Origin of the sequence: Pseudomonas sp. lyk4-R2A-8, assembly GCF_030209095.1 — a bacterium.
In the GTDB taxonomy this organism is placed as follows: domain Bacteria; phylum Pseudomonadota; class Gammaproteobacteria; order Pseudomonadales; family Pseudomonadaceae; genus Aquipseudomonas; species Aquipseudomonas quebecensis.
The window spans coordinates 168279-225685 of record NZ_JARVSS010000008.1 but is presented as its reverse complement, the minus strand read 5'-3'; the positions used below and the strand labels follow the sequence as shown (position 1 = coordinate 225685).

The window sequence follows — 57407 nt, the reverse complement described above, 5'->3', positions numbered from 1 at the left end:
CGGGCTGTTCCAGTTTCTGTTGGCCAGTTCCGGGGCTATCGCGTTGTTGGTGTACCTGGTCATCGCCGTTTCGCAACTGCGTATGCGCAAGGTCATGCAGCGTCGCAAGGTCACACTGACGTTCAAAATGTGGCTGTTTCCGTGGCTCACCTGGCTGGTCATCGCATTCATCTGCGCTGCGCTGGGCGTGATGCTGTTGACACCCGAGCATCGCCTTGAGGTGTCATCCACGATCGGGCTGGCGTTGCTGATTGCGCTGGTGGGTGTGGTCACTGCACGCCAAGCTGCGCCAGTAGGCGGGGCGCTGCCCGTGGTGTCGCCACCATGAGCGCGCGGCCTGTTACCTGCGTCCTGTTTGTGCTGCTGGATCAGTTCACGCTGATCTCATTGGCGTCTGCGGTAGAGCCGCTGCGCATGGCCAACCAACTGTCGGGGCAGGAGCTCTATCGTTGGTACACCGCCAGTATTGATGGCGCGCCCATTTGGGCCAGCGATGGCGTGCCTATCACGCCCGACAGTGCCGTCGGCACCGCGCCGTCGGCCGACAGCGTTCTTGTGTGCGGCGGCACGGGCATTCAAAACACGGTGACCCCCGAGCTGGTCAAGTGGCTGCGCACACAAGCGCGCTACGCCAAACGCCTGGGCGGCATTTGTACCGGCAGTTGGGTATTGGCTCGAGCGGGACTGTTGGACGGTTTCGAATGCAGCGTCCACTGGGAATGGTTGGCGGCCATGCAAGAGGCTTTTCCGCGCGTGACCGTCAGCCCGAGCCTGTTTACCCTCGACCGGGATCGGCTCACCAGTTCCGGCGGAACCGCGCCGATGGACATGATGCTGCAACTGATCGGCCTCGATCACGGGTACGAACTCTCAGCGGCGATTTCGGACATGTTCGTCTACGAGCGCATGCGCAATGAGCAAGACCATCAGCGCATCCCCCTCAAGCACATGCTGGGCACCCAGCAACCCAAGTTGCAGGAAATCGTGACGCTGATGGAGGCGAATCTGGAGGAGCCGCTCGAACTGGACCATCTGGCGCAGTATGTAGACCTTTCCCGTCGACAGCTTGAGCGCATGTTCCAGAAGTATTTGCACTGCTCACCCTCACGCTATTACCTGCGGCTGCGGTTGATTCGGGCTCGCCAGTTGCTCAAGCAGACGCCGATCTCAATCGTCGAACTGGCGTTGCTCTGTGGCTTTGTGTCCACACCGCACTTTTCCAAATGTTATCGAGAGTATTTCGGCGTACCGCCCAGCGATGAACGTCTGGCGAACCCTGAACGAGCGATCGTGCAAAAGCCGGTCATCAGCGTCACGCGCACGCCGATGCCCATGAGTGTGTTGGAGCACGCGCGCACCGAGGCGACCTTTGGCAGCGTGAGAAACCTCAAAGGCTGAATCAGCGCTTTTTGCCTCACCAACCTTGGCGTTCACGAGGCTTTGCACCGTTCGTCCAGAGCCCGGCACTCGCCGTTGCATGCCGCCTCTGATGGGTAGGCGCGGATATTCCGTGGCTCAGTCATCAACGGAGAACCAGCATGGAAATCGATGAGAACGCACCGGGCAATCTTTCACAGCAGGCCGTGACGCGGGGCACCGACAACGAAACCGGGCACGACCCGCGTAAGGGCGACGACGCAGTGCCATTGCCACCGGATGACGAGGCTCCGCTGGAGGAGGACATGTCGGATGTCGACGCGGCTGATTCGGTTGCCAGTGAGCACCCGGACAACTGATGTGTCATGTGCGGGGAGGGCGCCCGCTTGCTCCCCGCAATGGCTATCGCTGTCTAGAAGCGCCAATCCTCAGCATTGATCACCTGGCAGAACGGCCCATGCAACGTTGCATTGTGGTGGGCTACGATGTCCCTGGCCTGCATCGCTGCTGTGTCCGAGCAGGTGTGCCCATCAGCGATGAGCATCGCATCGAATCCAAGATCACGCGCGGCGCGGCACGTGCTGTCGACGCAATACTGAGTTTTCATGCCTGTAATCACTACGCCCGTAGCGCCGTGAGCGCGCAAATTGTCCGCCAGGTCGGTCTGGACAAAGGCGTTGGGCCGCTGTTTTTCAAAAACCACCTCTGCACCTGAAAGTATCAGCTCCGATGCCAGCATCGTGAGCGGGTTGTCCGGCGCCATCGGCGACTCCGCAGGTCCGACGTGGCGAGCGAGAAAAATCGGAGCGCCCGCGCGGCGAGCTTGCTCCATCAGGCTGTTCAGGGTGTCCAGCAATATGCCGCAACGCCAGGGTTTTTCCGGGCCGTGAACCAGGCCGACTTGGATATCGAGTACCAACAGTGCATACATGGGTGCAGCTCCTTGCATTAACACCAGCAACACAAGGCACAAAAAAGGCCCTGTCCATTGCTGGCGGGCCTTTGAAGTTCGTTGGCTATACGCTCACGACACCTCGTACGCGCCGCTTTCAGCGGTCGTGGTAGGGGTGGTCGAGGTGAGGTAATAATTTGTCATAAAACGACACTAGCAACACAGGCACACGCTGACAAGCCATGATTCGGCTGATTGCACCGACGCGACAGAGCAGTTCAACCAACTGATCCTCAGCTCGCAGCGTATCAACCATCGATCCGTGCGTACCGCTGGACACGCACACCTCGCAGGCTTGGGATCAGTTGCTCGCGGCCATACCCGGTCGGTGAAGTAGCCGGCGCCTGCGGCTATGCCTCGGCATCACGTTTTGCGCTGCGATTGCGCGCCGTCGCAGCCGGCCGGCCTTACTTGTGCAAAATCGCCTGGTGAATATCCTGCAACGCCATGATGCGCTGGGCGGCGTTGAGCTTGATGGCTTCCTTGGGCATGCCGAACACCACGCAGCTGGCCTCGTCCTGGGCTACCGTGGCGGCGCCGGCATCAAGCATTTCCTTGAGGCCGCGGGCGCCGTCGTCGCCCATGCCGGTCATGATAATGCCCGTGGCGTTCTTGCCGGCGAATTTGGCCACCGAGCGAAACAGCACATCCACCGACGGCCGATGGCGGTTGACCAGCGGCCCGTCAATCACCTGAGCGTGATAGTAGGCGCCGCTGCGGGTGACCATCAGGTGTTTGCCGCCGGGGGCAATCAAGGCCAGGCCCGGGAGAATACGGTCGTTGTTGCGCGCTTCACGCACTTCGATCTGGCACACGCCGTTGAGGCGTTCGGCGAAGGAAGCGGTGAACTTCTCAGGCATGTGCTGCACGATCACCATGCCCGGGCACACCCTCGGCAGCGCCGTGAGCACCGCTTCCAGGGCCTGGGTGCCGCCCGTGGACGTACCGATGGCGACGATGCGCTCGGTGGTCTGCGCCATGGCCTGGCCGTTGGCGGCGGGCAGGATCGCATCGGCCGTCAGCTTGCCGGCGGGGGCGGGTGCCGGTGTCGGCCTGGCGATGCGCTTGCCCAGGTTCTTGACGTTGGAGTTGGCCGCCGCACGAATCGCCGCTACCAACTCGGGGCCGGATTCAATCAGGAAGTTTTTCAGGCCCGTGGTGGGCTTGGTGATGATATCCACCGCGCCGGCCGACAACGCCTGCAGAGAGGTTTCCGCGCCTTTCTGGGTCAGCGATGAACAGATCACCACCGGCGTGGGGCGCTCGCTCATGATTTTGCGCAGAAAGGTGATGCCGTCCATGCGCGGCATCTCCACGTCCAGCACGATCACGTCCGGCCATTCGCGGGCAAGCTTGTCCATGGCGAAAATCGGATCGGAGGCGGCGCCCATGACGTGGATGTCCGGCGTGTCATTGAAAATCGCCAGCAGCACCTGGCGTACCACGGCCGAGTCATCGACCAGCAGCACGCTGATTTTTTTGGTAGGCATGTTTTTCGAGTGTTCCCATTGGTTGGTGCCGGACCCAGACGTTGCCGTTCCACAGGTCGAACATGATCGTGCGATAACCGGTACTGCCCATGTCCTGGGCCGTCAGGTGCAGGTGGTGACGTTCGGCCAGGGCCAAAGCGGCGCGGATATTCAGGTTGGCCACGTTGTGGGCCGGCCGTTGGCGCGGCTGCTCGGGGAACATCTCGCCGCCGCCGAACACTTTGACCTGGTAATCCTGCGGCCGGGTACCGTTGGCGCGGGCGTGGCGCAGCAACAGTTCGAGCGCTTCGTCAGCGTACTTGCCATCCAGTGGCTGGTCCGTGCGGTTGCGCGCCGGCAGCATGAAATGACACATGCCGCCGATGCGCCGCTGGGGGTGCCAGAACGTGAACGCCACGCAGGAGCCGAGCAAGGTGCGCAACCGCGTCGGGCAGGTGGCAAAGCTGACTTGGCCAGGGGCGAGTACCACCTCGGCGGCATTGGCGGGCTTTTTCATGGCTTGCGATAGATCGACGGCGCCACCAGCTTCAACGTGTCATTGACGCCGTTGAGGCTTTCGGAGTGGCTGATGATGAAATAGCCGCCGGGTTTGAGCTGCGGCAACAGGCGCGCCACCACCTGGGTCTTGGTTGGCTGGTCGAAATAGATCATCACGTTGCGCAGAAAGATCACATCGAACTCGCCCAGGCCGGGCAGGGGTTCGTTGAGGTTGACCTGGACGAAATTGACCCGGCTGCGCAACGGTTTGTCGATCAGGAACGTACCGTCCTGGCGACCGATGCCCTTGAGGCAGTACTTGACCAGCAGTGGCTGGGGCAGGTTGGCGGCGCGTTCCATGGAGTAGTGCCCGTTTCGTGCCTTGGCCAGCACCTGGGTACTGATGTCCGAACCGACGACTTCCCACGGTGTGGTACCCAGGCTTTCGGCCAGAGTCATCGCCAGGCTGTAGGGTTCTTCACCCGAGGAACTGGCCGCGCTCCACACCCTGAACACTTTGCCGGGCGCGGCCTTGGGCAGCACCTGCTGGCGCAGAAAATCGAAGTGCTTGGGTTCGCGAAAAAAATAGGTTTCGTTGGTGGTCAGCAGGTCCAGCGCTACTTGCAGCTCGCTCTTGCGCTGATCGCTCATGATCAGCTTGAAGTACTCGCCATAGCTCTTGAGTTCATAGTGCTTGAGCCGTTTGAACAGGCGGCCGGCCACCAGAGCCTTCTTGGCCGGTGACAGGTTGATACCGGCCGCGCGGTACAGCCAGGATTGAAACTGGCCGAACTCGCGGTCATCGAGCGGGGTGGTATCCGGCATGATCGCGCCTCACCTTGGGTCGAAGTCGAGGGCTGGCACCTGGCCGGCCTCGGCGAGGTTGGACATCTCATCGATGGACAGCACCTTGTCCACCTCCAGCACAATCACAAACTTGCCCTCGACCTTGGCCATGCCGCTGATGAAGTCCGCACGAATCCGCGCGCCGAAGCTGGGCGGTGGCTCGATCTGGGTGGCCGGGATTTCCTGCACGGCGGACACGGTGTCCACCAGCAACCCGATATCCTGGGGCAGGCCGTCATCGGTGCTGGCTTCGATGATGATTACGCACGAGCGGCGGGTGATCTCAGAGTTGGGGCGGCCAAAGCGTGCCGACAGGTCCACCACCGGCACCACCGCGCCGCGCAGGTTGATCACGCCGCGCACGAAGGTCGGCATCATTGGCACCACGGTCAGGCTGCCGTACTCGATTATTTCCTTGATCCCCAGAATGCCGATGGCGAACATCTCGCCACCGAGCATAAAAGTCAGGTATTGCGCATCCTCGTCGACCGCGACGGCGGCCTGGCGGGTAGTCATCACTGCGCCCATCTCATTACTCCCTGTGAGCCCGGATCCATGATCTGCGATCAGAAACGGGTGAATTCCGATTCGTCCGGGGCGCTGGCCATGTTGTAGGCGAAGGCCTTGCGTGCCGCCGGTTGCGCCGGGCGTGGCGGCTGGCGAGTCGGCTTGCCGCCGGTGGTGTCGGTGCTGCTGTGTGGGGTGGCTTTGGTCGCGGCGTCGAGCACGAAGAAACTCATGGCCTGTTGCAATTGCTCGGCCTGGCTGCTCATTTCCTCGGCGGTGGCGGCCAGCTCCTCGCTGCTGGAAGCGTTCTGCTGGGTCACCTGGTTGAGCTGGGTCATGGCCGTGTTGATCTGCGCCACACCGGCGGCCTGTTCCTCTGACGCCGCACTGATTTCCTGTACCAGGTCGGAGGTTTTGTTGATGGACGGCACCATCTCGTCGAGCAACTTGCCGGCTTTCTCGGCCATGTCCACGCTGCTGGAGGACAGTTCGCCGATTTCCTGGGCCGCCACCTGACTGCGTTCGGCCAGCTTGCGCACTTCAGCGGCGACCACGGCGAAGCCTTTGCCGTGCTCGCCGGCCCGCGCGGCCTCGATCGCGGCGTTGAGCGCGAGCAGATTGGTCTGGTAGGCAATGTCATCGATGATGCTGATGCGCTGGGCGATTTTCTTCATCGCCACTACGGTCTGCTGCACCGATTCGCCGCCGTCCGTGGCTTCCTTGGCGGCCTTGCTGGCCATGCCGTCGGTGACTTTGGCGTTCTCGGTGTTCTGGTTGATGCTGGCGCTCATCTGTTCGATCGACGCGCTGGTTTCCTCGACGCTGGCAGCCTGTTCGCTGGTGGCCTGGCTCATCGATTGCGCGGTGGCGCTGACTTGCTCGGAGGCGCTGGCCAGGTTGTCGGCGGCGTTACGCACTTCGCCGATGATATGCGCCAGCTTGCCGACCATATTGCGCATGGCGTTGAGCACCATGCCGGTCTCGTCCTTGGCGCCCGGTTCGATCTGGGCATTGAGGTTGCCTTCGGCCAATTGTTCGGCGGCGCTGGCGGCCTGCCGTAACGGGCGGGAAATAATCCGCGCGATAAACAGTGCCAGGCCCAGGCCGATCAACAGCGCAACGATCAGCGCCACGATGATCGACAGACGCGAGCTCTCGTACAGCGCAGAGCCCTTGTCGCCGGCAGCGGTGGCGCCGGCATCGTTGAGCTCGACCATCGTCTGCAGGCGTGTTGTCACTTCATCGAAGTGCGCTTTGGACTCGCCCCGCAGCAACCCGCGCGCCTGGGTTTCCTGATTGGCCCGGGACAATTCAAGCACCTGCTTGCTGGTGGCCAGGTAGGCGGCCCAGCCGGTTTTCACGCTGTCCAGCAACTGGCGGTCTTCCTCGTTGGACAGCAGTTGCTCGTAGGTGCCCATGCGGGTTTCGAACTGCTGGCGCGCCTCTGCGGCTTCGCGCTCGGCCAGGGCTTTTTCCTCCGGAACCTCGGTACCGAGGTGGCGGTTTTCCTTCAACCGGTAGTTGGCTGCAAAAAAGCGCATACCCGCCGCCGCGCGCATCGACGGCATCCAGTTGCCGCGGATGTCCTGGGCAGCCTGGTTGACCGCTCCAAGCTGGATGATGGCGAAGGCGCCCATCGCCGCAGTGAGCGCCAGGACCACCAGGAATGAGCTGATCAGCTTGGTGGAAATCTTAAGATCGTAAAACCATTTCATTGCGGAACCTCCATGGAATTGCAAATACGTCAGCGAGCGACGACCAGTGGCGACTGTGGTGCCTGGGCTGTGCGGGCTTCCATTTGTACGAGTTGGTTGAGCAGAGCCGGTACATCCAGGATCAGGGCCACGGCCCCGCTGCCCAGGATGGTCGAGCCGCTGATGCCGCGCAGTGCGCCGAACAGCTTGCCCAAAGGTTTGATCACGGTCTGGAACTCGCCGAGCAGGTCATCTACCACCAGCCCGGCCTTGTGCTCGGCATAGCGCACCACCACCACGTTCTGGCGTCGGGCGACCGGACCTTCGTGGTTGAAGTGATCACGCAGATGCACCAGCGGCAGCACCTCGCCACGCAGGTCCAGATAACCCTGGTCGCGGCTGGACTGGCGCTGGTGCTCATCCAGTTCGATGCATTCCTGGACCATGTCCAGGGGAATCACATAGGTGGCGTGGTCGATGCCCACCAGGAAGCCATTGATGATCGCCAGGGTCAGCGGCAGGCGAATCCGCACTACCGTGCCCTGACCGGGGCGGCTGTCCAGGTCGACGGTGCCTCGCAGCAGGGTGATGTTGCGCTTGACCACGTCCATGCCGACCCCACGCCCGGACAGATTGGTCACGGCTTCGGCGGTGGAGAAGCCCGCTTCGAAGATCAGGTTGTAGATCTCCTGATCGGAAAGCACCGCGCCGCTGGCCACCAGCCCGCGCTCCTGGGCTTTTTCCAGGATGCGTTCGCGGTTGAGCCCGGCACCGTCGTCGGCGATTTCGATGACGATGCTGCCGGAATCGTGATAGGCATTGAGGCTCAGGTGGCCCTTGCTCGACTTGCCCGCCGCCCGCCGTGCTTCGGCGCTTTCGATACCGTGATCCATGGCGTTGCGCAGCAGGTGCATCAACGGGTCACCGATCTTCTCCACCACTGTCTTGTCCAGCTCGGTGTCCGCGCCGCTGATCAGCAGGTCGATGTCCTTGCCCAGTTCCTGGCTGACGTCGCGCACCACGCGGCGGAAGCGGTTGAAGGTGTCGCCGATGGGGATCATGCGCAGGTGCAGGGCGCCATCGAGGATTTCTTCCACCAGCCCCGACACCGTCGATGTGGCCTCGTGCAGGGGGTCGTTGTTGCAGGAACGCGCCAACAGGCTCGCGCCGGCGCTGGCGATCACCAGTTCGCCCACCAGATTGATCAACTCATCAAGTTTGTCGGCGTTGACCCGCACATAGTTGCCATCCCGGGGTTTGGCGTCGCTGGTCGTCGCCACGCGCTGGGGCGGCGCGCTCATGGTGCCTTGTTCGGGCTGGGTGACCAGTTCAGTGCTGCTGCTCGCTGTGGCGTCAAGGCCTTCATCGACGGCTGTGATGACGACTTCACACTCGTCCCGTACAAAGTCGAACACTTCGTTGAGGGTAGCGTGGCCGGCAGTCGAGCGCAGGTCGATCTCAAAGTCCAGGTAGCAGCTTTCCGGGTCCCAGTTTTCCAGCGCGGGGATGCGGTCGGTGAGGGTGGTGACCTGCACGATTTGCCCCAGCGTTTCGAGGTAGCGCAGGAACGACAGCGGGTCCATGCCGTTGCGGAACACGTCCACGCCGAAGCGCAGAGAAATATGCCACAGCACGTCGGCCGTCGTGGCGTCGTCCACTTCAGCGGATGCGTCGTCGGTCGTGGCGGCGTGCAGCGGGTGGTAGACCCCCAGCGCCTCGCGCAATGCCTCGCCGCGCTCCAATGCGTCCGGTGTCAGTGCCTCACCGCGACTGGCAACCACGTCGATCAGTTCGAGCATGTGGTCGCCGCACTTGAGCAGCAGGGCGATCAAGGCGGCGTCCACCGCAATATCACCGTCGCGCAGGCGGTCGAGTACGTCTTCGACGATATGCGTGAACCCCACGATCGGCGCCAGGCCGAACAGCCCGGCGGAGCCTTTGATAGTGTGCGCGGCGCGGAATATTGCGCCGATGGCGTCCTGATCGTCGGGCTCGTTCTCCAGTTGCAGCAGGGATTGCTCCATGGCCTGCAACAGTTCACGGGCCTCCACGATGAAGGTCTGCTGTGCCTGATCGAGATTGATGCTCACCTGGACTTTCCTTGTCGATCAATAAAACGGTGGCGCCGCCTACAACGCGGCGCCGCGACAGAGTTGCAGTGTGTGCGTGACGGCCTGGCTCTGACCGGTCAGGCTCAGCGCGATGCCGTTGAGGCCGGCTTCACGCTCGATCACCGCGAGCAGTTGCAGGCCGGCGCCATCCATCTCGGTGACCTGCGAAAGGTCTAGCTCAAGGCGGGCGGCGCTGCCAACCTGCGGCAGCAGGGCGGCGGCCAGCTCGGCGACGGTATAGATCGTCAGCTCGCCTTCAATGCCCACGCGAGCCGTGTCGTCAGTGGTTTCGTGGGTGATGGACATGCCAGCCTCCCCGGATCACGGCAGAATCAGCTTTGACACCGCCGCCAGCATCTGCGCGGGCTGGAACGGCTTGACCACCCACGCTTTGGCGCCTGCGGCCTGGCCCTCGGCCTTTTTTGATTCCTGGGACTCGGTGGTCAGCATGATGATCGGCGTGAACTTGTAGTTGGCCAGCTTCTTCACTTCTTTGACGAAGGTGATGCCGTCCATATTGGGCATGTTCACGTCACTGATGATCAGGTGCACCTTCTGCCCGTTGAGTTTGCCCAGGGCGTCCTTGCCGTCGCTGGCCTCGATCACGTCGTAACCCGCGCTTTTCAGGGCGATACCGACCACTTGCCGCACGCTGCTGGAGTCGTCGACCACTAATACACTTTTCGCCATGATGGGCTCCTAAAAGAAAGTGATGTCTTGGGAATTCTGCTGCGCGGCGGCGTTGCCGTGGTGCGTGCGCCGCTGCTCGTCGGTGGCGTAGGTGGCCTCCATGCTTGCCAGCCACTGTCGGGCGTCGATGCTCACCGCCTGGTCCGGTGCCTGTTTGGCCTGGTGCAAGTGGTCGTGCAACGCGTTCATGTTGTCGCGCACGTGGCTGAGGATCTGGCTGACCCGGTCCTGGAACTGCAGGTTGACCAGCACGTCGGTCATCTCGTCGCGGATGCCGTAGCTTTCCTGTTTGAGCAGGTCGGCGGATTGGGCCAGGCGCCCGGTGATGTTCTGGAACCGTTCAAGCACCAGCTGGATGCTTTGCTCGGACGCGCCCACCGAATGGCTGTCCTGGTCAGCGCTGGTGGAGGCGGCCTGCACGAGTTGGGTAATGGCGTTGTTGATGATGTCGACCTTGGCGGACATCTGCTGGCCTGTCTCGCTGGATTTGCTCGACAGGCTACGCACCGCATCGGCCACCACCGCAAAGCCGCGCCCGGCTTCACCGGCACGTGCCGCTTCGATTGCGGCGTTCAAGGCCAATAGATTGGTCTGCGCGGCAATGGCGGCAACGTCGGCGGCCATGGTGCGCAATTCGCCGGTGTAGGCGGTGAGGCTGCGCACTTGCGCCAGGGTCTGGTCGCGGCTTGATTGAGTGGCCTTGAGCGAGTCGATCACCTGGCTCAGTTCGCTGTCGCTGCGCGCCAGTACCTTAAGGGCGCCGTCGGCGGCCTGCCCATCCAGTTCACCGGCGGCGTGCTGCGAAGCCTGGACGGTTTCCTGCAAGCGTGCGGCGATCCCGGTGAAACGATTGGCCAGGCTCACAATGGCTTCTTCGGTTTGCTGGCGCGAACTTTCTACCTGTTTGGCCCAGATCGGCATGGCGCCCAGCAACACCTCGTCGAGCTGTGCCCGCGACGCCTTGCCGGCGTGTGCCGCCTCGGCCTCGGCCTGCTCGGCCAGTGCGTCGGCAGTCAACCGCAACAGCGCATCGCGCTGGGCTTTCGCGCTCCAGGCGCACGCGCCGAGGCCGATCAGCAACAGCGCCGCACAAGCAGCGAGGTTGGCGGGGGAGGTTGACTGGAAAAGTATCCAGATCACGGCGGGGACCACCGGAATGAAAGCGAACCAACGAAAACGCGGATGACCGGGAAGAGAGGTACGACTGGATTGGCGCGGGGTCATGAGTTCGATCCTTGAACAGTACTGCGGATGTAATCAACATAGGGGTTATCTGCCCTATGTGCCGCAACTTTAGGCGCTGCAGCATGCCTTCCGTCTGGTTTATTACCAGCAGGTGACGAAGCGCTGTGTCAAAAGGCCACTATCGCACTCTAGTCGAAGCAGACACACTTGCGCCAATTGAATGGCGAGGTTTTCAATCGGCTTGGCTTTATGATGAGCTTACGTTCATGCAATGCCCTTTTAATGGCTGGATGGATACTGCCCCGATGAAAGACCTGCCACCCACCGCAACACTCCGCGCTTTTGAAGTCGCCACCCGCCACCCGACCTTTACGGCCGCCGCGCAGGAACTCCATGTGACCCAGAGCGCGGTCAGTCACCAGCTCAGGCACCTTGAGGCGCTGTGGGGGTTGCAGTTGTTCGAGCGGGGCAAGGCGTTACGCCTCACGGCCGCGGGGGCTACGCTGGCGCCTATCGTGCGCGAGTTTTTCATCAGCCTGGAGGCGACGTTGTGCGACCTGCGCGAGCAGAAGGGCCGGGTCCGACTCAGCGTGAGCACCACCTATTCGTTTGCCCTGAAGTGGCTGCTTCCACGCCTGCCGAACCTCGCTCGCCAGCACCCCGAGCTGCTGGTGTCGTTGGACACCACGGACACCATCATTCACTTCTCCAACGCCCAGGCCGATGTCGCGATCAGACTGGGCAAGGGCAGTTACCCCGGCCTGCATTCGGAGTTCCTGTTCGGGGAGCAGGTATTTCCCGTGACCAGTCCCGACTTGCTGAGGCGCATCGGAACACCGCAAAGCCCCGCCGAGTTGTTGCATTTCCCGCTGCTGGCGCGGGATGGTGCAGAGTTGGCGCCCAAATGGGAGGTGTGGTTCGAGGCCCTGGGGCTGGTGTATCTGCCGCTCAGGGAAAGCGTCAGGTTCGGCGATACCAACATGACGGTCGAGGCGGCATTGCTCGGCCAGGGTGTGGCCTTGGTGCGCAGCGGGCATGTCGAGAAGGAAATCAGCGATGGCCGTCTGGTGCGGCTGTTCGATGTGCATTTTCCATCGCCGCTGGCTTATTACTTTGTTTGCCCCAAGGGCGTCGAAACGCTGCCGCATATCGTCAGCTTTCGCCGCTGGTTGCTCAGTGAGGCGCTGAGAGTGCGAGAGGTAGAGGAGCCAATGATGAGTGTTCATTCATACCGCGATGAGGAGACTTCTCTGTAGTCCCGCCGCCGACGTACCTAGAATGAGGCATGCCTATTCATCTGGTCTGCCTCGTCCTTTTCGCCGCGCTCCTGCATGCCAGTTGGAACGCACTCCTGCGCAGCGGTGCCGATCGGCTGTGGTCGATGACGGTGATGTGCATGGCCATTGCCATCACCTGCACCGTCGCCGCGGCGTTCATGCTGCCGCCTGCGGTTGAAAGTTGGGGCTACGCGCTGCTGTCGGGGTTGCTGCATGTGGGCTACAACCTGTTTCTGGTGCGCAGTTATCGGGTCGGTGACCTGGGGCAGGTCTATCCGATTTCGCGTGGTTCGTCGCCGGTATTGATCACCCTGGGGGCCGCCTTCTTTGCCGGAGAAAGTATCGCGCCTGGCCAACTGCTCGGTATTGCGCTGGTGTCGGGTGGGATTATTTCGCTGGCCTTCAGAGGGCGCAGTCTCTCGGTGCCCAGCCTGCCCTATGCGCTGGGCACAGGCTGCTTTATTGCGGCCTACAGCGTTGTCGATGGCATCGGCGCAAGGCTCTCGGGCGCGCCGCTTGCCTATACGGTGTGGATGAGCGCTTTGTGGGGCGTACTGATGCCGCTGGTCTACATCGGTCTGCGCGACGCTCGCAGCTTATTCTGCGTGCGGCCCGGAACAGTCACCGCGTTGGTCGGCGGCCTGGTCTCTTTGCTTGCCTACGCAATGGTTATCTACGCCATGAACGAAGCGCCTTTGGGCGCGGTGTCCGCATTGCGCGAAACCAGCGTGCTGTTCGCGGCGCTGATCGGCTATGGGTTCCTCGGCGAGCCGCTCACCGCGCGCCGGATTCTGGCGTGCGTCGTGATCGCCAGCGGCGCCATCATCATCGGCTGACAAGGCCAACACTCACAGGGAGATACACCATGATCACTGATTCGCAGGCACCGCTGATTCTGATCACCGGCGGCAGTCGTGGAGTGGGCGCCGCCACCGCTCGGCTGGCGGCCAAAAGAGGGTATGACGTCGCGATCAGCTACGTCAGCAACGAGGCTGCGGCGCTGGCGGTGGTCGCGGATGTCGAAGCAGCGGGACGCAAAGCACTGGCCATACGCGCCGACAGTGCAGACCCGCAGCAGGTTGCCGATCTGTTCACGGCCATTGATCGCCGGTTCGGGCGCATCGACGTACTGGTCAACAACGCCGGGGTACTGGCGCTTCAGTCACGCCTGGAAGACCTCGACTTCGCACGCATGCAGCGCATCTTCGCAGTCAATGCCATCGGGCCGATACTGTGTGCCCAGCAAGCGGTGAAACGCATGGCCTACCGTCATAACGGCCCGGGCGGTGTAGTGATCAACGTTTCCTCGGCATCGGCCCGCCTTGGCAGTCCTAATGAATACGTGGACTACGCGGCGTCAAAGGGCGCCCTGGAAACCTTTACCATCGGGTTTGCAAAGGAGGTGGCCCGTGAAGGCATCCGTGTTAACTGCATTCGCCCCGGGCATATCTATACCGACATGCACGCCAGCGGCGGTGAGCCCGGGCGCGTGGACCGCGTCAAGGATTCGATCCCCATGGGGCGGGGCGGTCAGCCGGAAGAGGTGGCACAGGCCATTCTATGGCTGGCAGGCGCGGAGGCTTCATTCGTTACCGGCACCTTTCTCGATGTGACGGGCGGGAAATAAGTCGCCAGCCACCGCGCTGGCGCACCTGGCCAGTAGTCGGTTGCCCAACACCTTTCAAAGGAACCGTCTCGCTGACGTCTGTGTCCATTTGCTGTAGCCACGGATCAGTACTGATGCCCCGGGCTACCTGGCCGTCATGGAGCAAATGAGCGCATATGTTTGAACACCTCGACCTCAACCACCTGCTGGCCACCTATGGTTACTGGGCGATTTTTATCGGCTGTCTGCTAGAAGGCGAAACGATCCTCATCCTGGGCGGCGTGGCCGCGCATCAGCAGGTGCTCAAGCTGCTGCCCGTGATCGGCTACGCCAGTCTGGCCGGCATGCTGGGGGATCAATTGCTGTTCTGGGCCGGACGCTATTTCGGCGACCGCTTACTGCCGCGCCTGCATAAAAAACAGGCCGCCATCGACAAGGTCACTGCCTTGATCCATCGGCACCCCACGGCGTCGATTTTTTCTGTGCGCTTTCTCTACGGCATGCGTTTGCTGGGGCCCATGGTCATTGGCGCGAGCAAGATTGCACCGCTCAAATTCGCCTGCATCAATGCGGTGGGCGCACTGGTTTGGGCCACGCTGTTTGCCGGCGCAGGCTATTGGGCAGGCGAGTTTTTGCAACGTGCCTTGGGCGATCTGAAACCTTATCGCCTGCCGATTGCACTGGGCGTGGTCGGCGTGGTGGTGGCTGTGGCTCTTATACGCCGTTACCGATCCAAGGGCAGACATTCCAGTCAGGGTTGACTCGCTGCCCCTGGGACTGGCTGTTGCTTATTCTTTTTATGACTAAGCATAAAAAAATTTATTCCTTGTTCGTATTAGTGATCATGCTACCTTGCTTTCACCGGACCGCCGGATGAGTTCAATCCTATTCTTATGGTACGACTATGTCCGGCGCCCGAATCTTACAAATCAGCCTTGAGGCTTTGTCGCATGACGCAGCCCCAGCAGCGATTTTTCACGCCGGCACTATCCGCTTCAATCATATCTCTTGCTTTGCCGTTCCACTTGTAACCGGCAAACCTCTCCCTTGTCAGGCCAACAGCGAAGCGTGCAGTGCAATCGGCGAAGGCTTGGCATTTCTTCTCCACGCCATGTGAATTGTCGTTATCAGGCACTTGCATACCGATAGTCCAACCCATTCTCTTCAGATAACACCCGCTTTGGGGTGAGCCTTGAAGGCTTAATGGTTGGTCGCCTGTTCCGAACAAGATCTTTCACGACTAACCACTATGCCTAACTATCTGGATGAAGCTCATCGAGCTGAAATCGTTAAACTCAGCACGACTGTAACCAGTAAAACTGAATGGCCTACCTGGCTTTTGTTAGCTGGGTTCTATATAGCCTGGGCGGCGATTATTTTTTCTGGCGAAGTCCTTGGCGAGGGTTTCACCCTAGTCTTGCTGGTTCCATTGGTTGTGCTTTGGATGTCGATTCAACATGAGCTTATTCACGGTCATCCCACGCGCTGGCCTGCCATTAATAAGGCCTTGGGATTTCTACCGTTTGCCGTGTGGTACCCCTACGACATTTATAGGGACACACACTTGGCGCATCACAACGACGACGTTCTTACATTGCCAGGCCTGGATCCGGAAAGTCGTTATGTCACCGCTGCTGTTTGGTTGCGCTCGCCTCGGTATATCAGAATGTTGTTATGGGCAAACAAGACCCTGGGCGGTCGTTTGCTGATGGGCGCGCCGTTGGCGGTAGTAAGTTTGGTGGGCAGTCAGACAGCACAATTGTTTCACTCCGGGCGAATGGCTTGGCGGATGTGGGCCGCGCATATATTGAGTGTTGGCCTAATACTGGCCGTGGTCGAAGAGTACAGCGCGATCAGTGCCATCCAGTACCTATTCCTGGTGTCGCTGCCGGCCTTATCGATCGCGATGATCAGGTCCTTTTACGAACATCGTCCGTCAACGCTTGCGGAACACCGCACGGTGATCAACGAATCGACAGGGTTGTTGAGTTGGCTGTTCCTTAATCTCAATCTTCACTTGGTTCATCACGATCTCCCCGGTTTGCCCTGGTTTTACTTACCCCGGGTGTATAGAGCCAGGCGTGAACAATGGATTGCACGAAACAATGGTTATGTCATTCATGGGTACTTCCGGTTATTGCAGAAGTATCTGATCAGCCCCGTGGATTGTCCCCGCCATCCTGCCGAGCACTAACACTATGCAAGCTAATCTGGGCGTCGGAAAATGATACGTTTTGAAGCCGTCAATAAAACCCATAAAGGCAGCCCGCGTGCGGCCGTCAGCGATCTGACGCTTAACGTCCGTGAGGGTGAGATCTGTGTATTTGTCGGGCCCAGCGGGTGCGGCAAGACCACCATTTTGCGCATGATCAACAGGCTGGATATCCAGGACAGTGGCGGCATCTTTGTCAACGGCGTGGCGACCGATCAGCTCGACGTGGTGACGCTGCGCCGCGGCATTGGCTTCATGATGCAGAGCGCTGCCTTATTTCCCCACCAGACGGTTGCAGAAAATATTGGCGCAGTCCCGCGGCTGCTGGGCTGGAGCAAACAGAAAATCCGCCAGCGCGTGAGCGAGCTCATTTCCCTGGTTGGGCTCCAGCCGGAATTTCTTCAGCGCTACCCTAATCAGCTCTCGGGCGGGCAGCAAAGTCGCGTCGCCCTGGCGCGGGCATTGGCCTCGGATCCACCGGTTGTATTGATGGACGAACCCTTTGCCGCGCTTGATCCGGTGATACGCGAGCGACTGCAGGATGAACTGGTTGCGCTTCAGAGACGTTTGCATAAAACCATTATCCTGGTGACCCATGATATGGAGGAGGCGATCAAGATCGGTGATCGGATTGCTATCTTCGAGGGCGAAGGCAAACTTGTTCAGTTCGATACACCTCACAATGTTCTTGCCCATCCCGCCAGCGAGTTTGTGAGGGACTTTATCGGCAAAGATCCGCTGTTAAAAAGGCTTTCGCTGATGAAGGTTGCTGATCTTCCGGTGGATGAAGTCAGTTGTGAATTCAAACTTCTACTGGATGATAAGTCCAATCCGTTGAAGTGGGTCAGTGAGTCGGACGTGCCTGTTCCGCAACTGACGACGGTGTCGAGTAACGACTCGTTGCATCACGCGCTGGTTAAAATTCTAACGGTTCCTATCGGTGTGGTTGTGCGCGTGGACGAGGCGGGCGCTTACGACGGTTGCCTCTCGATTGCCAGCCTTCACAGCGCACTTAATAAGCCCGTTTTGGAAGTGCACCATGATTGACTGGTCCTGGATCGTTGAAAACTGGCAGCAGATCGGTCAATTGTTAGTTGATCATATTCAACTGGTGACCCTGGGCCTATGTACAGGGATGCTGTTAGCAGGCGCAATGGTGCTCTTGACGTTATGGCAGCCAGGATTGGCGCGGCCGATGATTTACGTCTGCGGCATACTCTTTACCATTCCGTCCCTGGCACTGTTTATTTTAATTATGCCTTTTACCGGCTTATCCAAAACCACGGCGGTCATTGGTTTAAGTCTGTATTCCTTGCTTATTGTGCTGCAGAACACCCTGGCGGGGCTGGCGAGCAACCCTGCGGACGTTTTGGAGGAAGCGCGGGCGCTCGGGTATACGCGCATGCAGCGATTCCTCGGGGTTGAACTTCCACTGGCCCTGCCTGCGTTATTGGCGGGCCTGCGAACAACCTCGGTTACGTTGGTGGGGCTGGTGACGGTAACCGCCTTGATTGGCCAGGGCGGATTAGGCCAGTTGTTTATCACCGGGCTGGCGCAAAGTTTCACTACGCCAGTGGCGGTCAGCCTGGTTCTGACGGTGATATTGGCGTTATGTTTTGATTTGCTGTTTTATTCAATCAATCAATGGCTGGTCCCCTGGGTGCGCTGATGAACATGATCGCAGGTGTTTGCCTTTGGTTTTCTCTTCCTGATAATTGGTTGGGTGATAACGGAATACTGACTCGGCTCACGGAACATATTTATTATGTGTCTCTGAGCCTGATTATTGCCTGTGCAATAGCGTTGCCGCTTGGCGTACTTCTGGCTAATTACCGCAAAGGCGCACAGGTGGCGATAGGCTTGTTCAATATCGGGCGAGCACTGCCTTCTCTGGGTGTCGTAATACTTGCAATTATGCTTATTGGCTATGAAACCAGCACGGTAATTATTGCGTTGGTAACCATGAGCATTCCGCCAATATTAACCAATACTTATGTTGGCATCGATCAGGTGGATTCATCTCTGAAACAAGCGGCCAGATCAATGGGCATGCGCAGATTGCAGATGTTTTTCCAGCTTGAGTTGCCGCTGGCTTTTCCGCTGATCTTCTCTGGATTCCGGTCCGCGCTGGTGCAACTCATCGCCACGGCCACCATCGCTGCTTATGCCGGCTTCGGCGGTCTGGGCAGGTTTCTGATAGATGGATTGGGCCGAAATGATACGCCGCAGATCGTTGGTGGCGCCCTGTTGGTATCGGCACTGGCGATTGTCAGTGAGTGGCTTTGTTCAATGATGGAAACACTCATGGTTCGAAAGTGGCAGGCAGGCAATGCTGAACCAAGCGCTGCATGACCCTGAGCTTTTTAAAGTGCGTATTAACTTTGCAGAGGTGCAAACCTACATGAAAAACCAACAACGTTCGAAGGTGCGCTCAGCGCAGGTGGTTTCATTATTGCTCGGGTTAGGCTTGCTGGTTGGCAGCACGTTTGTCAGTGCTCAGTCCATCACCATTGGAGGAGCCAACTTTTCTGAGCAGACGATTCTCGCCAACATTTATGCGTCAGCTTTGAAAAATGAGGGGATAGACGTCAAGACCCGACTCAACCTGGGCAACCGCCAGGTCATCGCCCAGGCCCTGGAAAATGGCGATATAGACGTCGTCCCCGAATACCTGGGGTCACTGTTGAGTTTCTATGACGACAAGAGCGCTCTGACCACCCAACAGGACATCCTCAGCGCGTTGCAACAGAAGTTGCCGACAGACCTCCAACTGCTGGAGCCCTCGTCCGCAGGCTCCATTACCGCCTGGGCCGTCACCCAAAAGACCGCAGAAAAGTACAACTTGCGCACCCTGTCCGACCTGGCGCCCGTCTCGGGTGATTTCACCCTGGGCGGGCCTCCGGAAGTCGCCACCGCTGCGTTAGGCCTGCCGGGGTTGAAGGCGGTGTACGGCATCAACTTCAAGAGCATCAAGTCGCTGGACATGGGCGGGCCCTTGTCACGGCTGGCGTTGAACTCCGGCGCTATCGACGTGGCGACGGTGGTCTCCACGCAGGGCATCCTGGCGAAAGAACCTTGGGTGGTCCTCGAGGACGACAAGCACCAGCAACCCCCGCAAAACATCACGCCACTGGGGCGCAAGGCCTTGCTGACCCCGGAGGTCGCCAAGGCGCTCAACCAGGTCTCGGCAAAACTGACCGATGACGACCTTAAGCAACTCAATCGCCTGGTTGATATTGATCACAAGGACCCAGCAAAAGTCGCGGCGCAGTGGGTCGCCGAACATACGGTCAAGACGGCCCAGTGAAAATGAAAGCGACGCGGGTCAGGTCGCGGAGGCGTTATGTCGAATAACAGCATGATTTTGAATTTGTTCTTTTTTAACCCCCAGGGCGATCATCGTTTTTCCTGGCGCCACCCGCTGTCACCGACCAGGGAAATATTGACGCTGGGTTACTACGTAAAACTGGTACAGGCGGCCGAAGCGGCGAAGTTCGATGCGGTTTTCGTCGCGGATCACGTCGCGGTCTGGGATTCAGTGGCAAGTGGCTTGCGGCACTATGCCAACGCCCGCCTTGAACCGATTACGCTGTTGTCCGCGCTGGCTGCGGTTACCGAGCACATCGGCCTGATGGGCACGGCTTCGACTTCCTATAACGAGCCTTTCAACCTCGCACGCTATTTTGCTTCGCTGGACTACCTCAGCGCAGGGCGCGCCAGCTGGAATATCGTGACGTCCTGGCTGGAAGAGGAGGCTTCGAATTTCGGATTGTCAGGCGTGACGAAACACGGCGATCGTTATCTGCGGGCCGAAGAATTCATTCAGGTCGTCAAGCAGCTTTGGGACTCCTGGGAAGAGGGCGCGCTTGAATTTGACAAGGGCACCGGCGACTTTGCCGACCCATCCAAAATTCACCCGATCCATCACAAGGGCGCACATTTCAGCGTGCGTGGGCCGCTTAACGTGCCGCGTCCACCCCAGGGCCACCCGGTCCTCGCCCAGGCGGGGTCTTCCGAAGCCGGCAAGAACCTGGCCGCCACCCATGCGGACGTACATTTCTGCTTTATCAATTCGGTCGAAGAGGGACTGGCGTACAGGGCCGATTTGAATCGTCGACTCGCGTTGAAGGGCAGGCACGCCAGTGATCTGAAAATCATCACCGGCGTGCTTCCGGTGGTGCTCGAGGATGAGACCGAGGAGGCGCGGCGTCGGCAACTGGAGGACAGCCTGATTATCGATGCGGTGGCGATTGACCTGGTCTCCAGCTACACCCGCCTGGACTTGACGGGCCTGTCGCCGGACGGCCCATTGCCCGCGTTGCCGGATGAGGCTGAGTTTGATGGTATTCGAACCGAGCTGGCCCTGCTCAAACAGTACGACGCTTCCTTGTCCATTCGCGAAATAGGGCGCCGGTTGGTCAAAAGCTCCAGTACCTGGCTGCTGATCGGAACAGCGGAGCATATTGCGGACAAGCTGTCGGCGTTATACGAGTCGAATGCCGTCGATGGCTACAACCTCATGTTTCCGTTTCTACCCACTGACTTTGAAACATTCACCCGTGGCGTGGTGCCTCTGCTGCAAGCCCGAGGGGTGTTTCGCCGGGAATATGAACCGGGGACACTAAGGGATCGCCTGGGGTTGAAGACGCCTGCCAACCGTTTCCTGCTGTGATCGGCGCTGATCGCACCTTCTGAATGGATCTGATATGACCAGCGATCTATCCATGTACCTGGCCCCCGCCAGGGTTTCACAGGCACAGGACGCCTGGCTTGAGCGCATCCTGGCGATTCTCGGCGAGCGCCGAGAGCAAAAACCCGTCGTTGATCTCGCGTCGCACTGGCTTTCCGCCGATCTGTTGTTATCTCAGACCTGCGGCTATCCATTTGTCACGTCACTGCGGGGAAAAGTCCGGCTGATAGGGCGCCCGAGCTATGAGCTTACCCATAGCTCGGCAGGCAGCCATTGCAGTTTGCTGCTCTGCAGGGCCGATTCGGACGTGACTGACCTGGCAGGTTTCCAGGGCAGCCATGGCCTGATCAACGCCCCGGATTCCAACTCAGGAATGAATTTATTGCGCCACACGCTGGCCGGGGTCAGCGCACGTGGTTTTTTTTCGACACTCACCTTCACCGGATCCCACCGGGAGAGCATGCGACGGCTTAAAGAAGGCGCGGGCGATTTGGCTTCCATCGACAGCGTTACCTACGACTATCTTGCGAGAGATAACAGCGCCGAGATCGAAGGCCTCAGAATCCTGCTGCGCAGTGCGCGCAGCCCCTGCCTGCCTTACATAACCTCGATAGGGCAAACGGCGGCGGATGCCGCTTCAATCAGGAACGCAATGAACGAAGCCTTGAACCAGCTTCCTGAAGTTTCCCGCGACCTCGCGATCAAGGAGGTCCTGCCGGCCAGTGAAGCCGACTATGAGTGTCTGCTGGAATACGAACGCAGTGCGGCCAGCCGCGGCTTTTCGTTTTTAGCATGCTGAGCGGCGGGCCGTTCGTGGATAGTTTCCTTAAACGAGTAGGACTGAATCGCCCCAACATTCTTCATGCATTAAAAACGGCGGGGCTGAACGACCATAGCGAGCGTGTAAGGATGCGTGATAGCGATGCGCTATCAACGCGGTGTGTATTGCTAACTGGATGACTGTTCTGGGTCGACGTATCGTCAAGACATCACACGTGATGGGCTGGTAATAGCGTTCGCGTCTTCCAAATCAACAGAGACCTGTAAAGGTCATATTTCCGAGTTCGCCATGCAGAAAACGCTTTCGTTGGCCACGCGCATAGGGCTTAGTTTTGCAGCCATCCTGGCGCTGCTTGTATTGATAACTGCCATTGGCATTCACCGCGTTGCGTTCATTGACTCCACCTTGGGCGACGTTAGCGAAAATGCCGCTAAGGTGCAGCGCTACGCGATCAATTTCCGAGGCAGCGTGCATAACCGAGCCATTGCCATTCGGGATGCTGTGCTGGTCAAGACTGATACGGATTTGGCAACACATTTATCGGAGGTTACAGCCTTGGAAAAGGCCTACTCCGATTCTGCCGCCCCAATGGATCAGCTGTTCAAGAGCGCAAGCGTAACGAGCGAGGAAGTTCGACTACTGAAAGCGATCAAGGAGATCGAGCAACAAACCCTTAGCTCCACCCAAGCGGTAATCTCCTTGCGTAAAGCGGGTGATATACCGGGCGCTCAGGCACTGCTGATGCGTCAAACTTCCCAGGACTACAGTGAGTGGTTGAAACGCGTGAATGCGCTGATCGACTACGAAGAAGCGTCGATCAGGGCGAAGCTTGGTGAAGTTCAGGCAACCGCCAGCCATTTCAGTACGCTGATGATTATCGCGACAGGTATTGCGTTGCTGCTGAGCATCACATTGTCGGCTGTCATTATTCGCTTCGTTAAGTCCACGCTGGGTGCGGAGCCCACAGACGTTGCATTGGCCATCGAGCGGCTGGCGGCTGGTGATCTGAATCAAACGATTTCAACAGATTATCCCGGCAGTGTTATGGGCGTCCTTAAAGACACGCAGGGGCATCTCGCAGAAACTATTCGCCAGGTGCGAAAGGCAGCCCAGGAAGTCAATGAGTCGGCCACCCAGTTGTCCGGCGCATCATCGGCTAATAATGAGCAGACCCGCTTGCAAACTCGCGAAGCCGAGCAGGTAGCCGCATCCATGATGCAAATGGCGGCGACGGTTAATGAAGTATCTGGATATGCCGCGCAGGCAGCTGATGCCTCACGGTTGGCTGATACTGAAGTAGGAAGCGGGAACATATTGGTTGCAAGCACCACGGTTGCTATCGAACAACTGGCATTAACCCTCGAGCAAACCACTGCTACCGTGAACCAAGTGTCCGAGCATAGTGAAAATATTGCGTCGGTGATCGACGTGATCAACGCCATCGCCTCGCAAACCAATTTGCTAGCTTTGAACGCTGCTATCGAGGCTGCCAGAGCTGGAGAGCACGGGCGTGGATTTGCGGTGGTCGCTGACGAAGTACGCTCTTTGGCCAACCGGACACAGCAATCGACCGAAGAAATTCGAGCGATGATCAGTACGCTGCAATTGGGTACCGAAACAGCCTCTCAAACGATGCGCGATAGTTGTGAGCTGGCGAGCCGAACGGTTACGCAAACCCGCAGTGCGCAGAATGCCTTGGCAAGGATCAGCGAGCAGGTTGCCGCAATCAGTCATATGAACACCCAGATCGCGAGCGCCTCGTTGCAGCAGAGTAGCGTCACTGATGAAGTCGCTGAAAATATCAATCGAATTCATGGCTCGACTGTTGCGTCGGCCACGGCGGCGCACCAAGTGTCGACCGCTAGTATTGAGTTATCAGATTTGGCGGAGCGTCTTACCGCTAAAGTGGCGTTCTTCTCTGCTGCTTAGAGGGGGTTGTCCGGTCGAACACAGTAAAGGGTAACCAGCACCCGTTGAAAGTCAGGCGGCGTTTCGGCGGCGCCGCTTGGCATTTATAGAAGTGCTGGATTCATATGACTGCTATCCAGCCTTATCCGGCCAGAACTGATCCACATTCGTCGTGGGTCTTTGGCTCATCACAGGCCGCAGCACCCAACCAGCGGCTGCATGCACACTGATTAAGTCCGAGAACTCTTCTTCATCGCCTAGCTCAAATCGTGCAGGCCTCGCCCGAGGGGCTCGCTCAAAGACCATCCGGAGAAATTCACCTTCAACCCCTGTCGCTGCGGTGTGCAGCACATAGGGCCAACTCTATAACGTTCCGCCGTAGGAAATGGTGCAAGCCTGAGCAATGGCCAAATCGCGCCATCCGTTGAATACTGTAAACGCAGCGACCCCTTGGAAACGGTTAGACGAAGCCAAAAATCGTTCGGGTTGCCGAGGAAGCAGCTAGGCGCCCAGTCCGAAAGGCCTAGGGTTAACACGCTACTGATCATTGGCCTGCCGTCATTAATTTCTATGCCTGCCTTTAGCCAAGTCTCCTGATCAAGCCTGAGCATGATTCCTGCCTGATCGTACAAGTCGCGGAAGTCGGCTTTGATTCTGATCTGAGCAGTAAAGTCTCCTGAGGCTGCGAACCCCAAGAAGTGTCCGCTATCGCGTATGAATCCGTAATGGGTTTCACGCCAAAAATCAGTTTTTAAGTCGGTAATCACGTCCAAGGAACCGTCAGTAAATGTTTGGCAATTACCTGGCTTATTCAACCATTCAGCAGTTCGCCAAATCGATGCTTCAAAGTCCTGACCGACCTCAGCTATGAGGTTTTTATCCGTCATGTTACCTCCTACGCCATCAGCTGAGTCTAGATTGCATTCAGTTCCTTCTGCTGATGATCTATGGCTATCGAGACAAATCTAACCGGTAGAGGCCTATGGTTTCATGGGCGCATCAGCGGCTCAATACCGATCCATTTCCTGACAGGGTGATAGCATAGTTTGAGTTGCGGGATTTCCAATCTTTGGCCTTCAACAAGTAAAGAACCTAAGTTGATGCCCCATTTCGAGCTGGCATTGAATTCGCTTGTTTTAAAAGTGACATAAGCTGATCCATGGTCGTTTTCATTCGTGATTTTGCGGGGCCGGCGCTGTACTTCGGCACTGTTGATATCGTAGCGCGAGGGGCGAACATACTCTGCGTTTAACCTTTTGTTTTTTGGGGTCGGCACTTCGAGGATAAGTGCGTTCCTCCTGTATCGAGCCGTCTTCCTTATGGATTTTCAGCGATGCTGTTTTTCCTTCGAGAAACTCACCGGCCAGCTTTATGATTTCGGCCTTCGTGGTTGCCGTTTTCGTCGCTCGTTCTGCACCTTCCTTCTTTAAGGCCCAACCGCTGTCTGTTGGGGTGATGTGGTAGTTATCCAATACGAGCGACACGTCGCGGCGCGTGAACAACATCCTGGGCAGGTGAGCAGGCAAGTAAGATACGCTGTTCGCACGATAAGCCGTCGGTATTCGGTGGCCTGAAAACAAAGGCGTTATCAATGTCGAAGCATTTGCTGTTGGGCTGGACCCGTTCCTTGTGCATGCTTGCTGCCTTGAGCTGCGCGGCCACCATGGCAGTGGCTGCCCCGCCTGAAAAAACCGCTACGGCGGCACCGGACACGCAATCGGTATCCCTGGCAGGCGGCAAGCTGAAGTTCGTGCTGGAAGGCGTCGAGGCCCGTTCCTTGAACAGCGAGAACGGCGGCACGATGTACTTCGAACCGAAAAGCGAGCGGGCCATGATCGTTACCGAAGGCCCGGTGCCGATTGCGGGCACCACTTCGGACACTGCGTTTCGCCTCGCCGTGGATACCCTGAAAGAAAAGCAGCAGGCCGCGTCACCCAACTTTCGCATGACCAGCGAGGAGACCATTCAGGTGAACGCCTTGAAGATGTACCGCCTGGACGGCACCGACGATTTCAACGGCCTGAAATTACTGATGGCCTCGTTGATGACAATAAACGATCAAAAGATCACCGTCATCGAAGTGATGTCCAGCGTAAACGACCCGGCTGGCCATGCCGCTGCGTTGAAGAACATTCTGGGTAAGTAATCATGCCGCCATGGGTCGTGGAATCCACTGGATCTAAACAGCTGCAGTGGGCCGAAATTAACCATGACTTCTTGTTATAAAACAGGTTACGGAATCTACGAGGAGCTCTATTACAAGCTATCGGGGTCCCCGAAAAACATCTGTATCCGCGACCGCAACCACCGTTCACCCGGATCATTATCCTGCGAACCGCGCCACGCCATGTGCAGTTCAAAACTGCGCACCGGCAACGGCGGGTCTTCCGCGCGCAGCCCACCGGCAGAGGTCAGCGCCTCGGCCGCGTAGTCCGGCACGGTGGCGAGGATGTCGGTGCCGGCGAGCAAGGTGCCCAGGCCGTTGAATTGCGGCACGGCGAGTACGACGTGACGCTTGCGACCGAGTTTTTCCAGCTCTTCATCGATAAAGCCGCTCAGGTCGCCGGCGAAGGATACGAGCGCGTGGGGGCGGGCGCAGAAGTCGTCGAGGCTCAGGGAGCCGGGCACACTGTCGGCGCGCAACAGTTTGGGCAGGCTGCGGCGCAGCACTTTGCGCTTTGCGTTGGCCGGCAGGTCAGCGGTGTAGCTCACGCCGATGGAGATTTCGCCGGAGGCCAGCAGGCCGGGCATCAGGATGTAGTTGACGCGGCGCACCACCAGTACGATCCCGGGAGCTTCGGCGCGCAGGCGTTTGAGCAGTTGCGGCAGCAGGGCGAATTCGACGTCGTCGGACAGGCCGATACGGAACACCGCAGTGCTGGTGGCCGGGTCGAACTCGGCGGCGCGGCTGACCGCGGTGGAAATAGAGTCCAGGGCCGGGGAAAGCAGGGCGAAGATTTCCACCGCGCGGGCGGACGGTTCCATGCTGCGCCCGGTGCGCACGAACAGTGGGTCGTCGAACAAACTGCGCAGGCGCGACAATGCCGCGCTGATGGCCGGCTGGCCGAGGAACAATTTCTCGGCGGCGCGGGTCACACTGCGCTCATGCATCAAGGTTTCGAATACGATCAAGAGGTTCAGGTCGACACGACGCAGGTCGTTACGGTTCATCTTGTGTCCTGGCAGAGTCAGCAAACTTGACGAGATCAGTCATAGGCAAGCCCTTGGGTTGCGTCTGGAAGCATGACCGGCATGAATCTTACGGGGAAAGGCTGGTACTCTGCACCGGCTAATTGAGTTTTCCTACGATACTTAAGGTCTATTCATCAGACGCGGAATCAATGACAGGCATGTCGACTATTAATGGTGACCAATGGCCTTGCCTGGAAAGCCCAGATAGAGTTCATGGCATTAGAGGTTAATTTGGCGAGGTTTGCGATGTCCCGCACGATTCGTTTTCACAAGTTTGGTCCGGCCGAGGTGCTCAAATGCGAAGAGCATGCGGCCGCGCTGCCCGCACCGGGCGAAGTGCAGGTGCGTGTCGAAGCGATCGGGATCAGTTGGTATGACATTTTGTGGCGCCAGAACCTGGCGTCTTCCCACGCACGCTTGCCCTCCGGCCTCGGTCACGAGATGGCGGGGGTGGTTGTCGCCGTCGGCGAAGGCGTGGATGACTTGGCGGTGGGCGACAAGGTTGCCAGTTTTCCGGCCGAGAGCCCCAACGATTATCCGGTGTATGGCGAAATGATCGTCCTGCCCCGTTCGGCCTTGACCCGCTATCCGGACGTCTTGAACCCGGTCCAGGCCAGCGTGCACTACACGCCGCTGTTGATTGCCTACTTTGCCTACGTGGATCTGGCACGGGTCAAGCCTGGCCAATTCGCCTTGGTGACCGATGCCAGCCACTGTGCCGGACCGTCCTTCGTACAACTGGGCAAGGCGCTGGGTGTGCGGGTAATCGCCGCGACCAAGGACAGCGCGGAACGCGAGTACCTGCTGTCCCTTGGCGCGGAGAAGGTGATCGTCACCGAAGAGCAGGATTTGCTCATGCAGATCAACAAGTTCACCGACAATCGCGGCGTAGACGTAGTGTTCGATGGCCTGGGTGGTCCGCAGATGTCGTTGCTCGGCGATGTGCTGGCACCGCGCGGCAGCCTGGTTCTGTATGGCCTGCAGGGGGGCAATCAGACGCCGTTCCCGGCCTGTGCGGCGTTTCAGAAGAACATTCAGTTCTTTGTGCACTGCATCGGTAATTTCACCGGTAAGCCGGAACTCGGGATTACCCAGGACCACATTGCCCTGCAGCGTGCCCTGCGTGATATCAATCAGTTGACCGCCGACCGCGTGCTGGTACCGCTGAAAACCACGGTGTTCGCGTTCGATCAATTTGTGGAAGCGCACCGCTATATGGACGAATGCCCGTGCCGTGAACGTGTGGCGCTGCAGGTTGAAGCTGTTTAGCGCGTAGGAAGATTCGTAAACGGCTGGCACTGGCCAACGGCGCATGGGGCAAATGTGCCATTTGTGAGGGCTTAACCCGTGCCTCTCCTGAAGTGACCGCAATAGCGCTTCAGCCCCTGATTCCTGCCCTTGCCCCCCGACGCCGCGCTGATTTCCAGCGCGGCGTTGTCGTATCTGCGCGGTCGACTCGCTGTTTGTAGGCTATCTGCACTGGTTTTCGCCCAGCTTCTGTATCTATTAATCATTGTTCAAGCACTGATAATTGCGACTTCATATGCATCTCAAGGATTGAGCAATGATTGAATTCATGAAGCGACAAACGAGGGTGGCAGAAACTAGGTGCGTGTTATTGGACGTGACTTTTGCATACGCGAGTTTTGATCAAAGTCTCAGGCCGCTGCGGGATCAAGTTGCTTTGACTTGTTTGTCGGACGCTTCTTTAAATGTTCGGTTAAACATGCGTAGGACATTGTCAGAGTCTTCCTAAGACGAGCGCGGCCAGGTGGTTTTTCCACTGATTTCATAAGCTTGCAAGCGTGTGGAACAGCGTTAATTGCGCTGGGTGAGTCCTGTCATTTTGTCGCGCGGTGCTAGTGTCTATTCATCGGCGTACGGCGCGAAGTGCGAATTTCCTACACGCGCAGAGGGTCAAGCACACACTGTCGGCAGTTGCTTGAAACTGATATTTCAACTCAGGTAGTAGAACTATGAGCACTATTCACGAACAGGCTATGAATCATGTTTATCAGCAAGTTCTGCAACGATTGATCGGGCACTTTACGCGCTCGGGCAGGACGGCACTTCAGTTATTGGTCCAGCGCATTGTCGTGGCCGCCGGAGGCATGGAGCAGGTCGGTGACTACAAAGTGCTGGTGGCCCATGGAGGGGGTGAAGTCAGCAGTTACACCCTGGCACTGTTACGTGCCGCCCAGCTGACCATTGCCGGCCGCGCGCCGCGCACCTTTCAGTTGCGGGTCGCGACGTTGCGCCATGCTGGAATGACCGAGGGCCAGCTGGAAACCCTCAATCAGGGCTACAGCCGTCTGTTTCTCCACGACGACCCGCGTGTCGAATTGCTGATGGTGGAAAGCCAGGAAGTCCAGCCCTTCAATCACCTGCGCCCGGCGTCAACCCTGGGCCGTGCGGTCAGCCAGCGCAACATGTTGATGGTGGGGCACTTGAGCTCCGGCGATTGCCGCGCAACCTTGTGCAATGACACCTATCTGGCCCTGGGTGATTTTTACCTGCGCGCTACCACGTGGGGCGGCGGCGTGCACGCGGTGGTCAGCGGCGACTCACCGCGCAAGCAAAGCCAGTTTCTCGCCTGGCTGAAAAAAACCGCAGAAGGGGCAGGGGTGGCCATGCCCAAAGCCCGCGCGCGCTCGCTCAACGAGTTGTTCGCGCGCATGGACGAGTGGAGCGCCGGCTATTATCGCGACGTGTACGGCGATCACTATGTGGCGCACGAGAACCCCAACCCGCCGGGGCACAGGCACCTGGCCTATATCGGTATCGCCGACCTGCTCAAGGATGTCGACCTGGAGTCGACCACGCTGCTGACTGAATTCATGGCCTACACCCCCGATCCGCTGGGTTTTCATTTCAGTCATCCCAGCTATTCCAACCCGCTGCTGATGGCACATTTGCGCGGCCTGCAGGCCGAGTGCCTGCGCGACCTGCGTTATGAAGACGGCGTCGACGGGTTTATCCAGCAGGCCACCCAGTACATGCAGCGTCTGCACATGCCCGAGCAATTGCTCGCCGAGGCCGGCTCCAGCGAAGGGCGCGTGCTGTCGAGCACCTTTGCCCAGCAATTCTTCGGGCTGGATGAAACCCAGCTGATCTGCCTGTTATTTTCGCCGTTTATCCATCACGGACAACGGTTGGAAGGGTATCTGCGCCAATGCCATCCAGGCATGCTGGTCGCACTGCCCGAGCTGCACAAGGCGCTGCAGGGCAAGCCCTGCGCCGAGATGCTGCAACAATGGGTCAGCGACACCAGTGGTTTACCGCTGCCCTTGCTGCAGCACCTGTACCGTAAGCGGCCGTTGACCGACGCCCACGGCCGACAGCGCAACGCGCGAGCCATGGCGCAAGGCGCGATACCGGCCTTTCAATTGTCCGGGCGATGACCCTGCGCAGCGAGCGCCAGGCCGACTTCGCGTACCAGGCGGTCTATCGCTACATGATCAACCTGATTAACGAAGTCAGCACCGACACGCGGGTCAAACTGCCGTCGCTGCGGCAGCTGGCGGCGCGCCTGAACGTATCGATCTCGACCATCCAGTACGCCTACTCGTTGCTGGAGAAGGAAGGACGCGTCTACTCCGTAGCCAAATCCGGCTATTACGCCTGGCCGATGTCGGCCAATCCCATGGCCTGGATGGGTGGCGACCTGCTCGACCGGCTGTACGCCGCCGCCCGGCGTCCGGACATGCTGGTGCTGAGCGGCGATGAGCCGGCTTTGCTGGGTGCTCTGGATGCCACCTTGCTGCGTCTGGAGCGCGAACTGGTGCGCCAGTACCCTGGTCATCTGCAGCCCTGGTCGCAGCCTTGCGGTGTCTGGGAACTGCGCGCGGCGCTGGCGGCACGCTACACCTCATCGCCCACCCATTGCTGGCACGCCGATGATGTCTATATCGGCGCCGATGTGCGCGGGGTGCTGGATATCCTGATCGAAGTGCTGGGCCTCAGAGGCACCGCCGTGGTGGTCGAATCGCCGTGTGACTGGCTGATCCTGCGCCTGCTGCAAGGCGCGGGGGTGCGTGTCATCGAGCTGCCCTGGACCGTGCAAGGGCGCCTTGACAGCGCGGCGCTTGAGCGACTGTTGCGCGAAGAGCCGGTGCACCTGGTAATGCTGTCGTCCACGGTCAGCCTGCCCTCGGGCGTGGCGATGCCGGTGGAAGATCGCCTGGATGTTGCGCAGCGACTGAACCAATACGGCTGCTGGCTGCTGGAGAACGACAGCCTGGGCGAGCTAAGTCTCGATGCAGCGCCTGCTCCGTTGCGCGATCTGGTCAACCCGGAGCGGCTGATCGTATTTTCCTCGTTCGAGAAAACCCTCGGCTCGGAAGCCCCCTATGGCTATCTGTTGAGCCGGCGCATGGGTCGCGAATTGCAGCGCCAGTTCCTGCTGCGTTCGTTCCGCTTATCGTCGATCCGCCAGCGCGCCATTGCGCGGCTGTACCACAGCGGCCGTATCGACCAGCACCTGGTGGCCCTGCGCGAACACCTGCGCGCACAAGCCCTGCAGATGAGCCAACGCCTGACGCAGCACTTGGGCGGGCAGGTGACATATCAAATGCCCAGGGCCGGCGCCACGTTCTGGCTGGCGTCCACGCGAGCGGTGGACATGCGCAAAGTATTCCAGCAAATGCTGGTGCGACAGGTCGTCATTGCCCCCGGCGAACTGTTCAGCGTCAGCGGGTTGCATCACCAGCATCTGCGCTTAAGCCATACCTTCCCCGGTCAGCCCAACCTGGACATCGCGTTGATAGCCCTGAGCGAAGCCCTGCGCCAAGCGAAGACTGGTTGAAATTTCTATTGCTGCTGTAGGATCGATCCCGTCGCGCAGTAGTCCAACTCTCAGTAAACTGGCATTTTTTCCGAATTCTTCTATCCGAGGTTTATGCATGACAATCAGTCCTTTTGCGGGCAAACCGGCGCCGGCGCAGTTGCTGGTGGATATCCCGCGACTGGTCACGGCCTATTACACCGGCCAGCCTGATGCAGCAATCTCCACCCAGCGCGTCGCGTTCGGCACCTCCGGGCACCGTGGTAACTCGTTTGAACTGAGCTTCAACGAGTGGCACGTGCTTGCGATCAGCCAGGCCATCTGCCTGTACCGCGAAGCCCAGGGTATCAATGGCCCGCTGTTCGTCGGCCTGGATACCCACGCGCTGTCCACTCCCGCCGGCGCGAGTGCCCTGGAAGTCCTGGCCGCCAACGGCGTGCACGTCATGCTGGCCGAAGGCGATGAATACACGCCGACCCCGGCGATTTCCCATGCCATCATCTGCTACAACCGCGGTCGCACCAGCGGCCTGGCTGACGGCATCGTGATCACGCCGTCCCACAACCCGCCGCAGAGTGGCGGCTACAAATACAACCCGCCCAACGGTGGCCCGGCGGACACCCACGTCACCAAGTGGATCGAGGCCAAGGCCAACGAGCTGTTGGCCAACGGGCTCGCCGGCGTCAAGCGCATCAGCCACGCCCAGGCGCTCAAGGCTGACACCACCCATCGCCATGACTACCTCAACAGCTACGTGGCCGACCTGGTCAATGTGATCGATATGGATGCCATTCGCAGCGCCGATCTGCGTCTGGGCGTCGATCCGCTGGGCGGAGCAGGGGTGCGCTATTGGTCGGCGATCGCCGAGCATTACCGCTTGAATCTGGAGGTGGTGAACACCGAAGTCGACGCCACCTTCCGTTTCATGAGCGTCGACTGGGACGGCCAGATTCGCATGGACCCGTCCTCCAGCTACGCCATGCAAGGCTTGATCGGCCTCAAGGAACGCTTCGACGTGGCCTTCGCCTGCGACCCGGACCACGATCGCCACGGCATCGTCACCCCGTCCGGCGGCCTGTTGGCGCCGAATAACTACCTGGCCGTGTCCATCGATTATCTGTTCCAGAACCGACCCGGCTGGCGCGCCGATGCGGCCGTAGGCAAGACCGTGGTCAGCAGTGGCCTGATCGACCGCGTGGCCGCGCGTATCGGTCGCCGCCTGTACGAAGTGCCGGTGGGCTTCAAATGGTTTGCCGACGGCCTGTTCGAAGGCTCCCTGGGCTTTGGCGGGGAAGAAAGCGCCGGGGCGTCGTTCCTGCGCAAGGACGGCACGGTCTGGAGCACCGACAAAGACGGCTTGATCCCGGCATTGCTCGCGGCGGAAATGACCTCGCGCAAAGGCCAGGACCCGAGCCAGATCTACCGTGGCCTGACCGACGCCTTGGGCGAACCGTTCGCGATTCGTGTCGATGCCAGGGCCACTCCAGCGCAGAAAGCGCTGCTGGGTAAGCTGTCGCCGGAACAGGTGACCTCCACCGAACTGGCCGGGGAGCGCATCCAGCAAATCCTCAGCCACGCGCCGGGCAACAACCAGGCGATCGGCGGTTTGAAGGTGATGACCGAAAACGGCTGGTTTGCCGCACGGCCATCGGGCACGGAGGATATCTACAAGATCTACGCCGAAAGCTTTGTGGGTGAAGACCATCTCAAGCAACTGGTCGAAGAAGCCCAGGTGCTGGTAGACGGCGCCATCGCCGAATAACAGCGCGCGTCCCTTGTGGAAGGGGCTTGCTGTGGCAAGCCCCTATGGTTACCGGAGGCTCGGTTCTCAAGCCAGATCGACCAGTACGATTTCGCTGTCCTCGATCGCCGTAACCCGCAGCACCTGTTCATCCTCGATCGCTACCCCGTCACGGGCGTGTGCACGCACACCATTGACCTCAATCACCCCGGTGGCCGGCACCAGGTAGGCACGGCGCCCGTGCTCCAGGCGGTACTCGGCGGTTTCTCCGGCTTTCAAGTTCGCCGCTACCAGGCGGGCGTCGGCACGAATGCGCAGGCTTTGGTTATCGCCCGCCTTACCGCTGGCCAAGGTCACGAAACCCTCACGCTCCCCTTTGGGAAACGGCTTGGCGCCCCAGGAAGGCGGCAGCCCGGCTTCATTCGGGATGATCCAGATCTGGAAAATCTTGGTCGGGGTAGCTTCCAGGTTGTATTCGCTGTGGGCGATCCCGGTGCCCGCGCTCATTACCTGCACATCGCCGGCCTCGGTGCGGCCTTTATTGCCCAGGTTGTCGGCATGGCTGATGGCACCCTCGCGCACGTAGGTGATGATTTCCATGTCGCGGTGCGCGTGCTGCGGGAATCCGGTACCGGGCGCGATGATGTCGTCGTTCCACACCCGCAGGTTGCCCCAATGCATGCGCTTGGGGTCGTGGTATTCGGCAAATGAAAAATGGTGATGAGCGTCGAGCCAGCCGTGGTGGGCGCCACCCAGGGCATTGAAAGGTCTGAGTTCAAGCATGATCGTCTCCTGTGGATGCGGCCCATGATCCCAATATGGATAATCGATAAAAAGCGTAAAAAGTGCCTTATTCCTATCGGTTTAGTTGATCGAATTGCTGCGACGCAACGTTCATTTCATCGCCTAACTGCCTGACGGCACAGCAATTGGCTGGAACTGTGCGGCGATTCCGGCGACCATGGCGCACTGCTCAAAACCCAGCCCACCGCAGGAGTCCGCGTGTCGCAACAACAGCCTGATCTGCCCCCTGAACTGCTGCCCCTGGCCCAAATGCCCTGGCTGAAACGCCTGGCGGCGCGTCTGTTTGGCCATGGCCTGACCCGTCTGCGCGCCCAGCACCGGTTCTCGTGGTTGCATGGGCAAGCCGACGGGTTTCGCAGCGGGCATGAAGCGGGCGTCGAGTACGGTTATCGCGAAGGCAAGGCCGATGGACTCGAGGAAGGGCGCCAGGTCCTGTTGATTCGCGACTTTCGCACCGATGCTCACCGCGCTCCGGGCATTGACGACAACCTCTTCGATGACTGGCGCCTGCCGTTGACCGCTGACCTGAAAAAACGCATCAAGGCCGACGTGGCCCGCCTGCTGCCGGCGCATGCCCAGCCCAGCGCGGCGCAGTGGAAGATGATCTTCAGCGATACGCCTTCCACCTCAGTGATCGCCGGTGCCGGTGCGGGCAAATCCACGTCGCTGGTGCTGCGCATTCTGCTGCTCACCCATTACCTGGGCTTTGAACTCAGCTCCATCACCGTGGTGACGTTTACCCGTGAATCGCGCAAGGACTTCATCCACAAGCTCGTGGAAATCATGAGTCTGTGGGGCCAACCGCTTGATATCAAAGCGGCCCAGGCGGTGGTGCGCACCTTCCACTCGCGCATCCTGCCGATGGTCCGCAGCCTGCCGGGCTTCGAGCGCCTGCAAGCGTTCGAGAACCTGCATACGGGCTTGGACGACGAGGCCGACACTAACCCCTTCGACCTGCGCATCAACGAGGCCCAGCGTCGGCAACTCAACGCCTGCTATCACCGGCTGTATGGCCAGCATCCACGTTTTCGCGAGCTGATCGCCCCGTTGATGCGCCATGGGTTGCAGCTCAAGGAGCTGGAGCGCGATCACCCTGACGTGCAAAAGCGCGTGGCGGTGACGGAGCTGGCGGCCCAGCGCGACGAAGAGCTGTGTGACCTGATCGAGGATTTGTGGTTTCGCGCCGGCGCCTGGCCGATCAAGGGCGTCGAGCCCGATCGCCGCACGGTGCAGATCAATGGCGCGCATTTTCATTGCCACGGCTATATTCCCGAGCTGGATGCGTGGGTGGTATTGGGTTTTGATTCAAGCGAAAACCCGCGGCTCAGCCGGCCGAATGCGAAGCTGTCGGTGCGCGCCGAATGCGCGGTTAAGCGAACCCTGTTTCAAGCTTTCTGCCGTAAGCCACTGATATGGCTTGATAATTACCAGGACTCAAAGCGCCTGCTTAGTAGCCTGGCCGGCGACGCCAGCGCCGGCCCTGGGTTTGAGTACAAGGTCAAAGGAGAGCTGGGATCGGCACCGCTGCTCGATTGTTTTGTCACAGCTGCCGGCTTCATCGAAAACCTGGGGCTGGACGTTCCCGACGCAGTGGGCCGCATGAGTTTCGCCAAGGATGATCCGGATCGCCTGTTCTTCGAAGCCCTGAGCATTTTCTGGAAAGCCCTGGAAGACCATTTGCTCGACCAGAAGCCGCCGATCATGACCTATAACCGCATGTTCTCGCTGTTCGGCGAAAATACCCCGGAAAACCTCAAGCTGCTCAGCGACCCGTTGCTGCGGCCGATGTCGCACCTGATGATCGATGAGTTCCAGGATGTTTCGCCGCAGATCGTCTCGTGGCTCCGCGCCAGCCTGCGCGAGATCCGCAGCCGTGGCCCGGCCATGCATGTGGGGCGCGGCGCGCAGCATTCTTCGCTGCTGTGCGTGGGCGATGACTGGCAGTCGATTTATGGCTGGCGCGGCAGTTCACCGAAATACTTCATGGCCTTCGACAAAGAGTTCCCATCACCGGCAACCACGCGGGTGATGCTCGGGGAAAACTACCGCAGCCATCAACACATCATCGACGCCGCCGAACACATCGTGCGCGCCGCGCCGGCAATCGCCGGCAAAAAGGCCAAGGCCAGCGGTGCGCCAAAGGCATTGGTGCCAGTCAAGGTGATGGAGCGTGACGACGCCGCGCTGGGGCGGCAGTTGGTCGAGCATTACCAGAAAGGCGATTCGGTGTTAATGCTGTATCGAAAAGGTAGCGATAAGTTATTGATTCAAGAGCATATTCAATCTGCAGTTAATGCGGATTCGAGCTTGCCTCCCGCTACGCGCAGGCTCAAGCAACTGACCTATCACAGTGCCAAGGGCTTGCAAGCCGACGCGGTGTTCCTGCTGGGCGATTGCCAGCACGTCACCAGCTCGCCCTACAAGAACCAGGTGTACCGCATGGCCGGCCTGGGCCAGGACGGCGACAGCGAGCCCTATGACACCGCGCAGAAAGAGGAAGTATTGCGCCTGGCCTACGTAGGGATCACCCGCGCGGTCAGTCATTGCTACTGGTACGTGGAAAAGCCCGAGGGCCAGGCGGTAAATATGCCCAGGGCGTCGGAGCGGGTGGATGGCAGGAAGGCGTTTTTCGACGATCAACGTCACTGATGGCCGAGCGATCGGCCTTCAGCGATGTCGAGCAACGTCACGCCCGCAACGATAAGGGCGGCACAAAGGATGCCAGTTCGATTTCCACCGCCTCGATCATGCGCTCCACATCGGCGGCGTTCATCACGGTGGCGCAGGGAATGCCGGCAATGGCAATCAGAGTCTCGCCGCTGGCACGGTCGAACAGGCGGGCGACCATACTGCCGGGAGCATCCATGCTGCCTTCAAAACCCATCGGGTGAAAGTGCCAGCGCATCAATTGGCACGCGTTGGGGAATGTCACTTTGTTCATGTTGCCCACCTGGTTCATTGAGCGCTTCCTTTAGCTCGCGGCAGGGTGCCGGGACCGTCACTGGTCGAGGCGTGTAGAGCTTAAAAATAGCATTCGTTCGCAACCGCAACGTGACTTTTTTCCGTCCGTTCGGCGGTTGTTTTCGATTCGATTGACCTGGGTCATCTCCTGTCGGGGAGTTGGCATAGTGCCATTACGCGACCGAAGTGATTGCGCGCATTGAACAGTGTGGCGAATTTCGTCAATCTCCAGGCTTTATCCGCCAGAGCCGCCCATGCCCGACATTGCTCCCGACTCCGACAGCCAGCTCACGCACGCCACTGGCGAGCTGGTGCTGCGCCACCACCTATGTTGGCGCCATCGCGACCTGGACGGGGTTATGGCCTACTACCATCCGGACATCCAGTACCACGATTTCTTTCAGAACCGTGTCATCCGGCATGCCGAGCTGCGTGAGTATCTGCGCGCGAGCATGCCACGCGCGGCGGATGAGGCGATTGAACACACCGATCGCATTCGTGCTGACGGCGACACTGCGTTTATCCAATACCGTATTACTTTGCGCGGTGGTCATGGGTTGGTGTCGTTCCGCACCAGCGAGGCCATCACCGTGCGTGACGGGTTGATCTGGCGCGTCAATGAGTACGCCTCACTGGTGCACGAACAACCCGCGCAAACCCTGCGCCCCACGGTGAGCCGCCTGGGGCTTTCGCCTCAGCAATTAGGGCATATGGCCAACGATCTGCAGCAGTATTTCGAAAGCCGGCAACCGTACCTGGACCCGGAACTGGACCTGCAGCGCGTTGCCAAGGAGTGCGGCTACAGCCGCAATCAGATTTCCTACCTGCTCAACCAGGTGCTGGGGCAAAGCTTCTACCGCTACGTCAACCAGGCCCGGCTCCGGCACCTGCTGGACGCACTGAATACCGCGGCAGCGCCGATCAAGGTCGACGAACTGGCATTCGCCGCCGGTTTCAATTCGTTGTCGGCGTTCTATAGTGCATTTCGCCAGCACACGGGGCAGTCGCCCAAGGCCTACGTCAAACAAATTTCTCTGCGTGCACGCGCGCAAGACAACCCCTGATACGGCGCTCTAGGATCCCGTCTATCGAAACGCGGTAGAGGGAAACCTGGCATGGCGACATGGCGCAACATCAGCTTGTGGATGGATCAGTTGGACGACCCGCTGATCGCGCGGCCCTGCCTGGAGCACGACCTGGACGTGGATGTGGCCATCATTGGCGCCGGCTATACCGGGTTGTGGACCGCTTATTACCTTAAACGTCAGGCGCCGCAACTGAACATCGCCCTTATCGAAGCGCAAACCGCCGGCTTCGGTGCTTCGGGCCGCAACGGCGGCTGGTTGATGGGCAACCTGTTGGGCGAAGACCGCCTGCTCGCCGGGCTGTCTGCCGAACAGCGCCGTGCTTCATTTGATTTACTGCATGGCATTCCGGACGAAGTGGCTCAGGTACTGGCCCGAGAGGGCATCGATTGCGACTATCGCAAGGGCGGCGCGCTGTATTGCGCCGCGCGCTACCCCGAGCAGGAAATCAGCCTGCGCCGCTATCTGAACAAACTCTACGCCCAGGGCCTTAGCGAAGCCGATTATCGTTGGCTGAGCCCGGAACGACTGGCCGAGCAACTGCGTATCGCCAAACCCTACGGCGCGATCTACGCCCCCCATGTGGCAACCATCCAACCCGCCAAACTGGTGCGCGGCCTGGCGCGCGTGGTTGAAGGCATGGGGGTAACGCTCTATGAAAACAGCCCAGTCACACACTGGCAGTCCGGCAGCGTGCACACCGATAAAGCCTGCGTACGGGCGACGTGGGTGGTGCCGGCGGTGGAAGGCTACGCTACTACCTTGCCCCCGCTGGGGCGCTACCAACTGCCGGTGCAAAGTTTGATCGTCGCGACCGAACCACTGCCGGCCAGCACCTGGGAGCAGATCGGTCTCAGCGAGGGTCAGGCGTTCGGCGAAAGCAGCCGCCAAGTCACCTACGGCCAGCGCTCCGCCGACAACCGCCTGGTATTCGGTGCGCGGGGTGGTTACCAGTTCGCCGGTAGGCTGCGCCATGACTTCGATTTGACCGACAGCGAAGTGCAACTGCGTCGCTACCTGTTCGGCGAACTCTTCCCACAGCTCAAGGACGTACGGATCACCCATTCCTGGGGCGGCAACCTGGGGATGTCGCGCCAGTTCCGACCGCACATGCTGTGCGATCGGCGCGCCGGCATCGCGGTGTCCGGCGGTTACGGCGGGGAGGGCGTCGGTGCGACCAACCTGGGTGGGCGCACCTTGGCCGACCTGATCCTGGATCGTGATACCCCGCTGATCCACCAACCCTGGGTGATCCGCGAGGGGGGCTTGGACGCCCTCAAGGCCTGGGAGCCCGAGCCGTGCCGTTGGCTGGGTTACAACGCGATCATTCGTAGTTTTGTCCATGAAGACCAAGTATTGGCTAACCCCAATACCGCACCCTGGCGTCGCAAGCTCGCCACGGGGTTGGCGGGGTTCATGGAAGGTTTCATGCACTAAGTCGTTCACACATACGGGAGCTCCCATGAGCATCACTCAGTTCAAAGACACGCTGAATGCGCACTTGCCGGACTCGTCCCCGGTCGCTGCGCCCCTGGGCGAGCCGATCGCGGTGGCGTCCACCTTGAGCGTCGAGCGTAACGACGGCGTCGAGACGGGCATCTGGCAATGCACCCCGGGCCGCTGGCGGCGCCAGATCACCGCACAGGAGTTTTGCCACTTCATCCAGGGGCGCTGCACCTTCACCCCCGACGACGGTGAAACCTTGCACATCCAAGCCGGCGATGCACTGATGTTGCCGGCCAACAGCACCGGTATCTGGGATATCCAGGAGACGGTGCGCAAGACCTACGTCTTGATGCTGTAACGCTTTGATCCTTGATCGCCTGCCATAACAACAGCCCTAAAACCGCCAGGAAATCGAACCATGAAAGCCATCGCCCTGTTGCCATTGCTGTGGGTGGCCTGCGCCAGCCACGCCGCCGAAACGGTGAAAATCTACAACTGGTCGGACTACATCGCACCGAACACCACCAAAGACTTCCAGAAAGAGACCGGCATCGGTTTTACCTACGACGTCTACGACAGCAACGAAACCCTGGACGGTAAGTTGATGACCGGTAAATCCGGCTATGACGTGGTGTTCCCGTCCAACCACTTCATGGCCCGGCAGATCCAGGGCGGGGCGCTGAAAAAACTCGACAAGAGCCAGTTGCCCAACTGGAAAAACCTCAACCCGGTGCTGCTCAAGGCCCTGGAAAACAACGATCCGGGCAATGCCCACGGGTTCCCCTACCTATGGGGCAGTACCGGTATCGGTTACAACATCGATAAGGTCAAGGCCGTGCTCGGAGAGGGCGCTCCCGTGGATTCCTGGGACTTGATCTTCAAGCCCGAAAATATGGCCAAGCTGCAGAAGTGCGGGGTGGCGATCCTCGACAACGGCCCGGAACTGCTGCCGGCGGCACTGAATTATCTGGGCTTGCCGCACCACAGCAAAAAGCCCGAGGACTACAAACAGGCAGAGGCCCTGTTGATGAAAGTGCGACCGTATGTGGCTTACTTCCATTCCTCGAAGTACACCGCCGACCTGGCCAATGGCGATATCTGCGTGGCCGTCGGCTTCTCCGGCGACATCCTGCAGGCCGAAAGCCGCGCCAAGGAAGCCAGGAACGGCGTGAACATCGGCTACAACATCCCCAAGGAAGGCGCCGCGATCTGGTTCGACATGGTCGCCATGCCCGCCGACGCCCCCAACGAAAAAGCCGGCTACGCGTTCATGAACTACCTGTTGCGCCCTGACGTGATGGCCAGCATCACCAACTACGTTCACTACGCCAACGGCAACCAGGCGGCTGACAGCCTGGTCGACCCGGCGATCAAGGCCGACACCAAGGTTTATCCGAGCGCGGAAATGATGGGCAAGCTGTTTGCGCTTGAAGCGATGCCCCTGAACATCGACCGCGTGCGCACACGGGTCTGGAATACGGTTCGTACGGGTCGTTAAGGACGTGCTGTGGCGAGCGGGCTTGTTGTGGTGAGCAGGCCTGCTGGTTAAACCTGTTAGATCCCTGTCCCGGTAAAGGGGGACATATGAAATTATTTATCTAAGTAGTGGCTGTTTAATGTCGCCAATGACACCATGACAATATATTCCCTCGCCCTCTGAGTGCATGACGCTACTTGGGTGGAGTTAACACTATTTAATATTTAAATAACGCTGTACTGCTTTTTGTCCGACAAAATCCAATGCGGCCAGCAAACACGGCCTTCGACTTGCGCCGATTGTTTGACAGGCACTTATTCACCCGGCAAATAGATGTAGACGGAAGATTTCAAGTTGTGTCAGTTTTCTTACGCCTTCAAAAGAGGCGAGTGATAGGACGATCTCGCCAGCGGGGTTCCTATCGATCAAAGACTGATGCACTTGCAAACAAGGAAGTACGTTTATGTCAAAAGTAAAAGACAAGGCTATCGTGTCAGCGGCGCAAGCCAGCACCGCTTACTCGCAAATCGATAGCTTCAGCCATCTGTATGACCGTGGCGGCAACCTCACGGTCAACGGCAAACCGTCCTACTCCGTTGACCAGGCAGCCAACCAGCTGCTGCGCGACGGTGCCGCGTACCGCGACTTCGATGGTAACGGCAAGATCGATCTGACCTACACCTTCCTCACCTCGGCCTCCTCCAGCACCATGAACAAACATGGCATCTCGGGGTTCAGCCAGTTCAACACCCAGCAGAAAGCACAGGCCGTACTGGCCATGCAATCGTGGGCAGACGTGGCCAACGTCAATTTCACCGAGAAAGCCAGCGGTGGTGACGCCCACATGACCTTCGGCAACTACAGCGGTGGCCAAGACGGCGCGGCGGCCTTCGCCTACCTGCCCGGCACCGGCGCAGGCTACGACGGCACCTCGTGGTACTTGACCAACAGCAGCTACACGCCGAACAAAACCCCGGACCTGAACAACTACGGCCGGCAGACCCTGACCCACGAAATCGGCCACACCCTGGGCCTGGCCCACCCTGGCGACTACAACGCCGGGAACGGCAACCCGAGCTACAACGACGCGTCCTACGGACAGGACACGCGCGGCTACAGCGTCATGAGTTACTGGAGCGAAAGCAACACCAACCAGAACTTCAGCAAAGGCGGGGTAGAAGCCTATGCCTCCGGCCCGCTGATCGACGACATTGCCGCGATCCAGAAGCTCTATGGCGCCAACTACAGCACCCGTGCCGGCGATACCACCTACGGCTTCAACTCCAACACCGGGCGTGATTTCCTCAGCGCCAGTTCCAACGCCGACAAACTGGTGTTCTCGGTATGGGACGGTGGCGGTAACGACACCCTGGACTTCTCCGGTTTTACCCAAAACCAGAAGATCAACCTCAATGAGACCTCGTTCTCCGACGTTGGCGGCCTGGTGGGCAACGTGTCCATCGCCAAGGGCGTGACTGTCGAGAATGCGTTCGGTGGCTCGGGCAACGACCTGATCATCGGCAACAACGCGGCCAATCTCATCAAAGGTGGGGCCGGCAACGACCTGATCTACGGTGGTGGCGGCGCGGACCAGCTGTGGGGCGGCGCAGGCAGCGACACCTTTGTGTTCGGCGCCAGTTCCGATTCCAGGCCTGGCGCTGCGGACAAGATCTTTGACTTCGCCTCCGGCTCGGACAAGATCGACCTCAGCGGCATCACCAAAGGCGCGGGCCTGACCTTTGTCAATGCGTTCACCGGGCATGCCGGCGACGCGGTGCTGAGCTACGCGGCGGGCACCAACCTGGGTACCCTGGCGGTCGACTTCTCCGGGCACGGCGTGGCGGATTTCCTCGTCACCACCGTCGGCCAGGCAGCGGCCAGCGACATCGTGGCGTGATGCACGGGCGCGGCGTTTCGGCGCCGCGCCTCCGGAGGAAGCGTAACGATGCAGCGTTTTGTTACTTTGATCGCCTGCGCTGTGCAGGTGATGTTCGTGTCGGCAGGAGCCCACGCAATGGCGAGCAGTCTTGTTTTACCCACGCATGCCCAGTTGGCCGGCCATTGGCAATTGCGCCAGCAGGACCGGGTATGCGCCTTGGACCTGTTGGAACAGGCCGGCGCCCTTGGCGGCGATGTGGCCTGTGTGACGCAGTGGCTGGGGGACAAGCCCCTGAGTTGGTCGCCGACACCGGACGGCATCTGGCTGATGAATGCCGAAGGCACCGGAATTACCCATTTGAACCGCCAGGCAAAAGACCGTTACGAAGGTAAAACGCCAAACGGCTCAGTGGTGATATTGCAACGTAAACCTTAGTTGCAGTTATAACGCTATAACCGGAACTTATTAGTTGGCCGTACGCCTGCGCAGGGAGCGGGTCAACTCGTGCATGCAGTTTGATTCAAGGAAGATCAGAAGATATGGCAAAGCCCCATGCCGTGGCGCCGTTATTCAAAGCGCTGGGTGAATATAAGAGCATCCTGATCAGCATCGGCTGTTTTACCGCGTTGATTAACCTGCTGATGCTGGTGCCGTCGATTTATATGCTGCAAGTGTATGACCGCGTACTGTCCTCCCAGAATGAAACCACTCTGGTGATGTTGACGCTGATGGTCGTCGGCTTCTTCGCGTTTATCGGCACCCTGGAAGTGATCCGCAGTTTTATCGTGATCCGTATCGGCAGCCAATTAGAGCGACGGTTCAACTTGCGCGTATATAAAGCAGCGTTCGAACGCAACCTGCAACGCGGCCAGGGACATGCCGGTCAATCCCTGGCGGATTTGACCCATATCCGCCAATTCATCACCGGACCCGCGCTGTTCGCGTTTTTCGATGCGCCATGGTTTCCCATTTACCTGTTCGTGATTTTCCTGTTCAACGTGTGGCTGGGGGTGCTGGCCAGCGCCGGTGCGCTGCTGTTGATCGGCCTGGCCTGCCTGAACGAATACCTGACCAAAAAACCCTTGGGCGAGGCCAGCGGCTTCTCTCAGCAATCGACCCAACTGGCTACCAGCCATTTGCACAACGCCGAAACCATCCAGGCCATGGGCATGCTGGGCGCGCTGCGTCACCGTTGGTTCGCCGTGCACGCGCAATTCCTGGGCCTGCAGAACAGTGCCAGCGATACCGGTTCGGTGATCACTTCCCTGAGCAAATCCCTGCGCCTGTGCCTGCAATCGCTGGTGCTGGGCCTGGGCGCGCTGTTGGTGATTCGAGGCGACATGACCGCCGGCATGATGATCGCCGGTTCCATTCTGATGGGCCGGGTGCTCAGCCCCATCGACCAGTTGATTGCGGTATGGAAGCAATGGAGTTCGGCCAAGCTGGCGTATCAGCGCCTGGACGAGTTGCTGCGCGAATTTCCGCCTGAGGTCGAGCAGATGGCCTTGCCGGCGCCCAAGGGGCAGGTGAGTTTCGAGCAGGTCAGCGCCGGCCCGCCGGGCAAACGCAATCCGATCCTGCATCACGTCAGTTTCACCCTCGGTGCCGGGGAGGTGCTGGGCGTGCTCGGTGCGTCGGGTTCCGGCAAATCGACCCTGGCCCGCGTGCTGGTGGGCGTGTGGCCGACCCTGGCCGGTACGGTGCGCCTGGACGGTGCGGATATCCATCGCTGGGACCGTGACGACCTTGGCCCGTATATCGGCTACTTGCCCCAGGATATCGAGTTGTTCAGCGGCAGCATCGCCGACAACATCGCGCGCTTTCGCGAGGCCGACCCCGAGCAGGTGGTGCGTGCCGCACAACAGGCCGGTGTGCACGAGCTGATCCTGCGCTTGCCCCAGGGCTACGACACCGTGCTGGGCGACAACGGCGGAGGCCTGTCCGGCGGGCAAAAACAGCGCGTGGCCCTGGCGCGTGCCTTGTACGGCGGACCCCGGCTGATCGTGCTGGACGAACCCAATTCCAACCTCGACACCGTCGGCGAAGCGGCGCTGGCCAGCGCCATCATGCAAATGAAGGCACAGGGCAGCAGCGTGGTGCTGGTCACCCATCGCTCGTCGGCGTTGGCCCAGGCCGACAAGTTGCTGGTGCTCAACGAAGGGCGCCTGCAGGCGTTCGGCCCGAGCCAGGACGTGCTGCGCGCGTTGTCCGGGCAACAGGAAGCGCCGAAGGAAAAACCCGGCGTCAGTTTCAGTCGTCAATACCAGGCCGGAAGGAATCCAGGCGCATGAGCGGCATCACTCTAGAACAACGCGACGCACGTTTCTTTGTGCGCATGGGCTGGTTGCTGACGGTTGTCGGCGCCGGTGGTTTTTTCCTGTGGGCCAGCCTGGCGCCACTGGACCAGGGCATTCCGGTGCAGGGAACGGTGGTGGTATCCGGTAAACGCAAGGCCGTGCAAACCCTCAGCCCCGGTGTGGTCAGCCGGATCCTGGTGCGCGAGGGCGAGACAGTCAAACAAGGCCAGCCGCTGTTTCGCCTTGACCAGACCCAGAGCCAGGCTGACGTGCAGTCGTTGCAGGCCCAGTACCGAATGGCCTGGGCCAGTGTGGCGCGCTGGCAGAGCGAGCGCGATAACCTGCCTGGTATAACATTCCCGCCCGAGCTGAGCGCCAACCCCGACCCGGCCCTGGCGCTGGTGCTGGAAGGTCAGCGTCAACTGTTCAGCAGCCGCCGCGAAGCGTTTGCCCGCGAGCAGGCCGGCATTCGCGCCAATATCGACGGAGCCGTGGCGCAACTGGGCGGCATGCGCCGCGCGCGCAGCGACCTGACCGCCCAGGCACAGTCCCTGCGCGATCAATTGAGCAACCTGCAACCCCTGGCCGATAACGGCTACATCCCGCGTAACCGCTTGATGGAGTACCAACGACAGTTGTCCCAGGTACAACAGGACCTGGCGCAGAACAGCGGCGAAAGCGGCCGGGTGGAGCAGGGCATTGTTGAGTCGCGCCTCAAGCTGCAACAGCACCGCGAGGAATATCAGAAGGAAGTGCGCAGCCAGCTGGCCGACGCGCAATTGCGCAGCCTCACCCTGGAGCAGCAACTGACGTCCGCCGGTTTTGACCTGCAACACAGTGAAATCATCGCGCCGGCCGATGGCATCGCGGTGAATCTTGGCGTACACACCGAAGGCGCCGTGGTGCGTGCCGGCGAAACGCTGCTGGAAATCGTGCCCCAGGGCACGCGCCTGGAGGTGGAAGGGCACTTGCCCGTGCACCTGGTGGACAAAGTCGGCGCGCACTTGCCGGTGGACATCCTGTTCACCGCTTTCAACCAGAGCCGCACCCCGCGGGTGCCGGGGGAGGTCAGCCTGATCTCGGCCGACCAGATGCTCGATGAAAAAACCGGCGCCCCCTATTACGTGCTGCGCACCAGCGTAAGCGATGCGGCCCTGGAAAAACTCAACGGCCTGGTGATCAAGCCCGGCATGCCCGCCGAGATGTTCGTGCGCACCGGCGAGCGCTCGCTGCTCAACTACCTGTTCAAGCCATTGCTCGATCGTGCGGGCTCGGCGTTGACCGAGGAATGAGCATGCGAACGGTGTTGATCGCTCTGCTCTTGACCTGCGCCAACGCCCAGGCGGCCATGGGTCCATTCGATGTCTACGAGCAGGCTCTGCGCAACGACCCTGTCTTCCTGGGTGCAATCAAGGAGCGTGATGCCGGCCTGGAGAACCGCACCATCGGCCGCGCCGGGCTGCTGCCGCGCCTGTCTTATAACTACAACAAGGGGCGCAACAACTCCCAGGCCACGTTGCCCGACGGGCGCGGCGGCAATTATCACGACGACCGCAACTACAACAGCTACGGCTCGACCTTCAGCCTGCAACAGCCGCTGTTCGACTACGAGGCCTACGCCAACTACCGCAAGGGCGTGGCCCAAGCGCTGTTCGCCGATGAAAATTTCCGCGACAAAAGCCAGGCTTTGCTGGTGCGAGTGCTGACCTACTACACCCAGGCGCTGTTCGCTCAGGACCAGATCGACATCGCGCGAGCCAAGAAGAAGGCCTTCGAACAGCAGTTCCAGCAGAACCAGCACCTGTTCCAGCAAGGCGAAGGCACCCGTACCGACATCCTGGAAGCCGAATCGCGCTATGAGCTGGCCACAGCCGAGGAGATCCAGGCACTAGACGAGCAGGACGCCTCACTGCGCGAGCTGGGCGCGCTGATCGGTGTACAGAGCGTCAACATTCACGATCTGGCGCCGCTGAACCAAGGGTTCGCGGCCTTCACCCTGACGCCGGCCAATTACGACACCTGGCATGAACTGGCGATCAGCAATAACCCTTTGCTGGCGTCCCAGCGCCAGGCGCTGGAAGTGGCGCGTTACGAGGTGGAACGCAACCGCGCCGGGCACCTGCCCAAGATCACGGCCTATGCCAGTTCGCGCCAGCAGGAGTCCGACAGCGGCAACACCTACAACCAACGCTACGACACCAACACCATCGGTGTGGAGGTCAGCGTGCCGTTGTATGCCGGTGGCGCCGTTTCGGCGTCGACGCGCCAGGCCAGTCGCGCAATGGAACAGGCTGAATACGAGCTGGAAGGCAAGACCCGCGAAACCCTGATCGAACTGCGTCGTCAGTTCAGCGCGTGCCTGTCGGGCGTGAGCAAGCTGCGCGCCTACCAGAAGGCCTTGGCGTCGGCCGAGGCCCTGGTGGTGTCGACCAAGCAAAGCATCCTCGGTGGCGAACGGGTCAACCTCGACGCGCTGAACGCCGAGCAGCAGCTCTACAGCACGCGCCGCGACCTGGCCCAGGCGCGCTACGACTACCTGATGGCCTGGACCAAATTGCACTACTACGCGGGCAACTTGCGTGACACCGACCTGGCCAAAGTCGACGAGGCCTTCGGCCCTGTGAACCCACGCCCATAACAATAAGGACACCGTTTGATGAGCACCGATTCCTTGCGTTTCAAACCCTTCACCGCCGGTTCGCTGCTACTGCTGTCCATGACGGCCCAGGCGCAGTACCTGGAGGCCGGCCAGCCCGGCAACCCGGCCAGTTGGCGCTCGGCCGAGTACCTGAGCGACTGGGGCCTGGACCGCATGCGCGCCAACGAAGCCTACGCCGCCGGCATCGATGGCACTGGGGTGCGGATCGGCGCGCTGGACTCGGGCTTCGATGCCAGCCACCCGGAAGCCGACAAAGCGCGATTCCATCCGGTCACCGCCACGGGCAATTACGTCGATGGCAGCCCGTTCAGCACCACCGGCGCGCTGAATCCCAACAACGATTCCCACGGCACCCATGTCACCGGCACCTTGGGCGCGGCGCGCGATGGCGTGGGCATGCACGGCGTGGCGTACAACGCCCAGGTCTATGTGGGCAACACCAACGCCAATGACAGCTTCCTGTTCGGCCCGACGCCCGACCCCAAGTACTTCAAGGCGGTGTACAGCGCCTTGGTGGATTCCGGCGTGCGCGCGATCAATAACAGCTGGGGCAGCCAACCCAAGGATGTCAGCTACCAGACCCTCGGCGACCTGCACGCCGCCTACGCCCAGCACTACAACCGCAGCACTTGGCTGGACGCAGCCGCGGACGTGGCCAAGGCCGGCGTGATCAATGTGTTCAGCGCCGGCAACAGCGGTTACGCGAACGCCAGCGTGCGCTCGGCGCTGCCGTATTTTCAGCCGGAGCTGGAAGGGCACTGGTTGGCCGTCTCGGGGCTGGATAAAGCCAATAACCAGAAATACAACAAGTGCGGAATCGCCAAGTACTGGTGTATTTCCACGCCGGGCGCGCTGATCAACAGCACCATTCCCGACGGTGGCTACGGGGTCAAATCCGGCACATCGATGTCGGCGCCCCATGCCACCGGCGCCCTGGCGCTGGTGATGCAACGCTACCCCTATATGACCAATGAACAGGCGTTGCAGGTGCTGTTGACCACCGCCACCCAGCTCGACGGCTCGATCACCCAGGCGCCCAACACCACGGTCGGCTGGGGCGTGCCGGATCTCGGCCGGGCCATGCACGGACCGGGGCAATTGCTCGGGGTGATGGACGTCAACCTGGCGGCCGGGCAGGCCGATGTGTGGAGTAACGGCATCAGCGACCAGGCGCTGATCCAGCGCCAGGCCGAAGACCGCGCCGAACACGCCGCCTGGCAGCAGACACTGATCGATAAAGGCTGGCAGAACGGCGTGAGTGCCGGCGCCAGCCAGCAGGACCAGACCGACTACGCGGTCGGCAACGCCCGTGATCAGGCCGCCGCGACGCGTATCTATCAGGGCAGCCTGATCAAATCCGGCGCCGGCAGCCTGGTGCTCAGCGGCGACAGCACCTATCGCGGCGCGACCACCGTCAACGGTGGCTTGCTGGCGGTAAACGGCGCACTGGCCTCGGCCGTCAGCGTGAACGACAGCGGCACCCTCGGCGGCTCGGGGCGTATTGGCGCGCTGACGGTCAATCGCGGTGGCCGTGTAGCGCCGGGTAATTCCGTGGGCACCCTGCAGGTGGCCGGCGACGTCACGCTGGGTGCCGGCTCCACCTATGCCGTGGAGCTGACGCCCGGCGGCAGCGACCGCATCGTGGCCGGCGGCAAGGCACGGCTCGACGGCGGCACGGTGACGCTGGCGCTGGAGAACAGCCCGACGCTGCTCAGTGGTGCGCAGGCGCAGAGCTTGATCGGTCGCCAGTACACCATCCTGCAGGCCGCCGGCGGTGTCGAAGGCCAGTTCGGCCAGGTGCTGCCCAATTATCTGTTTTTGGGCGGCAGCCTCGATTACGCCACCGGTGGTGTGCAACTGGCGGTGGTGCGTAACGACGCCACGTTTGCCAGCGTCGGCGCAACGCGCAACCAGCGCAGTGCGGCCAGCGCCGCCGAGCAATTGGGCGCGGGTAACGCGGTGTACGAACGCCTTGTGCGTGCCGAGTCCCTGACGGCTGCGCAACAGGGGCTGCAGCAGCTGTCGGGCGAGGTCTACCCGGCAATCGGCGCGATGCTGATCAACGACACGCTGCAGTTGCGCGATGCCGTGGGCGAACGGCTGCGCCATGTACCGACCAACGGCGAGCGCAACCTGTGGTTCAAGGCGCTGGGCGCCTGGGGCAAAAGCGACGCGCGCAGCGAAACGGCGGGCGCGACCACCTCCCTTGGCGGGTTGCTGGCCGGTGTGGACGGCGCGCTGGACGAGCACACCCGTGTCGGCCTGGTCGCCGGCTACAGCGACAGTTCCCTGAGCCTGGGCAGCGGTACGCATTCATCGGCCGCCATCGACAGCTACCACTTCGGCGCCTATATCGGGCGAGAGTGGGGCAACTGGCGAGTAACGGGCGGCGGCGCCTACAGCTGGCATCGCGGCGATGTGAAGCGTGACCTGCAATACGGCGACGTCAGCGGCAGGCAGAAGGCCAAGCTGCAAGCGCGCACGGCCCAGCTGTTCACCGAAGCGGCGTATCGCATTGAGTTGCAACCGCTGGCGCTGGAACCGTTCGCCAACCTGGCCTATGTGCACCTGGACAGCGATGGCGTGCACGAAAAAGGCGATGCCGCCGCCCTGCAACGCGGCAGCGACCAACGTGACGCCGTGCTCGGCACCCTGGGCGCGCGCGTGTTGAAAACCGTTGCGCTCAATGACCATCAGCAGCTGGAACTCTCCGGTTCGCTGGGCTGGCAACACAGCCTTACCGCCGTCGAATCCGAAGAGCACCTGGCGTTTGATGCGGGCGGACCTTCGTTCGCCGTGCGCAGTTCGCCGCTGTTACGCGATGCCGCGCTGGTGGGCGTGCAGGCCAGCCTCGCACTGAGTGCATCGACGCGGGTCAACCTGGATTACCACGGCCAGTTGGCCGGGCGTGAGAACACCCAGGGCGTGGGCCTGAGTTTGAACTGGCAGTTCTGAAGCGATTTACACACGTGAAATAAAAAAACTAAGGAAGGTCACCGTGAACATACGCAAATCAGGGGTCATCACCGCCGTACTGGCCAGCCTGGGAACGGCCCAGGCCGCGCCCTACGTGGAGACCGGCAAGCTGGGCGACGCCGCCAGTTGGCGCAGCAACGAGTTCAAGGCCGACTGGGGCTTGGGCGCGGTACATGCCGACACCGCCTATGCCGCCGGTTACACGGGCAAAGGCGTCAAACTGGGCATCTTCGACCAGCCGGTGTACGCCCAGCACCCGGAGTTCGCCAGCCCCGGCAAAGTCGTGACGATTGTCACCGAGGGCATTCGCCAATACACCGACCCTTATATCCCGGTCAAAGCCGGCGATGCGTTTCGCTATGACGGCACCCCATCCCTGGGCTCCAACGGCAAACTGGGCAACCACGGCACCCACGTCGGCGGAATTGCCGCCGGCAACCGTGACGGCGGGCCGATGCACGGCGTGGCGTTCAATGCGCAGATCATCAGTGCCGAAAACGGCGACCCGGGGCCGGAGGACGGGATCATCCTGGGCAACGACGGCGCGGTCTACAAGGCCGGCTGGGACGCCCTGGTGGCCAGCGGCGCGCGCATTATCAACAACAGTTGGGGTATCGGCATCGGCGACCAATACGCCAAGGGCGGTCGCGATCCGGCGTTCCCCAACTTCACCGTCAACGAAGCGCGGGCGCAGTTCGACACCATCCGGCCGATCCTCGGCACCCTGGGCGGCGGTGCCTATGACGGTGCGATCAATGCCGCGCGCAGCGGGGTGCTGACCATCTTCGCTGCCGGCAACGATTACAACCGCAACAATCCGGACGCGATCTCGGGGCTGGCGTACTTTGTGCCGGACATCGCGCCCAACTGGCTGTCCGTGGCCGCGCTGCAGCAGAACCCGGATACCAGCAGCCCCAACCCGTATGTGATCAGCACGTTTTCGTCGCGCTGCGGTTATGCGGCGAGTTTCTGCGTGTCCGCACCGGGTACCAAAATCTACAGTTCGGTGATCAATGGCACCAGCCTGGAGAACCTCACCACCGACTACGCCAATTTCAACGGCACCTCCATGGCCGCGCCCCACGTGGCCGGCAGCGCGGCGGTGTTGATGGAACGCTTCCCGTACATGAGCGGCGACCAGATCTCCACGCTGTTGAAAACCACCGCCACTGATCTGGGCGCCCCGGGCATCGACTCGCTGTATGGCTGGGGCATGATCAACCTGGGCAAGGCGGTGAACGGGCCGGGGATGTTCATTACCGCCGAGGATATTCCTGCCGAATTCCGTATCGACGGGGCGTATGGCAGCGGTCAATTTGTTGCGGACCTGCCGGGGATCGGCGCGGTGGTGGACGCCGGCAAACCGACCCAGCGCGTATGCACCGACGTGCACTGCGGGCTGGATGTGTGGAGCAACGACATTGCCGGGCATGGTGGCCTGACCAAGCAGGGTATCGGTGCCCTGGTGCTGACCGGCACCAACACGTACAGCGGCCCGACTCTGGTGAATCAGGGGCTGCTGGCGATCAACGGTTCGGTGACATCGGCTGTGACCGTTGGCCAGAGCGGTGTGCTCGGCGGCTCCGGTCGCGTCGGTTCGCTGCTGGCGACTCGCGGCGGCACGGTGGCGCCTGGCAATTCCATCGGTACGCTGAATGTGGCCGGTGACGTGACCTTTGAGCCCGGCTCGACCTATGCGGTGGAACTGTCACCTACCAGCAGCGACCGCATCGTGGCCGGCGGTACCGCCACCCTCAACGGCGGCACTGTGACCCTGGCCCTGGAAAACAGCCCGACCTTGCTCAGCGCGGCGCAGGCGCAAAGCCTGATCGGTCGCCAATACAACATCCTGCAGGCCGCCGGCGGTATCAATGGCAGTTTTGCTGCGGTACTGCCCGACTACCTGTTTATCGGCGGCACCCTGGACTATGCGGCCTCGGGCGTGCAACTGGACGTGGTGCGCAACGCCAACAGCTTCGCCAGTGCCGCCGCCACCGATAACCAGCGCGCCGTGGCTTCCGCCGCCGAGCGACTGGGAGCGGGCAATGCGGTGTATGAAAGCCTGCTGACCGCGCCGAATGCCGCTTCGGCGCAGGACGCGTTCCAACAGTTGTCCGGTGAAATCTACCCGGCGTTGCAGACGGCATTGCTCAATGACAGCCGCTACCTGCGCGAAGCCGTGGGCGAGCGCCTGCAGAACGGTGAGATGGGCGCCGCCAGCCAGACTGTCGACAGCCGGGGCAATGTGTGGGTCAAGGCATTGGGGGCGTGGGGCAAGACCGACAGCCGCAGCGACACCGCGGGCTACACCACCTCCATCGGCGGCATGCTCGCCGGCGTCGACGGCGCGCTGGATGACGACACTCGCGTGGGTTTGGTCGCCGGCTACAGCGACACCTCGCTCAATATGGGCAGCGGCACCCACTCGCGGGCTGCGGTCGACAGCTACCACTTCGGTGCGTACGCCGGGCATGAAATCGGTGCCTGGCGCCTGAGCGGCGGCGCCACCTACAGCTGGCATCGCGCCGATGTGAAGCGCGACCTGCAATACGGTGAAGTGGCCGGCAAGCAGAAAGCCAAAGTCGATGCGCGCAGCACCCAGGTGTTCGGCGAAGCGGCTTACCGCGTCAACCTGCAACCCCTGGCGCTGGAGCCCTTCGCCAACCTGGCCTATGTGCACCTGGACACCGATGGCGTCACCGAAAAAGGCGACGCCGCCGCGCTTAAAACCCGCGACGACCGTCGTGACGTGGTGCTCAGCACCCTGGGCATGCGCGCCCTGAAAACCTTCAACGTCAATGACCACCAGACACTTGAGGTATCCGGCACCTTGGGCTGGCAGCACAACCTGAGCAGCGTGGATGCCGAACAGCACCTGGCCTTTGCCTCGGGCGGCCCGTCGTTCGCCGTGGAAAGTGCGCCGATGGCGCGTGATGCGGCGTTGGTGGGCGCTCGCGTGAGCCTGGCGTTGAGCAAGGAGGCGCGAGTGAATTTTGACTACAACGGTCTGCTGGCGAGCAAGGACAAAGTGCATGGCGTGGGCTTGAGCCTCGACTGGGCGTTCTGAGCCGAGAGCGGGTTTGCTGTGGCAAGCCCGCTCACTACCGGGACAAGCGTTTAGAGGGTGATGGACGTTCTCGATAAATTTAACAACAAGAGAGGCAATATCATGGGTGTGTTTGATTATAAGAACCTTGGAGCCGAGGGCTCCAAAGCGTTGTTTGCCGATGCCATGGCGATCACGTTGTACACCTACCACAACCTGGATAACGGCTTTGCCGTCGGCTACCAGCACAACGGCCTGGGCGTCGGCTTGCCGGCAACGCTGGTCGGCGCAGTGCTCGGCAGTACCGATTCCCAGGGCGTGATCCCAGGCATTCCCTGGAACCCGGATTCAGAGAAGGCCGCGCTCGAAGCGGTACAGAAAGCCGGCTGGACGCCCATCAGCGCCACCACCCTTGGGTATGCCGGCAAAGTCGACGCGCGGGGAACGTTCTTCGGCGAAAAGGCCGGCTACACCACGGCGCAGGTCGAGGTCCTGGGTAAGTACGATGGCGCGGGGCAGTTGCAGGAAATCGGCATCGGCTTTCGCGGCACGTCCGGCCCAAGGGAGAAGCTGGTCACCGACTCTATCGGCGACTTGGTCCACGACCTGCTCGCGGCGCTGGGCCCCAGGGACTACGCGAAGAACTACGCGGGAGAGGCATTCGGTGGCCTGCTCAAGAGCGTCGCCGAGTACGCGGCGGCCCACGGCCTGAGCGGCAAGGACGTGGTGGTCAGCGGCCATAGCCTCGGTGGGCTGGCAGTCAACAGCATGGCCGATTTGAGCGATGCGAAGTGGTCCGGGTTCTACAAGGATGCCAACTACCTGGCCTACGCCTCACCCACCCAGAGCGCCGGCGATAAAGTGCTCAATGTCGGCTACGAAAACGACCCGGTGTTCCGCGCCCTGGACGGCTCGTCCGCCACCCTGTCGACACTCGGCGTGCACGATAAGCCCCACGAGTCGACCACCGATAACATCGTCAGCTTCAACGACCACTACGCCTCGACCTTATGGAATGTGCTGCCGTTTTCAATCGCCAATCTGCCGACCTGGGTCTCCCACTTACCCACCGGCTACGGCGATGGCATGGGGCGCATTCTTGAGTCCGGGTTCTATGCGCAGATGAATCGGGACTCGACGATTATCGTCGCCAACCTGTCCGACCCGGCACGGGCGACCACATGGGTGCAGGACCTGAACCGCAACGCCGAACCGCATAAGGGCGATACCTTCATCATCGGCAGCCATGGCGATGACCTGATCCAGGGTGGCAAAGGCGCGGACTTTATCGAAGGCGGCAAGGGCAATGACACGATCCGCGACAGCAGCGGGCATAACACCTTTTTGTTCAGCGGGCAGTTTGGCCAGGATCGGATTATCGGTTATCAGGCCACGGACAAGCTGGTGTTCCAGAACGTGGCGAGCAGTGGGGATTACCGTGATCACGCCAAGGTGGTAGGTGCCGATACGGTGATCAGCTTTGGTGGGGACTCGGTGACGTTGGTGGGGGTTAGCGGGATGTTGGGGGAGGGGGTTGTGATCGGGTAAAGGGGCAGGGAGGGGGATGTTGTCGGTTGGCCGCTATCGCAGGCTAGCCGAACCGTCGCACCGCCCCTCCCGCAGGTTTTGGCGGTGGTTCAGTCTTCTTTGCGGACGGTGGCGACTTCATCAGCCTTGACGCGGATGCGCTTGCCGGCGATGTCGGTGAATTCGTAGAACCCGTCGGCGGTCTTGGTTTTCGGCGAATCCTTGGTCAAATACTGCGTGCCGTTTTGCAGCGTCACAACGGTTTGTGTGGAGCAGCCGGCCAATACCAGAAAAGTGAGTGCAACCAGCGGTAGACCCAAATTCTTCATGTTCATAACCCTTACCTTTCACCTTGAAAAACCCCGCGTCACAGGCAGCGGGGCATAAATGTTACGCCATTGGCTTTCCCATCTGATCACTTTTATACAAAAAGTTGCGTGCGCCATTTATCTATTACTGATTGCAACACGGCTTTGTCGGCGTCAATCTGTATGCATAACCAGTATTTGATCCTTGCGCGCCATGCCCAGCCCTCTCGACGACCCCCTTTATTACCTGCATAACTTCCGTCAGGTCCTGCACTGGCTGGGGCAGCGCTATGCCGACCTGCTCGATGCGGACGAACAGCATTTCATTCAGCAATTCGACAGGTTGCCCCAGGCGTCCCAGGCCTTGCTGGTGCGCATGGTCATGCGCAAAGGCGTGCACTTTCGCGCAGGCAAGCTCAACTACGTAGAGATTGGCTGCCCGCACGCGGCCGCCAGGCCGTTGTTGGCGTTGGGTTGGGTTGACGCGCACAGTCTATTGGCCTTCGAAGCGCTGTTCGCTTTGCTGCAGAAGAGTGAGCTGCTGGCGACGTTCAAACCCTGGATCGAGCAACCCAAAGGCAAAAAAGCCGACTGGCTGGAGGGGTTGGCCGCTCGGTTTACCCAGCCGCGCAGCTTCGCGCACTGGTGCCCTGAGCTTGGCGATTCGCTGTACAGCCTCACCGTGATGGAGCTATGTGACCGCCTGCGCTTGATGTTTTTTGGCAACCTGCACCAGGACTGGTCCGAATTCGTGCTGGCGGATCTGGGCATCTACACCTATGAAAAAGTTGAGTTCTGCGCCGAATCCCGTGGCCTGCGCAGCCGTGACGACGTGCATGGCTTTCTGTTCCTGCACCAGTGCCAGCAAGCGTTTGAAAGCGGCGAGGCACTGGATGCGATATTGGCCCGTGTCGCCAGCCTGGGCACCGACAACCCATGGCTGGAAAAACGTCGGGCCAAGCTGTTGTTTCAGATAGGCCAATATTGCGAGCGCAGCGCCGAATTGGAGCTGGCGCAGCAGATCTATCGCGCGTGTACCTACCCCGGCGCGCGCGCGCGTTTGATCCGCGTGCTGGAGCGTCAGGAGGATTACGCCCAGGCGTTGGCCCTGGCCAGCGTCGCGCAACACGCGCCCGAAAGTGCTGCCGAGCAGCAGCACCTGCTGCGCGTAGTGCCGCGCCTGCGACGCAAACTCGGTGAGCCGGCGCTGCCCAAACCCAGGGCTCGCCCCGTTACACGCCTGGATCTGGACCTGGCAGTGCCCGACGCGCTGATGTCGGTGGAATACTGCGTGCAGGCCCATCTCAGCGCGCCGGACGCACCGGTGCATTACGTGGAAAACGGCCTGATCAACTCGCTGTTCGGCCTGCTGTGCTGGGAAGTCATTTTCGCGCCGTTACCGGGGGCGTTTTTCCATCCGTTC

General features: G+C 60.5%; 49 protein-coding genes and 3 pseudogenes (2 of these 52 cut by a window edge). 35 read left to right on the top strand and 17 right to left on the bottom strand.

Annotation, left to right across the window (positions count from 1 at the left end; translation table 11 throughout):
- The 3 genes from gabP to QRN10_RS09365 form a co-directional block, all read left to right on the top strand.
- Positions 1 to 328: the 3' portion of a GABA permease gene (gene gabP, locus QRN10_RS09375; RefSeq protein ID WP_285428259.1), read on the top strand. The gene continues 1082 nt to the left of window position 1, outside the view; the window shows 328 of its 1410 coding nt (coding positions 1083–1410); its start codon lies off the left edge, out of view; it ends in the stop codon at positions 326 to 328.
- Positions 325 to 1398: a choline metabolism transcriptional regulator GbdR gene (gbdR, locus tag QRN10_RS09370; RefSeq protein ID WP_181079530.1), complete on the top strand. Its 1074-nt coding sequence runs from the start codon at positions 325 to 327 to the stop codon at positions 1396 to 1398. Before gabP ends, gbdR begins: the two co-directional genes overlap by 4 nt.
- A 140-nt stretch (positions 1399 to 1538) precedes the next feature.
- Entirely contained in the window at positions 1539 to 1736 is a 198-nt protein-coding gene (locus QRN10_RS09365) for a hypothetical protein (RefSeq protein WP_181079529.1), read from the top strand.
- A 53-nt stretch (positions 1737 to 1789) separates the two neighbouring features.
- Here the strand turns inward: QRN10_RS09365 and QRN10_RS09360 are convergent, their stop codons facing one another.
- From QRN10_RS09360 to QRN10_RS09315, 10 genes are all read right to left on the bottom strand, one after another.
- A complete protein-coding gene (locus QRN10_RS09360; RefSeq protein WP_266249279.1) occupies positions 1790 to 2308 on the bottom strand; it encodes an isochorismatase family protein in 519 nt (172 codons plus the stop codon).
- A 428-nt stretch (positions 2309 to 2736) separates the two neighbouring features.
- A complete protein-coding gene (locus QRN10_RS09355) occupies positions 2737 to 3819 on the bottom strand; it encodes a protein-glutamate methylesterase/protein-glutamine glutaminase (protein ID WP_181079527.1) in 1083 nt (360 codons plus the stop codon).
- The gene (gene cheD, locus QRN10_RS09350) at positions 3782 to 4315 is read right to left on the bottom strand and encodes a chemoreceptor glutamine deamidase CheD (RefSeq protein ID WP_181079526.1); all 534 of its coding nucleotides are present in this window, start codon (positions 4313 to 4315) and stop codon (positions 3782 to 3784) included. The genes QRN10_RS09355 and cheD overlap by 38 nt, the downstream gene beginning before the upstream one ends.
- Positions 4312 to 5121: a CheR family methyltransferase gene (locus tag QRN10_RS09345; RefSeq protein ID WP_181079525.1), complete on the bottom strand. Its 810-nt coding sequence runs from the start codon at positions 5119 to 5121 to the stop codon at positions 4312 to 4314. The genes cheD and QRN10_RS09345 overlap by 4 nt, the downstream gene beginning before the upstream one ends.
- A 9-nt stretch (positions 5122 to 5130) precedes the next feature.
- Complete coding sequence (locus QRN10_RS09340; RefSeq protein ID WP_181079524.1) at positions 5131 to 5670, bottom strand: chemotaxis protein CheW; 540 nt, start codon at positions 5668 to 5670, stop codon at positions 5131 to 5133.
- 38 nt (positions 5671 to 5708) lie between these two features.
- A complete protein-coding gene (locus QRN10_RS09335; RefSeq protein WP_285428257.1) occupies positions 5709 to 7364 on the bottom strand; it encodes a methyl-accepting chemotaxis protein in 1656 nt (551 codons plus the stop codon).
- 29 nt (positions 7365 to 7393) lie between these two features.
- Complete coding sequence (locus QRN10_RS09330) at positions 7394 to 9433, bottom strand: chemotaxis protein CheA (RefSeq protein ID WP_181079522.1); 2040 nt, start codon at positions 9431 to 9433, stop codon at positions 7394 to 7396.
- Positions 9434 to 9472: 39 nt separating this feature from the next.
- Complete coding sequence (locus QRN10_RS09325; protein ID WP_181079521.1) at positions 9473 to 9760, bottom strand: STAS domain-containing protein; 288 nt, start codon at positions 9758 to 9760, stop codon at positions 9473 to 9475.
- 15 nt (positions 9761 to 9775) lie between these two features.
- Positions 9776 to 10144, bottom strand: a complete 369-nt coding sequence (locus QRN10_RS09320) for a response regulator (protein ID WP_034097651.1) — start codon at positions 10142 to 10144, stop codon at positions 9776 to 9778.
- 9 nt (positions 10145 to 10153) lie between these two features.
- Positions 10154 to 11065: a methyl-accepting chemotaxis protein gene (locus QRN10_RS09315; RefSeq protein WP_375139334.1), complete on the bottom strand. Its 912-nt coding sequence runs from the start codon at positions 11063 to 11065 to the stop codon at positions 10154 to 10156.
- 569 nt (positions 11066 to 11634) lie between these two features.
- Here QRN10_RS09315 and gcvA point away from each other — a divergent pair.
- The 4 genes from gcvA to QRN10_RS09295 all read left to right on the top strand — a co-directional run bounded on the left by gcvA (position 11635) and on the right by QRN10_RS09295 (position 14973).
- Positions 11635 to 12585: a transcriptional regulator GcvA gene (gene gcvA / locus QRN10_RS09310; protein ID WP_285428256.1), complete on the top strand. Its 951-nt coding sequence runs from the start codon at positions 11635 to 11637 to the stop codon at positions 12583 to 12585.
- A gap of 29 nt (positions 12586 to 12614) precedes the next feature.
- Positions 12615 to 13442: an EamA family transporter gene (locus tag QRN10_RS09305; RefSeq protein ID WP_181079518.1), complete on the top strand. Its 828-nt coding sequence runs from the start codon at positions 12615 to 12617 to the stop codon at positions 13440 to 13442.
- A 29-nt stretch (positions 13443 to 13471) separates the two neighbouring features.
- Positions 13472 to 14233 carry an SDR family oxidoreductase gene (locus QRN10_RS09300; RefSeq protein WP_181079517.1) on the top strand — a complete coding sequence of 254 codons (762 nt, stop codon included), beginning with the start codon at positions 13472 to 13474 and terminating at the stop codon, positions 14231 to 14233.
- Positions 14234 to 14388: 155 nt separating this feature from the next.
- A complete protein-coding gene (locus QRN10_RS09295; protein WP_253507474.1) occupies positions 14389 to 14973 on the top strand; it encodes a DedA family protein in 585 nt (194 codons plus the stop codon).
- Positions 14974 to 15134: 161 nt separating this feature from the next.
- Here QRN10_RS09295 and QRN10_RS09290 read toward each other — a convergent pair whose 3' ends face one another.
- Entirely contained in the window at positions 15135 to 15353 is a 219-nt protein-coding gene (locus QRN10_RS09290; RefSeq protein ID WP_285428255.1) for a hypothetical protein, read from the bottom strand.
- A gap of 108 nt (positions 15354 to 15461) precedes the next feature.
- Between QRN10_RS09290 and QRN10_RS09285 the strand changes: the two genes are divergently transcribed.
- The 9 genes and pseudogenes from QRN10_RS09285 to QRN10_RS25270 all read left to right on the top strand — a co-directional run.
- Positions 15462 to 16406 carry a fatty acid desaturase gene (locus QRN10_RS09285; protein WP_285428254.1) on the top strand — a complete coding sequence of 315 codons (945 nt, stop codon included), beginning with the start codon at positions 15462 to 15464 and terminating at the stop codon, positions 16404 to 16406.
- Positions 16407 to 16436: 30 nt separating this feature from the next.
- Entirely contained in the window at positions 16437 to 17471 is a 1035-nt protein-coding gene (locus QRN10_RS09280; RefSeq protein ID WP_285428253.1) for an ABC transporter ATP-binding protein, read from the top strand.
- Complete coding sequence (locus QRN10_RS09275) at positions 17464 to 18093, top strand: ABC transporter permease (protein WP_181079512.1); 630 nt, start codon at positions 17464 to 17466, stop codon at positions 18091 to 18093. Before QRN10_RS09280 ends, QRN10_RS09275 begins: the two co-directional genes overlap by 8 nt.
- On the top strand, positions 18093 to 18776 hold the full coding sequence (locus tag QRN10_RS09270) for an ABC transporter permease (RefSeq protein WP_266249299.1): 684 nt from the start codon (positions 18093 to 18095) through the stop codon (positions 18774 to 18776). The genes QRN10_RS09275 and QRN10_RS09270 overlap by 1 nt, the downstream gene beginning before the upstream one ends.
- Positions 18754 to 19731 carry an ABC transporter substrate-binding protein gene (locus tag QRN10_RS09265; RefSeq protein WP_253507488.1) on the top strand — a complete coding sequence of 326 codons (978 nt, stop codon included), beginning with the start codon at positions 18754 to 18756 and terminating at the stop codon, positions 19729 to 19731. Before QRN10_RS09270 ends, QRN10_RS09265 begins: the two co-directional genes overlap by 23 nt.
- Before the next feature lie 36 nt (positions 19732 to 19767).
- Positions 19768 to 21096, top strand: a complete 1329-nt coding sequence (locus tag QRN10_RS09260) for an LLM class flavin-dependent oxidoreductase (protein ID WP_285428252.1) — start codon at positions 19768 to 19770, stop codon at positions 21094 to 21096.
- A gap of 34 nt (positions 21097 to 21130) precedes the next feature.
- The gene (locus QRN10_RS09255) at positions 21131 to 21913 is read left to right on the top strand and encodes a phosphate/phosphite/phosphonate ABC transporter substrate-binding protein (protein WP_285428251.1); all 783 of its coding nucleotides are present in this window, start codon (positions 21131 to 21133) and stop codon (positions 21911 to 21913) included.
- A gap of 270 nt (positions 21914 to 22183) precedes the next feature.
- Positions 22184 to 22693, top strand: a pseudogene (locus tag QRN10_RS25275) (MCP four helix bundle domain-containing protein); the annotation flags it as partial.
- Positions 22694 to 23302: 609 nt separating this feature from the next.
- Positions 23303 to 23824: pseudogene (locus QRN10_RS25270) on the top strand (methyl-accepting chemotaxis protein); the annotation flags it as partial.
- Positions 23825 to 24060: 236 nt separating this feature from the next.
- Here the strand turns inward: QRN10_RS25270 and QRN10_RS09245 are convergent.
- Together QRN10_RS09245 and QRN10_RS09240 are read right to left on the bottom strand one after the other, a co-directional pair.
- Positions 24061 to 24690: a DUF1349 domain-containing protein gene (locus QRN10_RS09245; RefSeq protein ID WP_266249308.1), complete on the bottom strand. Its 630-nt coding sequence runs from the start codon at positions 24688 to 24690 to the stop codon at positions 24061 to 24063.
- Positions 24691 to 25056: 366 nt separating this feature from the next.
- A pseudogene (locus QRN10_RS09240) lies at positions 25057 to 25275 on the bottom strand (DUF2188 domain-containing protein); the annotation flags it as partial.
- A 119-nt stretch (positions 25276 to 25394) separates the two neighbouring features.
- On the opposite strand from QRN10_RS09240, the gene QRN10_RS09235 reads away from it, so the two are divergent.
- Positions 25395 to 25949: a DcrB/PsbP domain-containing protein gene (locus QRN10_RS09235; RefSeq protein WP_285428250.1), complete on the top strand. Its 555-nt coding sequence runs from the start codon at positions 25395 to 25397 to the stop codon at positions 25947 to 25949.
- 110 nt (positions 25950 to 26059) lie between these two features.
- On the opposite strand, the gene QRN10_RS09230 is transcribed toward QRN10_RS09235, so the two are convergent.
- A complete protein-coding gene (locus tag QRN10_RS09230) occupies positions 26060 to 26974 on the bottom strand; it encodes a LysR family transcriptional regulator (protein WP_266249312.1) in 915 nt (304 codons plus the stop codon).
- A gap of 267 nt (positions 26975 to 27241) precedes the next feature.
- On the opposite strand from QRN10_RS09230, the gene QRN10_RS09225 reads away from it, so the two are divergent.
- From QRN10_RS09225 to pgm, 4 genes are all read left to right on the top strand, one after another.
- On the top strand, positions 27242 to 28264 hold the full coding sequence (locus tag QRN10_RS09225) for a zinc-dependent alcohol dehydrogenase family protein (RefSeq protein WP_181079495.1): 1023 nt from the start codon (positions 27242 to 27244) through the stop codon (positions 28262 to 28264).
- Between the two features lie 707 nt (positions 28265 to 28971).
- On the top strand, positions 28972 to 30396 hold the full coding sequence (locus QRN10_RS09220) for a hypothetical protein (protein WP_285428249.1): 1425 nt from the start codon (positions 28972 to 28974) through the stop codon (positions 30394 to 30396).
- Positions 30393 to 31799 (top strand): aminotransferase-like domain-containing protein, encoded by a 1407-nt coding sequence (locus QRN10_RS09215; RefSeq protein WP_285428248.1) that lies wholly within the window; start codon positions 30393 to 30395, stop codon positions 31797 to 31799. Before QRN10_RS09220 ends, QRN10_RS09215 begins: the two co-directional genes overlap by 4 nt.
- 97 nt (positions 31800 to 31896) lie before the next feature.
- Complete coding sequence (gene pgm / locus QRN10_RS09210) at positions 31897 to 33540, top strand: phosphoglucomutase (alpha-D-glucose-1,6-bisphosphate-dependent) (RefSeq protein WP_253507557.1); 1644 nt, start codon at positions 31897 to 31899, stop codon at positions 33538 to 33540.
- Between the two features lie 66 nt (positions 33541 to 33606).
- Here pgm and QRN10_RS09205 read toward each other — a convergent pair whose 3' ends face one another.
- Positions 33607 to 34302: a pirin family protein gene (locus QRN10_RS09205; RefSeq protein ID WP_285428247.1), complete on the bottom strand. Its 696-nt coding sequence runs from the start codon at positions 34300 to 34302 to the stop codon at positions 33607 to 33609.
- Positions 34303 to 34521: 219 nt separating this feature from the next.
- Between QRN10_RS09205 and QRN10_RS09200 the strand changes: the two genes are divergently transcribed.
- Positions 34522 to 36972 carry a UvrD-helicase domain-containing protein gene (locus tag QRN10_RS09200; RefSeq protein ID WP_285428246.1) on the top strand — a complete coding sequence of 817 codons (2451 nt, stop codon included), beginning with the start codon at positions 34522 to 34524 and terminating at the stop codon, positions 36970 to 36972.
- A 37-nt stretch (positions 36973 to 37009) separates the two neighbouring features.
- On the opposite strand, the gene QRN10_RS09195 is transcribed toward QRN10_RS09200, so the two are convergent.
- Positions 37010 to 37282: a DUF1652 domain-containing protein gene (locus QRN10_RS09195; protein ID WP_181079489.1), complete on the bottom strand. Its 273-nt coding sequence runs from the start codon at positions 37280 to 37282 to the stop codon at positions 37010 to 37012.
- Between the two features lie 256 nt (positions 37283 to 37538).
- Between QRN10_RS09195 and QRN10_RS09190 the strand changes: the two genes are divergently transcribed.
- The 12 genes from QRN10_RS09190 (at position 37539) to QRN10_RS09135 (ending at position 55697) form a co-directional block, all read left to right on the top strand.
- Positions 37539 to 38348: a helix-turn-helix domain-containing protein gene (locus QRN10_RS09190; protein WP_285428245.1), complete on the top strand. Its 810-nt coding sequence runs from the start codon at positions 37539 to 37541 to the stop codon at positions 38346 to 38348.
- 51 nt (positions 38349 to 38399) lie between these two features.
- Positions 38400 to 39806, top strand: a complete 1407-nt coding sequence (locus tag QRN10_RS09185; RefSeq protein WP_285428243.1) for an NAD(P)/FAD-dependent oxidoreductase — start codon at positions 38400 to 38402, stop codon at positions 39804 to 39806.
- A 25-nt stretch (positions 39807 to 39831) separates the two neighbouring features.
- Positions 39832 to 40173 carry a cupin domain-containing protein gene (locus QRN10_RS09180; RefSeq protein WP_253507572.1) on the top strand — a complete coding sequence of 114 codons (342 nt, stop codon included), beginning with the start codon at positions 39832 to 39834 and terminating at the stop codon, positions 40171 to 40173.
- 60 nt (positions 40174 to 40233) lie between these two features.
- Positions 40234 to 41313, top strand: coding sequence for a polyamine ABC transporter substrate-binding protein (locus QRN10_RS09175; protein ID WP_253507575.1), 1080 nt, complete (start codon positions 40234 to 40236; stop codon positions 41311 to 41313).
- Between the two features lie 442 nt (positions 41314 to 41755).
- Positions 41756 to 43189 carry a serralysin family metalloprotease gene (locus tag QRN10_RS09170; protein WP_181079484.1) on the top strand — a complete coding sequence of 478 codons (1434 nt, stop codon included), beginning with the start codon at positions 41756 to 41758 and terminating at the stop codon, positions 43187 to 43189.
- Positions 43190 to 43237: 48 nt separating this feature from the next.
- Entirely contained in the window at positions 43238 to 43606 is a 369-nt protein-coding gene (locus QRN10_RS09165; protein WP_285428242.1) for a protease inhibitor Inh/omp19 family protein, read from the top strand.
- 104 nt (positions 43607 to 43710) lie between these two features.
- On the top strand, positions 43711 to 45462 hold the full coding sequence (locus QRN10_RS09160) for a type I secretion system permease/ATPase (protein WP_181079482.1): 1752 nt from the start codon (positions 43711 to 43713) through the stop codon (positions 45460 to 45462).
- Complete coding sequence (locus tag QRN10_RS09155; RefSeq protein WP_181079481.1) at positions 45459 to 46760, top strand: HlyD family type I secretion periplasmic adaptor subunit; 1302 nt, start codon at positions 45459 to 45461, stop codon at positions 46758 to 46760. Before QRN10_RS09160 ends, QRN10_RS09155 begins: the two co-directional genes overlap by 4 nt.
- Positions 46761 to 46762: 2 nt before the next feature.
- On the top strand, positions 46763 to 48106 hold the full coding sequence (locus QRN10_RS09150) for a TolC family outer membrane protein (protein WP_181079480.1): 1344 nt from the start codon (positions 46763 to 46765) through the stop codon (positions 48104 to 48106).
- 18 nt (positions 48107 to 48124) lie between these two features.
- Positions 48125 to 51082 (top strand): autotransporter serine peptidase EprS, encoded by a 2958-nt coding sequence (gene eprS, locus QRN10_RS09145; protein ID WP_285428241.1) that lies wholly within the window; start codon positions 48125 to 48127, stop codon positions 51080 to 51082.
- A gap of 43 nt (positions 51083 to 51125) precedes the next feature.
- Positions 51126 to 54170 (top strand): autotransporter domain-containing protein, encoded by a 3045-nt coding sequence (locus QRN10_RS09140; protein ID WP_285428240.1) that lies wholly within the window; start codon positions 51126 to 51128, stop codon positions 54168 to 54170.
- Between the two features lie 102 nt (positions 54171 to 54272).
- Complete coding sequence (locus QRN10_RS09135) at positions 54273 to 55697, top strand: polyurethane esterase (protein ID WP_285428239.1); 1425 nt, start codon at positions 54273 to 54275, stop codon at positions 55695 to 55697.
- 89 nt (positions 55698 to 55786) lie between these two features.
- Here QRN10_RS09135 and QRN10_RS09130 read toward each other — a convergent pair whose 3' ends face one another.
- Positions 55787 to 56011 (bottom strand): YgdI/YgdR family lipoprotein, encoded by a 225-nt coding sequence (locus tag QRN10_RS09130; RefSeq protein WP_181079477.1) that lies wholly within the window; start codon positions 56009 to 56011, stop codon positions 55787 to 55789.
- A 187-nt stretch (positions 56012 to 56198) separates the two neighbouring features.
- Here QRN10_RS09130 and QRN10_RS09125 point away from each other — a divergent pair, with 187 nt between their 5' ends.
- Positions 56199 to 57407: the 5' portion of a VRR-NUC domain-containing protein gene (locus QRN10_RS09125; protein WP_285428238.1), read on the top strand. Its footprint extends 441 nt past the window's final position; 1209 of the gene's 1650 nt are visible here — the first part of the coding sequence; the start codon lies at positions 56199 to 56201; the stop codon falls past the right edge of the window.

What these genes read in the sequence shown, in the direction of transcription:
- gbdR (WP_181079530.1), top strand. Translation starts at nt 325, where the DNA reads ATGAGCGCGCGGCCTGTTACCTGCGTCCTGTTTGTGCTGCTGGATCAG.
- QRN10_RS09365 (WP_181079529.1), top strand. Translation starts at nt 1,539, where the DNA reads ATGGAAATCGATGAGAACGCACCGGGCAATCTTTCACAGCAGGCCGTG.
- QRN10_RS09360 (WP_266249279.1), bottom strand. Translation starts at nt 2,308, where the DNA reads ATGTATGCACTGTTGGTACTCGATATCCAAGTCGGCCTGGTTCACGGC.
- QRN10_RS09355 (WP_181079527.1), bottom strand. Translation starts at nt 3,819, where the DNA reads ATGCCTACCAAAAAAATCAGCGTGCTGCTGGTCGATGACTCGGCCGTG.
- cheD (WP_181079526.1), bottom strand. Translation starts at nt 4,315, where the DNA reads ATGAAAAAGCCCGCCAATGCCGCCGAGGTGGTACTCGCCCCTGGCCAA.
- QRN10_RS09345 (WP_181079525.1), bottom strand. Translation starts at nt 5,121, where the DNA reads ATGCCGGATACCACCCCGCTCGATGACCGCGAGTTCGGCCAGTTTCAA.
- QRN10_RS09340 (WP_181079524.1), bottom strand. Translation starts at nt 5,670, where the DNA reads ATGGGCGCAGTGATGACTACCCGCCAGGCCGCCGTCGCGGTCGACGAG.
- QRN10_RS09335 (WP_285428257.1), bottom strand. Translation starts at nt 7,364, where the DNA reads ATGAAATGGTTTTACGATCTTAAGATTTCCACCAAGCTGATCAGCTCA.
- QRN10_RS09325 (WP_181079521.1), bottom strand. Translation starts at nt 9,760, where the DNA reads ATGTCCATCACCCACGAAACCACTGACGACACGGCTCGCGTGGGCATT.
- QRN10_RS09320 (WP_034097651.1), bottom strand. Translation starts at nt 10,144, where the DNA reads ATGGCGAAAAGTGTATTAGTGGTCGACGACTCCAGCAGCGTGCGGCAA.
- QRN10_RS09315 (WP_375139334.1), bottom strand. Translation starts at nt 11,065, where the DNA reads ATGCCGATCTGGGCCAAACAGGTAGAAAGTTCGCGCCAGCAAACCGAA.
- gcvA (WP_285428256.1), top strand. Translation starts at nt 11,635, where the DNA reads ATGAAAGACCTGCCACCCACCGCAACACTCCGCGCTTTTGAAGTCGCC.
- QRN10_RS09305 (WP_181079518.1), top strand. Translation starts at nt 12,615, where the DNA reads ATGCCTATTCATCTGGTCTGCCTCGTCCTTTTCGCCGCGCTCCTGCAT.
- QRN10_RS09300 (WP_181079517.1), top strand. Translation starts at nt 13,472, where the DNA reads ATGATCACTGATTCGCAGGCACCGCTGATTCTGATCACCGGCGGCAGT.
- QRN10_RS09295 (WP_253507474.1), top strand. Translation starts at nt 14,389, where the DNA reads ATGTTTGAACACCTCGACCTCAACCACCTGCTGGCCACCTATGGTTAC.
- QRN10_RS09290 (WP_285428255.1), bottom strand. Translation starts at nt 15,353, where the DNA reads ATGCAAGTGCCTGATAACGACAATTCACATGGCGTGGAGAAGAAATGC.
- QRN10_RS09285 (WP_285428254.1), top strand. Translation starts at nt 15,462, where the DNA reads ATGCCTAACTATCTGGATGAAGCTCATCGAGCTGAAATCGTTAAACTC.
- QRN10_RS09280 (WP_285428253.1), top strand. Translation starts at nt 16,437, where the DNA reads ATGATACGTTTTGAAGCCGTCAATAAAACCCATAAAGGCAGCCCGCGT.
- QRN10_RS09275 (WP_181079512.1), top strand. Translation starts at nt 17,464, where the DNA reads ATGATTGACTGGTCCTGGATCGTTGAAAACTGGCAGCAGATCGGTCAA.
- QRN10_RS09270 (WP_266249299.1), top strand. Translation starts at nt 18,093, where the DNA reads ATGAACATGATCGCAGGTGTTTGCCTTTGGTTTTCTCTTCCTGATAAT.
- QRN10_RS09265 (WP_253507488.1), top strand. Translation starts at nt 18,754, where the DNA reads ATGCTGAACCAAGCGCTGCATGACCCTGAGCTTTTTAAAGTGCGTATT.
- QRN10_RS09260 (WP_285428252.1), top strand. Translation starts at nt 19,768, where the DNA reads ATGTCGAATAACAGCATGATTTTGAATTTGTTCTTTTTTAACCCCCAG.
- QRN10_RS09255 (WP_285428251.1), top strand. Translation starts at nt 21,131, where the DNA reads ATGACCAGCGATCTATCCATGTACCTGGCCCCCGCCAGGGTTTCACAG.
- QRN10_RS09245 (WP_266249308.1), bottom strand. Translation starts at nt 24,690, where the DNA reads ATGACGGATAAAAACCTCATAGCTGAGGTCGGTCAGGACTTTGAAGCA.
- QRN10_RS09235 (WP_285428250.1), top strand. Translation starts at nt 25,395, where the DNA reads ATGTCGAAGCATTTGCTGTTGGGCTGGACCCGTTCCTTGTGCATGCTT.
- QRN10_RS09230 (WP_266249312.1), bottom strand. Translation starts at nt 26,974, where the DNA reads ATGAACCGTAACGACCTGCGTCGTGTCGACCTGAACCTCTTGATCGTA.
- QRN10_RS09225 (WP_181079495.1), top strand. Translation starts at nt 27,242, where the DNA reads ATGTCCCGCACGATTCGTTTTCACAAGTTTGGTCCGGCCGAGGTGCTC.
- QRN10_RS09220 (WP_285428249.1), top strand. Translation starts at nt 28,972, where the DNA reads ATGAGCACTATTCACGAACAGGCTATGAATCATGTTTATCAGCAAGTT.
- QRN10_RS09215 (WP_285428248.1), top strand. Translation starts at nt 30,393, where the DNA reads ATGACCCTGCGCAGCGAGCGCCAGGCCGACTTCGCGTACCAGGCGGTC.
- pgm (WP_253507557.1), top strand. Translation starts at nt 31,897, where the DNA reads ATGACAATCAGTCCTTTTGCGGGCAAACCGGCGCCGGCGCAGTTGCTG.
- QRN10_RS09205 (WP_285428247.1), bottom strand. Translation starts at nt 34,302, where the DNA reads ATGCTTGAACTCAGACCTTTCAATGCCCTGGGTGGCGCCCACCACGGC.
- QRN10_RS09195 (WP_181079489.1), bottom strand. Translation starts at nt 37,282, where the DNA reads ATGAACCAGGTGGGCAACATGAACAAAGTGACATTCCCCAACGCGTGC.
- QRN10_RS09190 (WP_285428245.1), top strand. Translation starts at nt 37,539, where the DNA reads ATGCCCGACATTGCTCCCGACTCCGACAGCCAGCTCACGCACGCCACT.
- QRN10_RS09185 (WP_285428243.1), top strand. Translation starts at nt 38,400, where the DNA reads ATGGCGACATGGCGCAACATCAGCTTGTGGATGGATCAGTTGGACGAC.
- QRN10_RS09180 (WP_253507572.1), top strand. Translation starts at nt 39,832, where the DNA reads ATGAGCATCACTCAGTTCAAAGACACGCTGAATGCGCACTTGCCGGAC.
- QRN10_RS09175 (WP_253507575.1), top strand. Translation starts at nt 40,234, where the DNA reads ATGAAAGCCATCGCCCTGTTGCCATTGCTGTGGGTGGCCTGCGCCAGC.
- QRN10_RS09170 (WP_181079484.1), top strand. Translation starts at nt 41,756, where the DNA reads ATGTCAAAAGTAAAAGACAAGGCTATCGTGTCAGCGGCGCAAGCCAGC.
- QRN10_RS09165 (WP_285428242.1), top strand. Translation starts at nt 43,238, where the DNA reads ATGCAGCGTTTTGTTACTTTGATCGCCTGCGCTGTGCAGGTGATGTTC.
- QRN10_RS09160 (WP_181079482.1), top strand. Translation starts at nt 43,711, where the DNA reads ATGGCAAAGCCCCATGCCGTGGCGCCGTTATTCAAAGCGCTGGGTGAA.
- QRN10_RS09155 (WP_181079481.1), top strand. Translation starts at nt 45,459, where the DNA reads ATGAGCGGCATCACTCTAGAACAACGCGACGCACGTTTCTTTGTGCGC.
- QRN10_RS09150 (WP_181079480.1), top strand. Translation starts at nt 46,763, where the DNA reads ATGCGAACGGTGTTGATCGCTCTGCTCTTGACCTGCGCCAACGCCCAG.
- eprS (WP_285428241.1), top strand. Translation starts at nt 48,125, where the DNA reads ATGAGCACCGATTCCTTGCGTTTCAAACCCTTCACCGCCGGTTCGCTG.
- QRN10_RS09135 (WP_285428239.1), top strand. Translation starts at nt 54,273, where the DNA reads ATGGGTGTGTTTGATTATAAGAACCTTGGAGCCGAGGGCTCCAAAGCG.
- QRN10_RS09130 (WP_181079477.1), bottom strand. Translation starts at nt 56,011, where the DNA reads ATGAACATGAAGAATTTGGGTCTACCGCTGGTTGCACTCACTTTTCTG.